General features: G+C 56.4%; 42 protein-coding genes (2 of these 42 only partly in view). 21 read left to right on the top strand and 21 right to left on the bottom strand.

What is annotated here, in order from left to right:
• The 6 genes from KQI65_11995 to xth all read left to right on the top strand — a co-directional run.
• Positions 1 to 1,824, top strand: the 3' portion of a protein-coding gene (locus KQI65_11995; GenBank protein MCB2205461.1) for a DUF4384 domain-containing protein. The gene continues 9 nt to the left of window position 1, outside the view; only the last 1,824 of its 1,833 coding nucleotides appear in the window; its start codon lies beyond the left edge, outside the window; it ends in the stop codon at positions 1,822 to 1,824.
• 83 nt (positions 1,825 to 1,907) lie between these two features.
• Positions 1,908 to 2,393: a DUF4783 domain-containing protein gene (locus KQI65_11990; protein MCB2205460.1), complete on the top strand. Its 486-nt coding sequence runs from the start codon at positions 1,908 to 1,910 to the stop codon at positions 2,391 to 2,393.
• Between the two features lie 21 nt (positions 2,394 to 2,414).
• Positions 2,415 to 6,284, top strand: a complete 3,870-nt coding sequence (locus KQI65_11985; GenBank protein ID MCB2205459.1) for a HAMP domain-containing protein — start codon at positions 2,415 to 2,417, stop codon at positions 6,282 to 6,284.
• A gap of 72 nt (positions 6,285 to 6,356) precedes the next feature.
• Positions 6,357 to 7,895 (top strand): DNA polymerase III subunit gamma/tau, encoded by a 1,539-nt coding sequence (dnaX, locus tag KQI65_11980; GenBank protein ID MCB2205458.1) that lies wholly within the window; start codon positions 6,357 to 6,359, stop codon positions 7,893 to 7,895.
• A gap of 67 nt (positions 7,896 to 7,962) precedes the next feature.
• The gene (locus KQI65_11975) at positions 7,963 to 10,617 is read left to right on the top strand and encodes a hypothetical protein (GenBank protein ID MCB2205457.1); all 2,655 of its coding nucleotides are present in this window, start codon (positions 7,963 to 7,965) and stop codon (positions 10,615 to 10,617) included.
• Entirely contained in the window at positions 10,614 to 11,378 is a 765-nt protein-coding gene (xth, locus tag KQI65_11970; GenBank protein ID MCB2205456.1) for an exodeoxyribonuclease III, read from the top strand. The genes KQI65_11975 and xth overlap by 4 nt, the downstream gene beginning before the upstream one ends.
• A 14-nt stretch (positions 11,379 to 11,392) precedes the next feature.
• Here xth and KQI65_11965 read toward each other — a convergent pair whose 3' ends face one another.
• From KQI65_11965 to KQI65_11955, 3 genes are read right to left on the bottom strand one after another with little or no spacing between them, the layout of a single operon-like run.
• Complete coding sequence (locus KQI65_11965) at positions 11,393 to 11,980, bottom strand: hypothetical protein (protein MCB2205455.1); 588 nt, start codon at positions 11,978 to 11,980, stop codon at positions 11,393 to 11,395.
• Entirely contained in the window at positions 11,977 to 13,221 is a 1,245-nt protein-coding gene (locus KQI65_11960) for a glycerophosphodiester phosphodiesterase (GenBank protein ID MCB2205454.1), read from the bottom strand. The genes KQI65_11965 and KQI65_11960 overlap by 4 nt, the downstream gene beginning before the upstream one ends.
• The gene (locus KQI65_11955; protein ID MCB2205453.1) at positions 13,218 to 13,925 is read right to left on the bottom strand and encodes a hypothetical protein; all 708 of its coding nucleotides are present in this window, start codon (positions 13,923 to 13,925) and stop codon (positions 13,218 to 13,220) included. The genes KQI65_11960 and KQI65_11955 overlap by 4 nt, the downstream gene beginning before the upstream one ends.
• Positions 13,926 to 14,089: 164 nt before the next feature.
• On the opposite strand from KQI65_11955, the gene polA reads away from it, so the two are divergent.
• From polA to KQI65_11905, 10 genes are all read left to right on the top strand, one after another.
• Positions 14,090 to 16,789: a DNA polymerase I gene (gene polA, locus KQI65_11950; GenBank protein MCB2205452.1), complete on the top strand. Its 2,700-nt coding sequence runs from the start codon at positions 14,090 to 14,092 to the stop codon at positions 16,787 to 16,789.
• Positions 16,789 to 17,478, top strand: coding sequence for a M50 family metallopeptidase (locus tag KQI65_11945; GenBank protein MCB2205451.1), 690 nt, complete (start codon positions 16,789 to 16,791; stop codon positions 17,476 to 17,478). The genes polA and KQI65_11945 overlap by 1 nt, the downstream gene beginning before the upstream one ends.
• Positions 17,479 to 17,678: 200 nt before the next feature.
• Complete coding sequence (gene gltX, locus KQI65_11940) at positions 17,679 to 19,091, top strand: glutamate--tRNA ligase (GenBank protein MCB2205450.1); 1,413 nt, start codon at positions 17,679 to 17,681, stop codon at positions 19,089 to 19,091.
• 39 nt (positions 19,092 to 19,130) lie between these two features.
• Entirely contained in the window at positions 19,131 to 19,499 is a 369-nt protein-coding gene (folB, locus tag KQI65_11935) for a dihydroneopterin aldolase (GenBank protein ID MCB2205449.1), read from the top strand.
• Entirely contained in the window at positions 19,486 to 20,007 is a 522-nt protein-coding gene (folK, locus tag KQI65_11930; GenBank protein ID MCB2205448.1) for a 2-amino-4-hydroxy-6-hydroxymethyldihydropteridine diphosphokinase, read from the top strand. The genes folB and folK overlap by 14 nt, the downstream gene beginning before the upstream one ends.
• Positions 20,008 to 20,023: 16 nt before the next feature.
• On the top strand, positions 20,024 to 20,683 hold the full coding sequence (locus KQI65_11925; protein MCB2205447.1) for a deoxynucleoside kinase: 660 nt from the start codon (positions 20,024 to 20,026) through the stop codon (positions 20,681 to 20,683).
• The gene (locus tag KQI65_11920; GenBank protein MCB2205446.1) at positions 20,683 to 20,877 is read left to right on the top strand and encodes a hypothetical protein; all 195 of its coding nucleotides are present in this window, start codon (positions 20,683 to 20,685) and stop codon (positions 20,875 to 20,877) included. The genes KQI65_11925 and KQI65_11920 overlap by 1 nt, the downstream gene beginning before the upstream one ends.
• Positions 20,878 to 20,891: 14 nt before the next feature.
• Complete coding sequence (locus tag KQI65_11915; GenBank protein MCB2205445.1) at positions 20,892 to 22,046, top strand: glycosyltransferase family 9 protein; 1,155 nt, start codon at positions 20,892 to 20,894, stop codon at positions 22,044 to 22,046.
• A gap of 16 nt (positions 22,047 to 22,062) precedes the next feature.
• Entirely contained in the window at positions 22,063 to 23,625 is a 1,563-nt protein-coding gene (locus tag KQI65_11910; GenBank protein ID MCB2205444.1) for a Ppx/GppA family phosphatase, read from the top strand.
• Between the two features lie 143 nt (positions 23,626 to 23,768).
• Positions 23,769 to 25,271 (top strand): asparagine--tRNA ligase, encoded by a 1,503-nt coding sequence (locus KQI65_11905; protein ID MCB2205443.1) that lies wholly within the window; start codon positions 23,769 to 23,771, stop codon positions 25,269 to 25,271.
• A gap of 81 nt (positions 25,272 to 25,352) precedes the next feature.
• Here KQI65_11905 and KQI65_11900 read toward each other — a convergent pair whose 3' ends face one another.
• Positions 25,353 to 26,270 (bottom strand): metallophosphoesterase, encoded by a 918-nt coding sequence (locus KQI65_11900; GenBank protein ID MCB2205442.1) that lies wholly within the window; start codon positions 26,268 to 26,270, stop codon positions 25,353 to 25,355.
• A gap of 100 nt (positions 26,271 to 26,370) precedes the next feature.
• Complete coding sequence (locus KQI65_11895) at positions 26,371 to 27,108, bottom strand: hypothetical protein (GenBank protein MCB2205441.1); 738 nt, start codon at positions 27,106 to 27,108, stop codon at positions 26,371 to 26,373.
• 341 nt (positions 27,109 to 27,449) lie between these two features.
• Between KQI65_11895 and KQI65_11890 the strand changes: the two genes are divergently transcribed.
• Positions 27,450 to 29,885, top strand: coding sequence for a T9SS type A sorting domain-containing protein (locus KQI65_11890; GenBank protein MCB2205440.1), 2,436 nt, complete (start codon positions 27,450 to 27,452; stop codon positions 29,883 to 29,885).
• A 150-nt stretch (positions 29,886 to 30,035) separates the two neighbouring features.
• On the opposite strand, the gene KQI65_11885 is transcribed toward KQI65_11890, so the two are convergent.
• Positions 30,036 to 32,267 (bottom strand): RNA-binding transcriptional accessory protein, encoded by a 2,232-nt coding sequence (locus KQI65_11885; protein MCB2205439.1) that lies wholly within the window; start codon positions 32,265 to 32,267, stop codon positions 30,036 to 30,038.
• Positions 32,268 to 32,378: 111 nt separating this feature from the next.
• Positions 32,379 to 32,795, bottom strand: coding sequence for a hypothetical protein (locus KQI65_11880; GenBank protein MCB2205438.1), 417 nt, complete (start codon positions 32,793 to 32,795; stop codon positions 32,379 to 32,381).
• Between the two features lie 116 nt (positions 32,796 to 32,911).
• On the opposite strand from KQI65_11880, the gene KQI65_11875 reads away from it, so the two are divergent.
• The gene (locus tag KQI65_11875) at positions 32,912 to 33,139 is read left to right on the top strand and encodes a hypothetical protein (GenBank protein ID MCB2205437.1); all 228 of its coding nucleotides are present in this window, start codon (positions 32,912 to 32,914) and stop codon (positions 33,137 to 33,139) included.
• A gap of 69 nt (positions 33,140 to 33,208) precedes the next feature.
• Here the strand turns inward: KQI65_11875 and pstB are convergent, their stop codons facing one another.
• The 9 genes from pstB to KQI65_11830 form a co-directional block, all read right to left on the bottom strand.
• Entirely contained in the window at positions 33,209 to 34,009 is an 801-nt protein-coding gene (gene pstB / locus KQI65_11870) for a phosphate ABC transporter ATP-binding protein (GenBank protein ID MCB2205436.1), read from the bottom strand.
• A gap of 16 nt (positions 34,010 to 34,025) precedes the next feature.
• Positions 34,026 to 34,877: a phosphate ABC transporter permease PstA gene (pstA, locus tag KQI65_11865; GenBank protein ID MCB2205435.1), complete on the bottom strand. Its 852-nt coding sequence runs from the start codon at positions 34,875 to 34,877 to the stop codon at positions 34,026 to 34,028.
• Entirely contained in the window at positions 34,874 to 35,872 is a 999-nt protein-coding gene (gene pstC, locus KQI65_11860) for a phosphate ABC transporter permease subunit PstC (protein ID MCB2205434.1), read from the bottom strand. The genes pstA and pstC overlap by 4 nt, the downstream gene beginning before the upstream one ends.
• Positions 35,873 to 35,885: 13 nt before the next feature.
• The gene (gene pstS, locus KQI65_11855) at positions 35,886 to 36,935 is read right to left on the bottom strand and encodes a phosphate ABC transporter substrate-binding protein PstS (protein ID MCB2205433.1); all 1,050 of its coding nucleotides are present in this window, start codon (positions 36,933 to 36,935) and stop codon (positions 35,886 to 35,888) included.
• Positions 36,936 to 36,975: 40 nt separating this feature from the next.
• Positions 36,976 to 38,064 (bottom strand): hypothetical protein, encoded by a 1,089-nt coding sequence (locus KQI65_11850; GenBank protein MCB2205432.1) that lies wholly within the window; start codon positions 38,062 to 38,064, stop codon positions 36,976 to 36,978.
• Positions 38,065 to 38,384: 320 nt separating this feature from the next.
• On the bottom strand, positions 38,385 to 39,071 hold the full coding sequence (gene phoU / locus KQI65_11845; GenBank protein MCB2205431.1) for a phosphate signaling complex protein PhoU: 687 nt from the start codon (positions 39,069 to 39,071) through the stop codon (positions 38,385 to 38,387).
• A 17-nt stretch (positions 39,072 to 39,088) separates the two neighbouring features.
• Positions 39,089 to 39,856, bottom strand: a complete 768-nt coding sequence (locus tag KQI65_11840) for a phosphate ABC transporter ATP-binding protein (protein MCB2205430.1) — start codon at positions 39,854 to 39,856, stop codon at positions 39,089 to 39,091.
• Between the two features lie 175 nt (positions 39,857 to 40,031).
• Entirely contained in the window at positions 40,032 to 42,926 is a 2,895-nt protein-coding gene (locus tag KQI65_11835) for a T9SS type A sorting domain-containing protein (protein MCB2205429.1), read from the bottom strand.
• A gap of 38 nt (positions 42,927 to 42,964) precedes the next feature.
• On the bottom strand, positions 42,965 to 45,835 hold the full coding sequence (locus tag KQI65_11830; protein MCB2205428.1) for a TonB-dependent receptor: 2,871 nt from the start codon (positions 45,833 to 45,835) through the stop codon (positions 42,965 to 42,967).
• Between the two features lie 322 nt (positions 45,836 to 46,157).
• On the opposite strand from KQI65_11830, the gene KQI65_11825 reads away from it, so the two are divergent.
• Entirely contained in the window at positions 46,158 to 47,594 is a 1,437-nt protein-coding gene (locus KQI65_11825; GenBank protein ID MCB2205427.1) for a DNA photolyase family protein, read from the top strand.
• Between the two features lie 95 nt (positions 47,595 to 47,689).
• Here the strand turns inward: KQI65_11825 and KQI65_11820 are convergent, their stop codons facing one another.
• Positions 47,690 to 49,078, bottom strand: coding sequence for an MFS transporter (locus KQI65_11820; protein ID MCB2205426.1), 1,389 nt, complete (start codon positions 49,076 to 49,078; stop codon positions 47,690 to 47,692).
• A 206-nt stretch (positions 49,079 to 49,284) separates the two neighbouring features.
• Here KQI65_11820 and KQI65_11815 point away from each other — a divergent pair, with 206 nt between their 5' ends.
• Together KQI65_11815 and KQI65_11810 are read left to right on the top strand one after the other, a co-directional pair.
• Entirely contained in the window at positions 49,285 to 51,645 is a 2,361-nt protein-coding gene (locus KQI65_11815) for a CRTAC1 family protein (GenBank protein MCB2205425.1), read from the top strand.
• Positions 51,646 to 51,742: 97 nt separating this feature from the next.
• A complete protein-coding gene (locus KQI65_11810; GenBank protein ID MCB2205424.1) occupies positions 51,743 to 53,422 on the top strand; it encodes a putative Ig domain-containing protein in 1,680 nt (559 codons plus the stop codon).
• 16 nt (positions 53,423 to 53,438) lie between these two features.
• Here KQI65_11810 and KQI65_11805 read toward each other — a convergent pair whose 3' ends face one another.
• From KQI65_11805 to KQI65_11790, 4 genes are all read right to left on the bottom strand, one after another.
• Positions 53,439 to 54,242, bottom strand: a complete 804-nt coding sequence (locus KQI65_11805; protein MCB2205423.1) for an alpha/beta hydrolase — start codon at positions 54,240 to 54,242, stop codon at positions 53,439 to 53,441.
• 60 nt (positions 54,243 to 54,302) lie between these two features.
• Positions 54,303 to 54,803 carry a DinB family protein gene (locus KQI65_11800; protein ID MCB2205422.1) on the bottom strand — a complete coding sequence of 167 codons (501 nt, stop codon included), beginning with the start codon at positions 54,801 to 54,803 and terminating at the stop codon, positions 54,303 to 54,305.
• A 246-nt stretch (positions 54,804 to 55,049) separates the two neighbouring features.
• Positions 55,050 to 56,276, bottom strand: coding sequence for a serpin family protein (locus KQI65_11795; protein MCB2205421.1), 1,227 nt, complete (start codon positions 56,274 to 56,276; stop codon positions 55,050 to 55,052).
• A 22-nt stretch (positions 56,277 to 56,298) separates the two neighbouring features.
• A protein-coding gene (locus KQI65_11790; GenBank protein MCB2205420.1) for a hypothetical protein crosses the window boundary here: on the bottom strand, positions 56,299 to 57,671 show its 3' portion. 52 nt of this gene lie beyond the right edge of the window; only the last 1,373 of its 1,425 coding nucleotides appear in the window; its start codon lies beyond the right edge, outside the window; its stop codon occupies positions 56,299 to 56,301.

The raw sequence follows: 57,671 nt of genomic DNA, 5'->3' as shown, positions 1-57,671 counted from the left end.
ATCATACTCATCCTCGCAGTCAGCATACTTCTCATCCCGATGCTGAAAAACACGGCAACCGGCAGTTCCATGTCCATTCCCGGTCCCGTCGTATCGTATGACCATGGCCTGAACGTCGACCTGTGGACCAATCGCGATCAGGATGCCGTGTACGCAACAGGCGAACTCCTCGAAGTCTATTTCCGCACCAACACTGATTGCTATGTCAGCATCTATACCATCGACACCGAAGGCCGGACGGAAATCCTCTTCCCCCGGTACCCGGACGACGGCTTTGTTTTCGGCGGCACGACGTACAGGCTCCCGGATTATTACGCAGACGTGAATCTGCGCCTGCGCGGACCCAGCGGCGTCGGCTACCTCCACGCCGTTGCATCCCGCTCGCCGCGTCCCTTCCGCATCACCATTCGGAATGGTGCGTACCGCCTGCGCCTGGATCCGGTCAACGGCGACCCCTTCCTCGCGATGAATCGCATCGACGCCCGGCTTATAGATGCCTACGATGTGCATGCCACTGCCACGACTTCGTACTTCCTCGGCCGGCGGGTGTGGTACCCGCGCTACATGTGCTACGACTGCCATGGCCGCCGGGTACGCTTCGATCCCTATTATGACACTTGCCCCCGCTACACTGTCCGCACTACCTATGATTACGACTACTGGTGGGGCTATGACTACCATCCGCATGTCAAGCGTTTTGTGTTCGGTGGTCCCTTCTGGCGATTTGAATTTCGCACCGTGCCGGTACACAGACATCGCTATCGCTACGTGGACTGTGCTGTCGGCTATGGAAACTACCGTCCCATGCGCCCGATCTATCGTCCCCATACAAAAGTGGTCTATCGGTCACCGGTGCTCAAGACGCGCCACAACTACAGCAGATCCTATCGTCTGGTCACGTATCGTGAAAACACGGTGCGCCGCAGCGGGAACACCCGTGTCCTGAGTGGCACCAGTCGCTCCTCCGGCACTACACGCTCCTCCGGCATCACCCGCAGCGGGTCGAGAGAAGGCACCTCGACACGCACAGGCACCTCGACACGCTCGGGAAGCGGCACAAGATCCGGCGGCCGCTCTGGAACTGTTTCGAGATCCGGGCCCTCATCGACTGGCTCGACTGGCGGAAGTCGTGGAAGCGGGAGCACGCGAAGCAGTTCGTCATCTTCGGGAAGGACGATTCCTTCAAGCAGTCTGAATCGCAGCGCATCTCGTTCCGCCAGCCAGGATGCAACCACTGCAAGGACCACGCCAACGTCGACTATTTCAACACGCGAGCGTCCGGCGCGCCGTGACGGCACAACCGCCCCCTCGTCGAGTATCCCGAAAACGAATCCGGCGGCCTCCCGGATCTCCTCGAACCGCACCACACCCGGGACCGGCGCATCGTCTGCTTCCAGCACGAGTTCTCGATCCAGAACGATCCCACGAAGCACGACCTCATCTACTGGCTTCAGCACGTCGAGCAGAACCGGAAGCAGCGCGACAACAAGGACGTCTGGCAGTTCCAGTATCGAACCTTCCAGCAGAACATCATCGAGGAGCAGTAGTGCACGCCCAAGCACGACAGCACCGAAATCAAGTATCTCGTCCAGCTCGAACCGCTCCAGCGGAGTGCGTATAAGCACACCCTCATCGTCTCCGCGCAGCACAACACGGTCCACCCCCTCCTCAACTCCCTCCCGGCGCACGACAACGTCCTCCCGGAGCAGTTCGAGTGGCGACGAATTAAAAAGTAATACGCGATCTTCGCGCAGCAGCGGGACTTCCCGCAGCGGGACTTCCCGCAGCAGCAGTTCATCAGGCAGCAGGTCCCGTACACGATGAAACGCGCGAGGCACACAATGGCATTCTTCAAAGGCACCCGGTTGCTTTCCGGGTGCTTTCAATTTATGTTCGTACAGATGTGTATGCGTAGAACCTCGTTCGCCCTTGTGCTCGCATTGCTGAGCTTCCTTCCGCAGGTTGCACGCACGACAGGTACAGCTGCCGTCGCGCCTGCCGGGGAGGACGCGCTCTATGTTGCGGATCAACACCCGGAATCTGAGCGGGAAGCACGGGAACTGCTGCTCAATGCCAAGGATGCGCTCAGTTCCGGCAATATCCGTTTCCTCAAATCGAAACTGGGACACAAGGTGTACCTGAACCTGTTTACGGGCATCAACGGATACTACAGCAGCGAACAGGCTTACCTGATTCTCGAGTCCTTTTTCTCCACCTACATCCCGATCAGTTTTTCCTACAGCAGCCGGAATTTCTCCATCAGGAATCCCTACGGCTTCGGACCCTTCACCTATGAACGCAGGGGCCGCCGGGGCAGCGCCGAGATGTTTGTCAGCCTGGCGCAGGTCGACGAGCGCTGGGTTATCAACCAGATCACTGTAGCATCACGCTGATCGGCAAGGATACGCGGCTTCATGAACGAACGCCTGACATGGTTGCAGCGTGAACAGCGCTGGCTGTATGCCACGGCGGTCCTGCTGTTTTTGCTGTCCATCGTCTTCGCCGCGAGGGAATATTTTACACAGAGCATCGAACGAAACTGGGAAACGCTGCACGTTGAAGTCGACGAGGGTGAGTCCGCGCTGATCACCCGGAAACTGGATCAGCGGCTGTCTGAAATGCGCGATCTCGGGGCGCGTCTTCTGGAATCCGGGACTGCTGAGCTCCTCGCCCCGCAGCAGAACGCCAGGGCGCGGGCCGCAGCTTCGACGCGTATGCTCGCGGAATTTCCGGAAGAGGACTGGTCATTTGAACTCCGTGACGGCAGCGGCAAGCTCATCGCGTTCGCCGGCGAGCCCATGACCGCATCGGCCACACCACAGCCCGAAGCGAAATTTTCCATCCTGCAGCGCAGCCCCTACATCCTGTTGACCCAGGTACGGCATGTGCTCGACCATCACGGACGCACGCTTGGTTCCCTGCGTGTCGGCACTCCGCTTACGACCGTGGTCCCCATCAACCAGCGCTTCCTCAACAGCGAAGCGGTGATTCCGGCACTCAGCCGCGAACTGGATGCGGATCTCACATACCAGCGAACGCGATCACAGGAGCGTGACGGAGAACGGCGCCATATTCCATTCGTGGCGGAGGGTGACACGCTCGGGTATCTTTCGTTCCATGCGGCCGATCAGACCAGCTACCTCGGACAAATTCGCAGACAGTTCAACCGTGTGCTGGCGTTTCTCTTCTTCAGCATCCTGATCGTCATCACCATCCCGCTCTTCCGGTGGTATGGCAACCTGCGCCTGCCGTTGGCCGCTCCCCTGCTTGCGATCATCCATATCTGGCTGCTGCGTATGCTGCTGCACTGGACAGCATTTACCGAATTCATGTTGCCTGAGGCGATGCTCGATCCGGCGTACTTCGCATCCACCTTTGGCGGTGGCATCGCGAGCGCACCGGGGGAGCTGCTGCTGTCGGTACTGGCATTGCTGTTTTCCGCAATGTTCGTGTACCGCAGCGCGCTGCATCGGCGCGACATCCCGCTCAAGCCGTTGGCCGCATGGGTGGCCGGGACGGCCATGTTCCTGCTGCTCCCCTTCATGCTGCGCGGGTATGCCGCCTCGCTGCGCAGCTTCGTGATCGATTCGCAGTTCAACTATGACGATGTGGCCGGACTTCTTTCCCAGCCGATGTTTCTCTTCATGATCGTCAACGCATATCTGTTCTCACTGGCACTGGGCTTTGCGCTTCTGAGCATGTACCTGTTCCTGAAACGTGCGATGGGAGAGTCGCTCGGCAGAGCCCTCCGCATCGCCCTGTTCACAGCCGGCGGCATCGCCGGGCTCCTCCTGCTGCATCTTACCACTCGCGATGTCCTGCTCCCCTTCTGGATTTATCTGCTCTGCCTGCTGCTGCTCGGCGTACCGCAACTCGCCCGCGTTCCCCTTCTGCACGGCAGGTCCGCTTCCCTCCTTGTCCCATTCACCGTTTGTGTGACACTCGGAGGATTACTGACAGTAGGACTCTTTGGCCATTTCATGGAGGACAAACGTTTCAGCGAAATCGAAGCCATCGCCATCGATCTCGCGCGTCCCGTCGACGGATGGTCACAGGTGCTTCTCGAACAGACACTGCAGTATGTCTCCCGGACGGAACTGGAGGCACTGCCCGTGCCTTCACGTGAGGGGCGGCTCGATTACGAAGCCGCATTCCGCATCTGGTCCGGTTCACCGCTCAGCCGGCTGCAGAACAATTCCGCCATACTCCTGCTGGATTCGGCGCGGACGCTGGTCTCACGTTTCGCCGTAGGAAATGACCCCTTCCTCTTTTCCATGCACACCCTCTCGAGTACCGTCGAGAGCACAGAAGGCATCGTGCAGTCGACCTATCGCTGGCATGAGACGAGAGGACGCCGATATTACAAGGCCTACACCGATATTCACACGAAGGAAGGGGAAAAACTGCTCGCTGTCGTCATCCTGGAAACTCCCGACCCGATGCAGGTACGCAGACAATCTGTAGACCTCCTGCGCAGCGCGCCTGCGAGCGAAAGTCTCGCTCCTGAAGACGATTACATCATCAGCCGTTTTTCCAACGGGCGCATGGTCCAGACAACAGACCGCAGACTCGAGCGCAGTATCGGTCTCCCGTCGGAAGTAACGCAGGCATTCGCCGACAGTGCGCAGACTGTCTGGAGCACGCTGCCGGTTGACGGAATCCCGCTTGCCAGTTATTTCATGTCGATTCCCGACGCGCACGCGAATATCCTGTCCATCACGCGCGGGAAATCCGTGTTCATACTCTCGGTGTATCGCGGGCTGCGAATCGTCGTACTCTATTTCGCCTTCAGCATATTCATCCTTCTCGTCATCACACTGTTCAGGGAGCGCGGCAAGCTGTTTACGCGCTTTACGTTCGCCCGCAAGCTGCAGCTCGCCCTTCTGGCGGTAGCAGCAATCCCTCTGCTCCTTGTGTGGTTTTACGGCAGGGATTTCGTGATCGAGGAGACGCGCCGTGAAATTGAACAGCAGGTAGCGGAAGATCTTGACGTCCTGCGCAGTAATATCCTCGAGCGTCTTCCGGACTCACTCGACATCATGGCGACGCCGGAATTCGTCGACGACATGCTCTGTCAGGAAATTCGCTTTCGTTCAGGCAGGGATTTGAATGTGTATGCCGATGCGGAGCTTGTCGCGACGAGCAAACCCGAACTGTATCATGTCGGACTACTCAATGACCGGCTGCACCCTCTCGCCTATGTCAACATCGTCCAGCGGGGAAAGGACGCCTATTTCGTCCCGGAACGCATCGGTGATTTCGCCTACTATGTCGGCTATCGAGCACTGCGCGACCAGTCCGGCCAGCTGGCTGCGGTAATATCCACTCCCACCCTCTTCCAGCAGGGCCAGGTCGAGCAGGGTTTCGTGCGCGCATCTGCCACGATCTTTCTCTTTATTACGATCATCGCCGTTCTCGTCGTCATGATCAGCACGGCGCTCGCCAGGCAGATCTCGCGTCCCTTGCAGGAACTTCTCAGCGCCACACGTGATATCTCTGCGGGGAATCTCGACCGGCAGCTGAGCGTGAGAGGATCGGCGGAGATCGTAGATCTGATGGACAGCTTCAATACGATGACGCGGCGCCTCAGGCAAAGCCAGGAAGAACTCGCTGCGGCGGAACGCGAGCTCGCCTGGAAGGAAATGGCCAAGCAGGTTGCCCATGAGATTCGCAATCCCCTTACGCCGATGAAGCTCGCAGTCCAGCACCTCCACCGCGCGTGGAAAGACGGTGCCGAACAGCTCGGAAGCATCATCGAGAAAGTAACCCGCACACTGATCGACCAGATTGACAGTCTCTCGCGCATTAGCGACGAATTCTCCCGTTTCGGCCGCATGCCGCGACGCAGTACCGGTGCAATAGACGTCTCGGAGGCGCTGCAGGAGTCTGTTGCCCTCTTCCACAACCATGAGCACGTTGAATTCACACTCGATCTGCAGGGTCAGCTTCCCCGCATCGTCGCTGACCGGGAAGAATTCTCCCGCGCACTGACCAATATTCTCCGCAACGCGGTGCAGGCCATGCAGGATGAAGGATCCATCCGCATTCAGGCGATTTCAGACGATACAGTGCTCACGATACGGATCAGCGATACGGGAAGCGGTATCGCACCGGAGTTGCTCCCACGCATTTTCGAACCCAATTTCTCGACAAAGACAGAAGGCATGGGACTCGGACTGGCGATCGTTCGCAAAATCATAACCGATGCAGGTGGGGAAATCCGCATCGAAAGCGCCGTCGGGGAGGGCAGCACCGTCATCATCACTCTGCCGGTGACGGATTAACCCCCGTATTGCCGTTTGCTTATGAACCCCGGCATGCCTAACTTTTTCAATCGAAGTATCGAGTAAATATCGATGTCATTTCTTGTAACTGCCCGGAAATACCGGCCTTCCACGTTCACCGAAGTCGTAGCGCAGGGACACGTCGTCAATACACTGCTGAACAGCATCAAGCTGGAACGCATTGCACACGCGTACCTGTTCTCCGGACCCAGAGGTGTGGGGAAGACGACCACGGCGCGCATTTTTGCCAAGGCGCTCAACTGTCCCAACGCAAAAGACGGTGAGCCCTGCAATACCTGCGATACCTGCGTGGAAATTTCGCAGGGGCGCTGCATCGACGTCATTGAAATCGACGGCGCGTCGAACAACGGCGTGGAACAGGTGCGCACCATCCGGGATGCCGTGCGTTATACGCCGAGCAGGGACAAGTACAAAATGTACATCATTGATGAAGTGCATATGCTGACAAAAGGGGCGTTCAATGCCCTGCTGAAGACACTCGAGGAACCGCCGGCACATGCACTGTTCATTTTTGCGACCACGGAACCGCATAAAATGCCTCCGACGGTCATTTCCCGCTGCCAGCGGTACGATTTCAGACGCATAGCAACAGAAGATATTGTTGGTCAACTGCGCAGCATCTGCTCAGCCGAAAACATCGACGCTGAGGAAAATGCCCTTTTCGCCATCGCGCGCAAGGGTGACGGTTCGATGCGTGATGCGGAGAGCATCTTCGACCAGGTTGTCGCCTTCAGCGGCAGCAGCCTGCGTTACGATGACGTGCGACAGGTTCTGCATATTGTTGATCAGGACACTTTTTTTTCACTCACGAATCTGATCATTACTAAAAACACCCGCGAGGGCTTTGCGCTCGCCGAGGATGTTGTAATGAGCGGGTACGATATTCAGGATTTTCTGGCCGGTCTCGAAGAACACCTGCGGAATCTTCTCGTGGTACGGTCCACCGGAGATACGCGGCTTATCGAGGCCCCTGAAGACATCCGTGATCGCTATCGCAGCGATGCGGAACAGTTCACCGAAGGCGACCTGCTTCGTCTGCTCAAACTCAATGCGCAGACCATGCAGGCCATCAAGTTCAGTCCCCAACCTCGCCTGAAATTCGAAATTGCGCTAATCGACATGATCAAGATGGACAGCACCGTCGAGATCAGCACGTTGCTGGCGCAGATCGAGCAGGGCGGCGTCTCTCTGCCGCATGGTGGCGGCACCGCATCCGGAAACAGTCCAACCGGGAATTCGTCTCAGGGACATTCCACCGTGAAGAGCAACGCATCGGTGAAGGGCAGCGCAGCTGCGCGCCCCTCAGCTGCCGCTGCCGCTCCGCCCACAACCGCGTCGCCACCTGCCGCCGAGAACCGACCGCATCGGGAGTCGAATGCGACTGAACCCCTGCGCCAGGCAGAAGAACGCTTCCGCCAGGCACTCAATTCCGCCTCGCTTTCCGCCGCCGGTTCGCATAAAGCGACCGTCCCCGGAGAAGCCGAACCGGCACAGGGCGAACAGCCTTCATCTTCACCGGAAAACCCTCCTCATCCCATCGTACAGATGCTCATCAACAACCTCGACGCAGAACTGCTGCCGCGGCACTAATGCCCCTGCAGTCGAGCACAGCTTCCCGGCCCGGGATATAACACACGTTTTTTCAAGAGACATTGCCATGTTCATCAACAGCATCTCCGGTGCGGTCACGGATCTCACCCCGAACAGCCAGACGCGTTTTCTCTGTACGGTTTCCCTCAGCGTTCCCCATGATGAAATCAGCATCATCCAGCCCGGACGCCTCATTGCCGCGGAGAACATGTTCCATGCTGCCCGTGACAAGCGCTACACCATCCTGCAGATCGTGGATTATTTCCCCGTTCCCGAGGAAAAGAAATCTTCGAAAAAGAACCTGGTGACCCTCACCTGCACGTCCACACCGATCGGACAGGAGCTACGCTACAAGAATGCCAAGACCGGGCCGGAAATTCAGGGCGCAGACACTTTCCCCGCATTTGACGGCGCGGCGCATGTTCTCGACGACGACATCACCCGCAGCGTCATCCATCATATCGCCCCGGAAAGCCGGCTCGAGGAGAATGGGTCGAGGGTGGATATCGGAAAGTACCGCAGCAACCCTGATGTGAAAGTCGGTCTTGACGCTGCGGCCCTCCTGCGCGGTAACGCAGCCGTGATCAGCGCACGTCCCCGTGCACGCACTACGATCGCAACCAACCTGATTCAATCCCTGTTGCAGCAGTCGGAAACACCGGTTCATGTCGTGTACTGCGATGTGAACAATCATGGCACGCTGTCGCTCGCTCCACAACTGACGCATTTTCCGCACGCCAGTGTGCTCTGTCTGAACGACAAATTCGTCCCCGCCAGTGTATTCTCGGCAATGCGCAATCCCGGAGACCGTTCCGCACACAAGCGCGCGGTACTCGATTATCTCGATATGATGATTCTCCCCTCCGTTCTCGAGCAGCGCCGTCATGATTTCAGTTTCCCCATTTCCACGTGGATGCGTGAAAATCGCGTGACCATCTTCCGTCCCAATGAGCAGACGGTCGATCAGTTCATTACGGAAATCAGTGTCGATATCCTCGACGGGCTCGAGGAGGATGTCGAGGAATACATGAACGAACTGATGAACGGCATTGCGGAAACATACCGTGGAGAGCGCTTCTCGGAGAAGAATACCAAGGACATGCTCGACATGATCGACGATTTCAGCCAGGAATCAAAAAGTCATGCCGCCCGCCGTACGCTGTACGATCTCAAGGCGGAAATCCAGTCCGTCTTCGAGACCTATTCGAAGGATGTTCCTCCCGCGACGCGCAAGACGATACAGGACCTCGTCGGCCAACTGAACAGCGACGACAAGTCCAGCCTCCTTGTCGTCCAGGGACAGAAGACCACCGACATCCTGCGCTTTATCGGCACGCTCTCGCAGACGCTCATCGACGAGCGCCTGAAACGCCTGAAGATCCGCACCCCGGTGCTGTTCATCTTCAACAATATCGACGAATACGTCGGCCGCAACGGTGCAGGGCTGCGCGAAGCGGGCTCCGACCGTTTCAATGACACACTGCAGACGCTGCTGACCAATGGACGCAGGCATGGACTCGGTTTCTGCCTCACCCTGGAAACAGCAGCATCGCTTGATCAGCAGCTGGCGCGGAAAATTCAAACTTACTTCATCGGTCCCATCACCTTCGCGGAAGAGCCCGCGGGTATCGCTGACCTCCTCAATCTCTCGCAGCACTTCCTGCAGCCGGCCGTGCGGTATGAGGACGGCGACTTCCTCTACACCGCATCCGACTCGCCATACCATCGGCGCGTCCCCCTGCCCGTCATCACACAGAAAAACGCGGAAAACATTCACCAGTATCTCGACGAGATGAAGGTGGAGCAGGAACGCCGCCGCCAGGAATACATGGCACAGGAGGAGGAACGCCGCAAACGACAGGAACAGGAGCGTGAAGAACGCCGCAAGCGCGAGGAGAAGGAACGCGAAGAACGTCGCAAACGCGAAGAGAAAGAGAAGGAAGAAGCCGAACGTCGCAAGAAGGAAGAGGCGGAAAAGCAGCGCCTCGAAGATGAGCATGAGGATGACGCTGAGCAATCAGAAGACGATGCCCAGGAGGAGAAGACGTCCTCCTCTTCGTCGGCGAAAAGCTCCTCATCAAAAAGCACCACGCGTTCGCGCCGCCGCCGCGGCGGGAAGCACTCCCGCAGTGAAGACAGCGAGGCCCGGGAATCAGATAAGACCGGGGATGACGAAGCTGGAGAGGACAGCGCACCGGAATCAGGCGATGCCGGTACTGCAAAGATAGAAAAAACCTCAGACCAGAAAGCTGATGAGCAGAAGGCCGCGGACAAGAATGCAGACGGTGAAAAGGATTCTGCGAAGGAAGAGAAGCCTGCACGTAAGTCCACACGCGGGAAGCGCGGTGGTCGCGGCAGAAAGACCGGCAGAAAGGAAGAGCCCGCATCCAGCAGCAGTTCCGCGAAGGAGGATAGTGAAAAATCCTCCGATGCGGCGAAGAGCAGCTCTTCATCCACTCTCACCATCGAAGAATTTGATCCCAATGCCGGAAAGAGCAAGGCTGACAACCACAAGGGTGAGGACCAATCCGGCAAACAATCCTCAGCAGGCAATACCGATGAAAGCGGCGCGACCGCAGATGCCGATTCCTCCGAAGACAAGGAGAAACAGCCTGAGAAAAAGCCGCAGAAACGCGCGCCACGCCGCGGAGCGCGTCGTGGAACGGGACGCTCTCGCAAGAGCTCGTCCACATCATCGGACAAGAAAGGAGACGATGAATGAGGTTAGTATCCTGGAATGTCAATGGAATCCGTGCCGCTGCGAAGAAAACCTTTTTTGATTACCTCGAGGACGAAGCTCCTGACGTGCTCTGCGTCCAGGAAACCAAGGCGCACCCCGAGCAGCTCGACGAAACTCTGCTGACACCACCGGATTACTATACGTACTGGCATGCCGGAGAACGCAAAGGCTACAGTGGCGTCGCAACATTCACGCGCACACGTCCCGAAGATGTGCGTTCCGGAACGGACATCATTCCCATGGACACCGAGGGACGCGTCCTGCGCACCGCGTACAAGGACTTCGTTCTGTACAACATTTATTTCCCCAATGGCGGTCGGGGTGAGGAACGTCTTCGTTTCAAACTCGATTTTTATGATCAGATCCTGGATCACTTCGAGGAAGAACGAAAATCCGGCACTCCGCTGGTCATCTGCGGCGATGTCAACACCGCACACAAAGAGATCGATCTGAAAAACCCCAAGCAGAACGAGAAGACTTCGGGCTTCATGCCCATCGAACGGGCATGGCTCGATCGCATAACCGAACTCGGCTACGTTGATACCTTCCGGCATTTCCATCCCGATGCCGCCGACCACTATTCCTGGTGGGACATGCGGACACGCGCCCGCGATCGGAATGCGGGCTGGCGTATCGACTATTTTATCGTGACGCCGGATTTCCTTCCGCAATGCAAGGACGCATCGATACAGATGGATGTCATGGGGTCGGACCATGCACCCGTTGTTCTCGATGTGAAATAGCGCCGCGCAGGCACTTACCACCGCAAAATCGGCAGACTCGCCTGCATTTGCAGGATCACCGCGGCGTCATCGAATTCGGTGGCGCCGTACCAGGTCAGCTCCGATTCGATTGCAATCCCTCCCAGCTTCCCGAGTTCCCAGCTCCCCGCTGCCATCCACCCCTGGCTGAAGGATGTAACATTCACCGTATTGTCGAACGACGTCGCATGTGAGCGCACGATATACCCTCCCGTCCCGGCATACAGTGTTACCGCCTCGTGCACTGGCATGGAGAATACGAGCAGAACGGGGACGGCAGTCAGTGTCAGTGCTGCGCTGGTCGGACCAAAGGGGGTGTCAACTTCGGAGATATCATAATGATAGAAGAACGTCCATCCGGTTTCCACGCCCATGCGCAGCCGATGATCGGGATGCCACATCAGACGCAGATGTCCCGCTGCACCATACTTGCGTACATCCCCTTCGATATCCACCGCATGCAGGTAATGCGCGAGACCACCGCCTGCAGTGAGGACGATGGAAAAGTCATCGTCACCAGATTCCTGTGCGTGGGATGCATTGTATGACAGCAAGAGCAGCACTATGACGAGAAGTCGTTTCATTGCCTGTAGTAATAATATGCGACGAGGGAAGGATAATTTGTCAGCATCCCGTTGAAATTCCCATCCCGCAGATATGCTTCAATAAATTTCGCATCGTCCAGTGTCCATACCAGGACCTTTCTTCCTTCCCCCTGCATCTCCTGCACCGCTGCATTCTGTGTCCCCAACGTCCATCGCGGCGCCCAGAACTCCGCCTGTGTCTGCCGTACGAGATCCAGGCTGAGCTCACAGAGCACATCCGCCTCGGCGTAATCCGTCAGCCTGAGCAGCTCCTGCACTTTGTCGTCATCAGGCAGTCCTATCACGATGGTCAGGTCACGTCCGAATATCCGGGCGCTGTCGGCATAACTCTTCTGTATCTCGCGAAGCAGTGACAGTGGGACCGAGGGTTTGCTGTCCAGCCAGACAAAACGCAGATCCGTCTGACGCAGTATCGTGGCGAGCATCCGCTTGAGCGTGGGTATGCGCTCGCCGTTCCGCAGCCGCACAAAGGTTTCGAGCTGCGCTATCGTATAGTCGCTGATGGCCCCGACGAGACCGGATTTCTGCGTGAGACGCAGATTGAGTTTTTCATCGTGATAAATGACGGGTACGCCGTCGCTGGTAAGCTGCACGTCGATTTCCACACCGTTTGCGCCGAAGCGTTCCGCGAGGCGCACGAGTTCCGCCGAGTTTTCCGATGCCGGAAGCAGGTCCGAATTCCGTCCTCCGGCCCGGTGCGCGAGGATGAGAAAGGGGGTGCTTTCCTCATGTACGGGACGCTGCCAGACAAGCGTGATGTCGCGTCCACTCTGTCCGCTACTCGTGTTAAACTGCCCACGGGCCACCACCTGCCCCTGTCGGGGTCGCTGTCCTCTCTGCAGCATACCGCCTCCCTGTTCCGGTGCTATGGTGAGCTGCAGAACACCAGTTTCGGTGTTGACCAGCCTGCGCCAGTATCCTGCAAGGGTAAGTGTGGAATCGACAGCCCCGCTTTCCAGGAAGCAGTACGTGGCATCGCGACCGGTGAATACCGACAGTCCCCCGCCGCCATATTTCAGCACAATCTCATCCCCGAGAAATTGTTCCCCGTCCGTCACGGCATACACGCCTTCCATGGCCATCATGGTCGCTTCGCTCAGGCGCGTCATTCCCGCCAGGCTGCCTGAAGGATCGAAGTCAGGGATGATGACGGATTCCGCATCCTCCGTACAGGAGAGCAGACAGCAGGATGCCAGTATGATCAGCAGGGAGCGTATCACAGAAGAATGCCGAAAATCAGTTCAGAATACAGGAGTTTTCGCTTGAATGTGGAGAAGGCGAACCAGGACTGGTAATGGAAATCTGTCCATGCCAGCCGGACACCGAGCAGGGCGTGGGTGTTTTTCCAAAACGGTTGTTCGAGTATGGCCGTGGCGGCCAGGCCGGCGAGACGGTTGCCCGTATTCCGCACCTCATTGTCACCGGCAAAACTGCGCACTGCCTGCAGCCAGATTGCCTCACCGCGTACCGTCACCCCGATGTCACCTGTACGGCGTCCCACAGAGATATACGGGTAGTGCGTCCAGCCGTTTGCCCGGTTATCGAAGCCTTCGAAATCCACGAAACCGAACCAGAGCGCGACATCGTACCCCGCCGCAGCCGAAACGACACCGAGATCGCAGGACCACCGGGCACCGAGGCGAAACTGATTGGTCACATACTGCAGAATCGCCTCCCCTGTGAGATCCACACCATGCGACAGTCCAAGCGTCCCGCGTACGTCGAGCGACGGCGCCTTGTTGATTTCCTCCTCGACGACATCCTGCGGCAGTGTAAGCATGCGGAGTCCGACAGCACCACGCAGCTCCCCTGCCGCACCGGCAGCAGGGAAATACAGCCATTCCTCCGCACTCTGTGCAGGTGTGCTGCGCACTCCGATCAACAGCAGGAGGCCGGGAAGCAGTATACTTCGCAAAAGCTTCATGACTGGAAATTACTTTGATTTTGTGCGAAACGGAAGCCCATCCCTGTGAACCGGATGCGTGCATCCCGCCGCCGCCAGCAGGCACGGTGATCATGGAGCGCTCCTTCATTATTGCGCCCGCATTCAGTATTATTCATGTTTCACCTCATCGTTACAGAGAGATCATGGAACGCTTCTTCATACTTGATGGCATGGCCATCGCCTACCGTGCGTATTTCGCGTTCATCAATCGTCCCCTGATAAATTCGAAGGGAATGAACACCAGCGCGATCTACGGGTTCGTCAGCACGCTGGAGAAAATCCTGACCGACGAGAAGCCGGAGCACATCGCCGTCGCCTTCGACACCGCCGCACCGACCTTCCGTCACAAACGCTATCCGGAATACAAGGCCACGCGGGAGAAAATGCCTGATGACATGGTAGAGCAGCTCCCCTACCTCAAACAGGTTGTCGAAGCGTACCAGATTCCCGTGCTCGAAATGCCGGGTTACGAAGCGGATGACATCATCGGCACACTCGCGCGCCGGGCCGAGAAGGAAAAACTGTTCTGCTGCCTGGTGACGCCGGACAAGGATTTCATGCAGCTGGTGACAGAGAATATTGTGCTTTACAAACCGGGAAAGGCGGGGGACAGCTATGACATCATCGATATCGCAGGCGTGAAGGAAAAGTTTGGTGTTGCGCCAGAGCAGGTGATAGACGTCCTCGGACTCATGGGCGACCAGTCTGACAACATTCCGGGCGTTCGGGGCATCGGTGAGAAAACCGCGATTCCCCTCGTGCAGCAGTTCGGCTCCATTCCGGCCCTCTACGAGCGCCTCGACGAAGTGACGAAAAAAGGCGTGCACAAGAAGCTCTCCGAGCAGCAGGAAGAGGCCATGCTCTCCCGCGAACTCGTGACAATCGATATCGATGTCCCTGTCGAGGTCGATCCCATGGATCTGCGCTTTACGGTGAAGGACAGTGCGCGGCTGCGTGAACTGTACACGGAACTGGAGCTCAAACGATTCCTCGACAGACTCGATGAGGAAAGCGACGGCGAAAGCGCAGGTGGGAGTATCGGCCTGCGGGATATCGAAAGCGTGGAGCATGAATACATCACGGTGACGGATACCGGCGCCCTGCAGGCGATGGTGAAGGAGATTGCGGCCGCCGATGAGTTCTGTTTCGATACGGAAACCAGTGGCACCAATCCGATGCTGTCGGAGCTGGTCGGACTCTCCTTTTCCGTGCGTCCCCATCACGGCTGGTATGTCCCGGTCAACGCTGAGCTCAGTCGTGACGAAGTACTCGAGGCCGTGCGCCCTCTGTTCAGCGGCACGCAGACGGTCATCGGACAGAACCTGAAATTTGACCTCCTCGTGCTGCGCAAATACGGTGTCGAAAGCATGCAGCCGCTGTACGACACCATGCTCGCCGCGTACATCCATCGTCCGGAAGGGGATCATTCCATGGACGCCCTGGCGCTGCAGCATCTGCAGTACCGGCCCGTATCCATCACGACGCTGATCGGGAAGGGTAAGGATCAGAAATCCATGGCCGACATCCCGCTCGAAGATGTGGCGCCGTACGCCACCGAAGATGCGGATATTACGCTGCAGCTTGCAGCCGCGCTGCGCGGAGAGATTCAGGAAACGGGACAGGAAAAGCTGCTTGACGAGATCGAGTTTCCCCTCGTCCATGTCCTCACCCGCATGGAACATCGCGGTGTGAAAATCGATACGGCGATACTGGAGGACATTTCTTCAGAGATGGAAGGACAGATTGAACATGCAACCGGCGAAATTCACTCGATGGCCGGTGAGGAGTTCAATATCAATTCCACGAAACAGCTCGGGCAGGTTCTTTTTGAGGAGCTGAATCTTCCGGCACGGAAGAAAACCAAGACGGGATATTCCACCGATGTGTCCGTCCTCGAATCCCTGCTCGGCACGCATCCGATCATTGAGCAGATTCTGCAGTACCGGCAGCTGACGAAGCTGAAATCCACCTACGTCGATGCCCTGCCCCGCCTGATCCATCCCGAAACGGGCCGCGTGCATACCTCCTACAATCAGGCCGTGGCCGCGACGGGCAGGCTCAGTTCCACCGACCCCAACCTGCAGAATATCCCTATCCGCACTGAGGCGGGCCGCGAAATCCGCAGGGCCTTCGTCGCCGAAGACAGCGGCGCGGTTCTGCTTTCCGCAGATTACTCCCAGATTGAGCTGCGGCTGGCCGCGGAGATTTCCGGCGATGAACACATGATCGAGGCCTTTGCCAGCGGCGAGGACATCCACAGCAGCACGGCTATGCGTCTTTTCGATGTCTCCGCCGGGGATGTCACTCCCGACCAGCGCCGCATGGCAAAAACTACGAATTTCGGGATTCTTTACGGGATCAGTGCCTTCGGACTGGCACAGCGCCTGGGTATCGACAACAACGATGCAAAGGAACTGATCGACCGCTATTTCGAGAAGTACCCACGTATCAACGACTACATCGCCAGCACCATCGGCTTCGCAAAGGAGCACGGCTACGTGGAGACGATGCGGGGACGCCGACGCTACATCCCTGACATCAACGCGAAAAACCGGAACGTGCGCATGTTCGCCGAGCGCACCGCCATCAACGCCCCCATCCAGGGCAGTGCAGCCGACATGATTAAAATTGCCATGATCAATATCGAAGCAGAAATGCGCAGACGTGAACTCATGAGCACTATGATCATGCAGGTGCATGACGAACTGGTGTTTGAAGTCCCGGAGGCAGAAGTCGAGGAAGTCCGCACCCTCGTGGTAGACCTGATGCGCAACGCGCTCGACCTCCGCGTGCCCATCGACGTCGAAGCAGGCACGGGAACGACCTGGCTGGAGGCACATTGATGAATCCGCGGAAGCAGCTTATTGGCATTCTCGCGCTGCTTGTGCTGTCGATCGTGTTCTGGGACTCCATCATCCTCATTCCGGTCAAGCTCTTCGTCGTGGTTCTCCATGAATGCAGCCATGCCCTTGCCGCAATCCTGACCGGCGGAAGTGTCGACCATATCGTGATTGACGCGCGCATCGGCGGCATGGCGGTCACCCAGGGTGGATGGCCCTGGCTCGTGGTATCGAGTGGATATCTCGGCAGCATGCTGCTCGGCGGCAGCATTTTCCTCCTCAGCCTGCGTCGGGGCAGCGCCGTCGCTGTCAGCATCGTCACAGGCGCCGCCCTGCTGCTCATAGCCGCCTTCTTTGTCCGTAATGCCTTCGGTCTTATTTTTACCCTGCTGGCAGGGAGCGCATTGCTCGCCGCGGCACGCTGGCTGCCTGAACGCTGGCTTCAGCTGACCGTACAATACCTCGGCGCCATGAGCTGCCTCTACGCGCTCGTCGATGTCAAGGAGGACTTGCTCACGCTGCAGGATCGGGTGACCGACGCCAGCATACTCGCTGGCATGACAGGAATTCCCGCCATTGTCTGGGGTGTGCTCTGGAGTGCGCTGGCCCTTCTGGTGTTCTCCCTCATCCTGCGTGCGGCCTGGCGCGGGACGGCGGGGCGCTCCCCTTCAGAACTGCCGCGGTCACATTGAACGCTCCGTAAGGACGGAATATGCACAAACTGCATATTTTTGGGCGGCACAATATGCAGAAACTGCATAATTCACGGCGCCGGTTTATGCAGAAACTGCATAATTCGTATGGCACAGCCTCGTAGAGGCGTCCTGGAAGCTCGAATGGCGCCAGCACTGACAATCACATCATCAAAGACACAATATTCATGACACCACGTATGACCGTCCGTTTCGCACCGAGTCCCACTGGCTATCTGCATGTGGGCGGCGCGCGCACCGCAATTTTCAACTGGCTGTTCGCCCGCAGTGCCGGGGGACGTTTTCTCCTGCGCATCGAGGACACAGACCGGCAGCGGAGCAGCGAGGAAATGACGCGGGAAATTCTCGGGGGATTGCACTGGCTGGGCGTTGAATGGGATGAGGAACCCGTGCTGCAGTCCACCCGTGCCGAACGCCATCGGGAAGAATGCCTCCGACTGCTCGCGGAAAACCGGGCGTACTGGTGCTATTGCAGCAGCGAAGATCTTGACGCGAAGCGTGCGGCTGCGGAAGCCGCGGGCGGCGCGTTCCTGTATGACGGACATTGCCGACATCTTACGCCGGAAGAGCGTGCGGAAAAGGAAGCCTCCGGGACCCCGAAAGTACTGCGTTTCCACGTCCCTGACGGCCGCACGGTGTTCAATGACATCGTCCATGACGAAACCTCTTTCAGCAACGAGGAAATCGACGATTTCGTGCTGCTTCGTTCGGACGGTTCGCCGACATATATGGTCGCGGTCGTGGTCGACGACCATGACATGGGGATCACGCATGTGCTGCGCGGCGACGACCATCTTTCCAACACGCCGAAGCAGGTGATGCTGTATCACGCACTGGATTATGAGACCCCGCAGTTCGGCCATCTCCCCCTGATACTTGGCGGGGATAAAAAGCGGCTGTCGAAACGGCATGGCGCCACCTCCGTCGGGGAATTTCAGCAGCGCGGCTACCTTCCCGAAGCCATGTTCAATTTCCTGGCCCTTCTCGGTTGGTCGCCCGGTGACGATCGCGAAGTGCTCTCACGCGAAGAACTGGTGGAAGCCTTCGATATCCGCCGCGTGCTCAAGAAAAGCTCCGTCTTTGACGAAGAGAAACTGATGTGGATGAACGGACAGCACATTCGCCTGCTCAACGACAGGGAACTGCTCGATCGCATTCTGCGTCACCGCCCTGATTCGCTCGACGACGTCGCGCGTGAGGATTTCACTCCCATTGTCCCGCTGATGAAAGAGCGCATGGCATTGCTGCCGGACTTCTTCACGAACGGCATGTATTTTTACCGCGATCCGGAAGAATACGACGAAGCCGGTGTGAGCAAACGGTGGAAAGCCGACACTCCGGCCACCCTCACTTCCCTGCTTCCGAAACTCGAAGAATGCGCATTCACTGCCGCGGCACTTGAAGAACTCATCCGGGCCCATGCCGAGGAACTCGAGATGGGGGCAGGAAAGCTCATTCACCCCATCCGCCTCGCCCTGACCGGCAGCACGGCATCACCGAGTCTGTTCGATATGATGGAAGTGCTGGGACGTGAAACCTGCCTGCGGCGGCTGCACCGGGCGTTGGAGCAAATCCATGTCCCTGCCCCCTGATTGTTTGCCTGTGATACGTCAATACAGTAGTTTGAGATAATGGAAAAGAAGCACTTCATACGGCTTCACAACGCAGTGTTTTACGGCTACCATGGCAATCACCATGAGGAGCGCCACCTCGGGGGACGCTTCCACATCGATGTGGACATGGAAACAGACATTACTTCCGCGGCGGAAAGTGACAGCCTCGAACGCACGGTGAATTACGAGGCTGTATACAATCTGATCGAAGACATTGTCACGAAACAGACGCATAAATTGATAGAGACCGTCGGGAAACGCATCGCGGATGCCATCCTTGCGGAATTCGTGGAAGTTCGCGGCGTCGTGGTGCGCGTACGCAAACCCGGCGTTCCCATCAAAGGCGTCATTGATTGCGTGGAAATTGAAGTCAATGAGCATCGCTGACCCCACAAGGGTCTTTCTCGGTCTCGGATCGAATATCGGCGATCGCAAGGGCTACCTGCGACTGGCGCTGACGCTGATCGCACAGCTCGAAGGTACCGAGATCGAACAGGCGTCCAGCATTTATGAAACGGAGCCCTGGGGCGAACCCGACCAGGACCCCTTCTACAACGCAGCGGCGGAAATTCGCACCACGCTTGCACCGGCCGAGCTGCTCAGAGCAGTAAAGGATATCGAGCTTCGTATGGGACGCGTTTCGACGCGCAAGAACGGGCCGCGTATCATTGACATTGATATTCTGCTTTACGCGGACAGCGTTCTCGACGAAGGGGACCTCTCCATTCCCCACCCGTTTCTCGCGCAGCGGAATTTCGTTCTCGAACCTCTTCGGGAAATCGCCGGCACGCTCCGGCATCCCGTCGAGCATCGGAGTATTGATGAGCTCGCCCGGCTGTGTAAAGACGGCGGAGAGATCAGAAACACCGGCGACATCCTGACCACAACGGGTTGACCTAAACGGAAACAGCATGCAACGAGACGTCCGATATATCGCTATCGAAGGAGTGATCGGGGCGGGAAAAACCAGCCTCGCACGCCTGCTGCATGAAAGGATGGGGGGACAGCTCGTCCTCGAAAAATTCGAGGAGAATCCTTTCCTCGAACGCTTCTACCAGAATCCTGAACGCTACGCTTTTCAGACCCAGCTATTCTTCCTTCTCACCCGCTTCAAGCAGCTGCAGACACTGGCGCAGCAGGAATTGTTCAGCGAATATCTGATTACCGATTATATTTTTGAGAAGGACAAAGTGTTTGCCCATCTCAATCTGCAGGATGACGAATTGCATCTCTATGACATGCTTGCGGCGAACATGGAAAAATCGCTGGCCAAGCCCGACCTCGTGGTCTACCTGCAGTCAAGCGTCGATCGCCTGATGCAGAATATCAGGCTTCGGGGGCGCGACTTCGAGCGCGCCATGTCACGGAAATACATTTCAGATCTGAACGACGCCTACAATTATTTTTTCTTTCGCTACAAATCGAGTCCGCTGCTCATCGTCAACGCCACGGAAATCGATTTTGTGAAGCATGAAGACCATCTCGACGAACTGATCCGGGAAATCACGAAGCCGGATCACGTTGCTGTCGAATATTATACTCCCATGTCACGCTTACCCCGGGATTCCTGATGCTGTTCCGTTTCATTTTCATTGCCATCATCAGCTGGCTGGTGTATTCACTCTTTCGCCGGCTCTTCGGGGGAAGTCAGCGTTCTTCCGCCAGCCGTGGCCCGTTTCAGCGTACGGCGCGCAAACGCCGTTTCGACGGTCAGGCGGTGGATGCGGATTTTGAAGAGCTCGACGACAGGAACAATGACGAATAGCGGCCCGCGTTGTCATGAAATTTCTTGAGAAATCCTTCAAACGCCTGCTTTTCGGATTCGTGCGCCTGTTCGTGCACGTCCGAAAGGTCACCACGGTGCCGAGGAACTCCGTCAAGAATATCCTCGTCGTCCGTCAGCATAATCAGCTCGGAGATATGCTCTGTGCTGTTCCTCTCTTCCGCGCACTGCGTACCACCTATCCCAATGCGCATATCGCCCTCCTTGCCAGGCCGCTGAACAGTGAAATACTTCGCGGCGCCCCGTTTCTCGATGAAATCATCGTCTACGACAAGAATAAATTCATCCGCTCCCCGTTTCAGGTCTGGCGCTTCGGGCGCGCTCTGCGCCGAAGGAAATTCGATTTGGCCATTACCCCTGCAACGGTGTCCATGTCCGTCACCAGCGACGTCCTGACATTCTTCTCGCGTGCTGACCGCCGTATCGGCCCCGGATCGCTCAACGGGAAAAGCAATCTTACCGCGTACTATTACAATGTGAAGGTCGATCTCGACTGGCGCCGCGATCCCACGCGGCATCAGACACAGCGCAATCTCGATATCGCAAGCATCCTCGTCCTCGACCCCGTGTCTCCCGAACTCGAAATAGGCCTCAGCGAGGAGGAAATCGCGCAGGGGAAAGAGACCATCATGCAGAAAAGCGGTGGACGCGACATCGTCATTGGTTTTCATCCCGGTGCGGCAAAAATCCCGAATCGCTGGGACGCCCTGCGCTTTGCTGAGATCGCGAACCGCTGCGCTGAAATCTACGGTGCGTTCATCGTCATCACCGCCGGTCCCGATGACGACGCTCCCTTGCACGAGATGACACTCAACATGCCGAATGCCTGCCTGATCATGCAGAATGAACCGATTCGCGACGTCGCCGCGGTGATCAGCAACTGTGACGTGTATGTCACGAATGATACGGGCATGATGCATGTAAGCGCCGGTGTCGGCACACCGACCCTCAGCCTCTTCGGTCCCACGGATCCCCTGCAATGGGCCCCGCTCGGAGACGCGCACCGTTTCATTCTCGGCCGCAATGGCAGCGTCGACACCATCCCCATCGAAAAAGTCTGGAAGGTACTGACCAACATGCTCCGCAGCATCCTCAGCCAGTCCACCACCCTGTTGGAGGACGAAGAGGAATATCAGGAACCCAGGCACTGAACGCACGAGAACATCCATGCCCGACAACATCCGCAAACTTGCTGCCATCGATCTCGGGACGAATTCTTTTCATCTCGTGATTGCCGACATCAAAAGCAACGGCAAGTTCACCATGCTCGGGAAGGACAAGGAGGTGGTACGCCTCGGGGAAGGGATGACGGATATGAAACATCTCGGCGAGGAGGCCATGGATCGCGCAGTCGATACGCTGCGGCGCTTCTCGCTGATCGCGCAAACGCACGGGGCACCCATTCGCGCGGTGGCTACGAGCGCGGTGCGTGAGGCACTGAATCGCGACGAGTTCCTCCGGCGTGTGCGTGACGAATTGCAGATCGAGATCGAAGTCGTCAGCGGCTACGAGGAAGCGCGTCTTATTTATCTCGGTGTTTTGCAGGCATTGCCGGTGTATAAGGAATCCACCCTGCTGGTCGATATCGGTGGCGGCAGCACGGAATTCCTTGTCGGCGAGGAAGGCAGCGTACATTACGCCAACAGCCTCAAGCTGGGCGCGGTGCGCCTGACCAGGCGCTACTTCAGTGGAAAGACACTGAAGAACAAGGATATTGACGCCTGCCGCGCTCACCTGATCGGCGCACTCGATCCTGTCGTCCGAGCCATAAAGAATCGTCCCCTCACCGCTGTGGTCGGCAGCTCCGGCACCATCCTGAATGTTGCCGGTATGATACTCGCCGCCCGGGGTGAGGAATTCAACCAGGATGAAGGGAATGTCACAATTGAGAAGAAGGACCTCAAGCGCATTACGAGTGACGTGCTTTCCAGGAAAACCGTGGGGTTACGCAGGGCAATACCGGGCCTGGATCCCGCACGTGCGGACATCATCGTGGCTGGCATCCTCATTCTTGAACAGGTGTTCGAACAGTTGAAACTCGACACAATGGTAACGAGCAAGTATGCCCTGCGCGAAGGCATTCTCCTCGATACACTGCAGAAACTGGTTGGCGAGGAACGCTCCGTCAACCATCTGACGGATATCCGGAAAGCCAGCATCTACCATCTCGCGGAATCCTGCCACTACGAAGCCCGACACGCTGCGACCGTCCGCAAGAACGCTCTTGCGCTGTTCGATCAGCTCCGGGAATTGCACGAACTGGGACACACTGACCGCGAGTATCTTGAAGCTGCCGCCGTACTGCACGACATCGGCTACCACATCTCGCATTCACAGCATCACAAACACAGCTACTACATCATTCGTCACAGTGAGCTGATGGGCTTTACGGACAGGGAAATCGAGATTGTCGCGAACATTGCCCGGTACCACCGCAAAAGCCATCCCCGCAGCAAGCACGAAGGCTTTCCCCGGCTCGTGGAAGAAGACCAGACCCGCGTGCGCAAACTCTCAGCGATGCTCCGGATCGCAGATGGACTCGACCGCCGGCACCGCGACATTTTCGCCAGTGTTCTCTGCGAGATCGGGAAAAAACATGTGACTATCTCACTGGGACTCAAAAGAGATACCGATTACAGCATCGAAGTCTGGGGTGCCGAACGCCGCAAAGAACTCTTTGAAGAAGTGTTCAGCAGAAAAGTCTCTATCATGGTCGAAACCGACACCTGACATCCTACAACGGATCTTTCCATCGTTCGATTTTTCCATCTTTCCATTTTTACCCCTCCATCCATCATTCCCCCTCCTTCCTTCTCACACATTTTTCCTATCTTGCACATTCACCATGTCTCACAAGCATCGACAGCAGATCCATGGTCGACGTGTATATTGAACAGCTCTCCGATCATGTCGGTGAGGAAGTCACCCTCAAGGGTTGGCTGTACAACAGCCGCGAAGGCGGGAAAATCGTTTTTCTCATTCTCCGTGACGGAACGGGACTCTGCCAGTGCGTGGTCACGCCCGACAGCGTCTCGGAAGCCGACTGGGAAAAAGCCAGGTCACTGACGCAGGAATCTTCCTTCATGGTGACCGGCAGTGTGCGCTCGGATGAACGTGCGCCGGGCGGTTTCGAGATGGATGTCACTGCGCTGGACGTGGTCACGATCGCTGAAGAATACCCCATCACCCCGAAAGAACACGGGATTGAATTTCTTGCCGACCGGCGCCATCTCTGGATTCGCTCCCGCAGACAGGTGGCGATCCTGCGCATTCGGCACAGTATTATCCGTGCCATACGCAATTTCTTCGATGACCGGGGGTTCGTGCTTTTCGACGCTCCTGTTCTTACACCAAACGCCGTTGAAGGAACGTCAACGCTGTTTGAGACTGAATATTTCAAACTCGGGAAAGCATATCTCACGCAGTCGGGTCAGCTCTACGGCGAAGCCGGCGCCATGGCGCTCGGGAAAGTCTACGTGTTCGGACCGACCTTTCGCGCGGAGGAATCGAAAACGCGCCGCCACCTGACCGAATTCTGGATGGTGGAACCGGAGATGGCCTGGTTCGATCTCGAGGACGACATGAACCTCGCCGAAGAATTCATTTCCCATATTGTCCAGACCGTGCTGAAGGAGCGTCCCGCTGAGTTGAAAGAACTCGGACGCGATCTTTCCGTGCTCGAGAACATCATGGCTCCTTTCCCGCGTCTCTCCTACGACGAAGCTGTGGAAATGCTGCACAGCGAAAAGACTGCGAAAATGGTCGATGAGAAACAGGCTTCCGCAGAAAAGGAACGCGGGGAATTGCTTGCAGAACTCGAAGACAACAAAGCGAAATACAATCAGGTCAAGCAGTGGCAGCGCAAGAAATTCGACAGCCGCGAAATCGAGATCAACAACCGCGTAGCGGAACTCGACGAATTGCTGCGCAACCTCCCGAAATGGAAGGAATCCGCCGCGAATTTCGAGCATGGCAATGACCTCGGCGGTAGCGACGAAACGCTGCTCACCTGGTACTTCGATCGTCCCGTCATCGTACATCGCTATCCCGCGGCCGTCAAGGCCTTCTACATGAAGCGGGATCCTGAAGACGAGAGCAAAGCACTTGCGATGGACGTTCTCGCACCGGAAGGATATGGTGAGATCATCGGCGGCAGTCAGCGTGAAGACAATCTCGACTACCTGCTCGAACGCATCGAAGAGCATCAGCTCCCGCAGGAAGTATTTGAGTGGTTCCTCGATCTACGGCGTTACGGCAGTGTGCCCCATGCAGGCTTCGGTCTCGGCGTCGAGCGCACCGTGGCATGGATCTGCGGCCTTGATCATGTGCGGGAAACCATCCCCTTCCCGCGGTTGATTCATCGCAACAAGCCGTAAACGAGTTTCTAGCGCAAGAGACATGAAGGGCGATGCTGTGCATCGCCCTTCATCCATATTATATCTTCTGTCGACTGACGATCAGGTCAGGGTAAGCAGGGTGATCTCCGGGGGACAGTTGATGCGGATGGGAATACCGACGGTGCCGATTCCACGCGTGATATACATCTGGGTGTCGTCATGCTCGTAGAGTCCTTCAATGTACCCGGAATACAGCGAAGCGATGGTCACCACAACGCCGAATGCACGCGCGAGCACGATCTGTCCCCCGTGCGTATGTCCGCTGACCATCAGATTGACTCCCCATTCCGATGCGTCCTCGAGGTAGTACGGTTTGTGGCAGAGCAGGATATTCGGAATACGGGGATCCAACCCATCTACCGCGGTTTTAAACTGGCTGTGAAAAGGATTTCCATCACTCACATCGTCGATGCCGATAAGGGCGAGCTGTTCCCCTTCGATATCGAGAACGGCATGTTCATTGCGCAGCATGTTCACGCCGGCGTGTTCCAGTTCATTGGAGACATGGTCTGCATCAGCGAAGTAGTCATGATTCCCGGTGCAGCCATAGACACCGTAGGGAGCCTTCAGATGACGAAACACATCGCATACAGGCTCGATCTCTTCGTTCTTGTTCTGAATGAAGTCTCCCGGCAGCAGTATGGCATCGGGCTTGAGCTTGTTGATATGTTTCACGTACGGCACCAGGTCTTTGCGCGACATGGTTGGACCGGAATGAATATCCGATATCATGGCGATGCGCGTACCGCGGAGTTTGTCCGGGAGCCCCGGCATGCGGATGGTTTTGTACACCACCTCGAAATCCGGCTCGCTTGCGATCTTGCCAAATGAAGGCCCACTGACTGAAATGACAGTGAGTCCAGTCAGACTCGTGCGAAGAAAGTCTCTCCGCCCCTGCTGAACGCCTCCGTCTGCATCGCTTCCAGCGCTGTCAGGCGTTGTGACGAGCTGTTTCTCTGCTTTTTGTTCTTCTATCATGCAATGATCCTTTTCCTAAAAAAAGCGGGCATCCTGTGATGCCCGTTTTCTTAACACGATAGTGTGCTGCAAAGTGCCGCTGAAGGTACCGGTACTGAAATCAGATGCGAACGACGACACCGATACCGATATTGAGCATATCGGTTTCCGACTGCTTGGCGTTCTCCTCACGAAGGATGGGGACATCATCCTCGTTCAGCTCAATGGATGTGGCATCGAAATATTTCGCCTCGCCCCCGTAGAGATAGCGCGCGCGCAGGTCGATAAGTACCTCTACACCCTGTCCAGTCTGGTTCGTCTCCCCACTGTACACGCGAAACATGATTCCACCGCCAGCGCCGTAGGAAAACGCGATATCGTCAAGATTCGTCGAGCCGGCGATTTCGCTGTCCTCGAAGCGCTCGTCTTCGACCTTGGACTCCGTCCAGAGGTACTTGAAGCCGGCCAGACCTTCGAAATACGGGCGAAATGCCCCATTCTGCGGCTGAACACGCAGGAAAAGATGTCCCAACGCGAGGTTGTTGCTGGTGGTGAGATCGACGTTCACGAGTTGTACTGTGCCGCTGAATGGTACGTTGAAGGTTTCACTGCCAAAGGAGGCAAATCCGAACGTACCGCCTGCAATGACGGGAAGATCAGGGATGACATAGCCGAGATCGAGGGTCAGTCCCACGCCGACATCATCGGTATTATCCTTGAAATCCGCCTGCGGAAGCGCAACGAGGAAATCGAGGCCGCCCTGAAACTGTCCGAGACGGAATTCCTGGGCCTGCACATGTGTCGTTAATAGTGCGGGGAACACGGCGAAGACAAGAAGGAGCGTAGAGACCTTGCGCATGGAATACCTGTATTGTGAAATGTTGTTGGAATGAAGCAAATATAGCATCGGAATCATTGAACTCATATCCTTCCTCGGCTGTGGACAACGATTTTCATTGCATACCGTTGTGCAGAACATGATCTTACATAATGGACGAATTCGTCCTTACTGATTGACAATATTTTTTCCTGGTGGAGATTTTTATGATGCGACTGTTTCAGTCTCCCGCTGTCGGATTCACAGCGTTGTATACGGGAGTGTTTGCCATTTTGTTTCTGTTCCAGTCGAGGCCGGATTTTCTTGTCTCGAGGACTTCATATGACATTGCGTCAACGGAACCTGCGAGAGAATCCGTAAAGATGCTTGAGTGGCATTATCTGCAGCGCACGTATGGAAACCCCGGTGTGAATGTGGACCGCAAAACCTGGGATGCCTGGGAAGACATCGCGTACTCGCCACAGTCCGCACTCATGAAGCCGTTCGCTACGACGTCAACGTGGCGTGCCGAGGGTCCGACCAATATCGGTGGACGTATGCGCGCGGTGACTTTCCATCCCACCGAAACCGAAACCATCTTCGCCGGCGGAGCCTCCGGAGGCGTGTGGCGCAGCACCGACCTGGGGCAGTCATGGACGGCTCTTTCGGATTTCGAGCCGCGCATCAACATCGGAGCACTGGCTATCGATGCTACCAATCCCTCCATCATCTATGCCGGTACCGGGGAACCCCTGCCCGGCGGCGCGGGACGCCGGAACGGTTCGCCGTTTTACGATGGCATCGGCGTGCTTCGCAGCGCCGACGGCGGTGACAACTGGGAACTGCTGCCCTGGTCAGGAAACAGTGCGGTTCACCGCATTGCTCTGCATCCCCATTCCTCCGACACCCTGCTCGTCGCTACACGCGACAATCTTTACAAGAGCACGGATGGCGGACAGAATTGGGGGAACGTCCTCAGCGGCGTCATATCGGACGTCGTGTATAAACCTGACAATCCCGGCATCGTGTACGCCGCGGTTGGTAACGATTACGGTGGCAGCGCCAACGGTATCTATGTCTCATACACTGGTGGAAGCCGCTTCAGCTGGCAGAAACTGGCCACCAATTTCGCCCCCGGCGATTCCTGCGGCCGCATTGTGATGAGCATTCCAACCTCGGACCCGGACCGGATTTACGCTGCCGTTGCAGCGAACAGGAACAGGCTCCCGGATTCGGATGCGGATTTCAAAGGCATCTTCGTTTCCCATGACGCAGGGCAGACCTGGGAAAGAAAGCTCTCGGCGATCAGCAATGGATTCACGAGGGGACAGGCATATTACGATCTCACTATCGCGGCGTCCCCCACCCAGCCCGACGTCGTCATGCTCGGCGGTATCGACATGTATCGCAGTACGAACGGTGGAGAAGGGTTCTCCAAGCAGTCCCGCTGGGAGCTGCGCGTCGTTGACCCGAACAGTCCCGCCTACGTTCACGCGGACCAGCACCATATCGCTTTCAAACCTGATGACCCCAACACCTTCATCGTCGGAAACGATGGGGGTGTATTCATCTCCACCAACCGGGGAGATACCTGGGAAGCGAGGAATGAAGGACTGGCGACCGTGCAGTTCTATGGCATCGCCTATGCCCCGTCCAATCCGTCACTGCTTTATGGCGGCACACAGGACAACAGTAACATGCGCCAGAAAAGTCCGGGTGAAACCGAGTGGGTTTACGTGGGTAGTGGTGACGGCGGGCGCATCGCGGTTGATCCGCAAAACAGCAATCTCATGTACTTCTGCATGAACAGTACTCCGTTCCGTACCTTTGACGGCGGGACGCTGATGGAGCCACTGACATCGGGGCTCGCCGGTTATCGCTTCAACTGGATTCGTCCGATGGTACTCGATCCAGACGGCGAGCGACTCTACACCGCAACGAATGAGGTCCATCGTCTCTCCCCTGCATCCAGTGCAACGAGCTGGCTGACTATCACGGTCAACAGCCTGACGAATGGTATCATTACCGATCTCGAAATTCCCGAACTCAATTCCCGTTTCATGTATGCTTCCACCAGTACGGGCGAAGTGTATTTCTGCCGCAATCTCATCGCGCTGGATACCGAATGGGAGGGTGAAGGAAATGGACTGCCGGGCCGCTGGGTCACGGATATTCATGTAGACTGGGGACAGCTGTACACGGTGTATGCATGCGTTTCCGGCTATGGAACGGGACACGCATTCAAATCCACTGATGGCGGAGACAACTGGACGGATATCAGCGGCGATCTCCCCAACATTCCGGCGAATACCATTATTCCTTCCCGCGTTGACAGCAATACCGTATTTCTCGCTACCGACCTCGGGGTCTGGTACACGACCAACGGTGGAACGAACTGGAAGCAATATGGCAATGGACTGCCGAATGTCGTCTGCTACGATATGCGTCTCACTCCGGAGAACAGGCTCGTGGTCGGTACCTACGGACGCGGAATGTGGTCGACCGATGGTCTCGTTTCCATCGACGCTCCCCGCCAGCAGCCGGAGGCGTTCTCCCTTGCCCCGAATTACCCCAACCCCTTCGGACCGGGTATCGCGGAAACGACCACATTGCGATTCAATCTCCAGAACACAGCTGAGGTCACTCTCCAGGTCTACGATGCTGCCGGCAAGCTGGTCGCCACGCCCGCCCAGGGAAGCTACCAGGCTGGCTCACACACCGCCAGCTTCCACGCAGGAACACTCCCGGCAGGAAGCTACTTCGCAGTGCTCCGTAGCGGTAACAGCAGCGTAACGCGCAAAATGCTGATTATTCGATAAGATTACGCCGTCAATCATAAGAGCTACGCAGATTTTCGCTGATTTGACACAGATTATCGCAGAGGAAGTTTTTTAATGCCTCACCTGCGATAATCTGCGTAACCTCAGCGAAAATCTGCGTTCCTCTTTTATTCTCTGCGTTGCTCTTTTTTATCCCTGGAATTTCTTTTTCAAATCGTCGAGAGAATGCTTTGCTTCCTCGCGGCGGGGACGTGGTTTTTTGGCGGTGTCCCCTTTTTTCATGGAAAGAGAGATGCGTCCGAGTTGCTCGTTGACTTCGAGAACGCGCACGCGGACAATCTGACCGACTTTGACGACTTCCTTTGGATCTCGCACGAAGCGGTCGGCCAACTGGGAAATGTGCACCAGTCCATCCTGATGCACGCCGATGTCCACGAAGGCTCCAAAATTCGCCACGTTTGTCACCACACCTTCAAGCTCCATCCCCGTGGAAAGATCGGAAATGGCGTTGATCCCCTCCTTGAACTCCGCCGTGCGGAAGCTGGCGCGCGGGTCACGTCCGGGCTTTTCGAGCTCGCGAAGGATATCCCGCAGGGTCGGAGCACCGACATCCTCGGTAACATAGCGACTGATGTCAATATCCTTGACCCGGGAGGCGATCTCCTCGATACGCTCAAGCGTCACGTCAAGATCTCTTGCGATGGTTTCGACGATATGATAACTCTCAGGATGGACAGCGGTATTATCGAGCGGCTGTTCTCCCTCGCGAATGCGCAGGAAACCCGCCGCCTGTTCGAACGCTTTCGGACCGAAACGCGGCACTTTGAGAAGGTCCTGCCTGCTGCTGAAGGCGCCATGTTCGTTGCGGTAGGTGACCACATTCTTTGCGACCGTGCTGCTTAGTCCCGCCACGTAGCTCAGCAGTTCCCTTGACGCGGTGTTGATATCGACACCGACGTAGTTCACGCAGCTTTCAACCGTTTCGTCCAGTTTCTTGCGCAGCAGACGCTGATCGACATCGTGCTGATACTGTCCCACACCAATGGACTTCGGGTCGATTTTCACGAGTTCGGCAAGGGGATCCATGAGCCTGCGTCCGATGCTGATTGCTCCGCGCACGGTCAGGTCGAGATCAGGGAATTCGTCAATGGCTACATCACTCGCAGAATATATCGATGCGCCGGATTCGTTGACCATGACTTTGACGGGACGCGGATCCATATCCGCAATAACCTCTGCAACGAACGCCTCGGTTTCTCTTCCCGCCGTGCCGTTGCCGATGGCAATCAGTTCCACCCCATACTCTTCGATCATGTTCTTCAGCGTCTGCACCGCCTCCATGCGCTTGTAGTCACCGGTATGCGGGAACACGGCATGGTACGCGAGGAATTTGCCGGTACGGTCGATTGCAACGACCTTGCAGCCCGTGCGGAAACCGGGATCGACGCCGAGGGTAGGCTTCATGCCGGCGGGAGCGGAAAGCAGCAATTCGCGGAGATTGACCTCAAACGTCTGGATGGACGCCATATCCGCTTCCAGCTTCTTGTCATAGCGTACTTCGCCGATCAGGGTGTTTTTCATGAGGCGGGTGAAGGCGTCATGAATCATGCTGTGGTAGAACTCGCGAATCTCACGGGCGCTGCTGTGCGAATTCTTTTCCTCGAGCCATGCGAGAAGACTTTCTTCCTCGAATTCCAGATCGAAAAACAGCACGCCCTCGGCCTCCCCGCGACGCAGGGCCAGCATGTTGTGTGACGCGATTTCACGTACCGGTACACGGTAGTCGCGATACATTTCATATTTGGTGCTCCCCTCGGCGTACTCCTCCTTGATCCGCGAATGGAAGATACCGCTGTTCATGAAGGTGGATCGAACATGGGCACGCAGTTCCGCGACTTCGGCCAGTTCTTCGGCGAGGATATCCGACGCGCCTGCAAGGGCATCCTCCACAGTTTCGACGCCTGCCTCCTCGTTTACGAACGCAGCTGCCTGCGAAGCGAGATCAGAGGTGCTGCAATCCGGATTGTTCATGGCGCGAATGCGCTCGGCCAATGGCTCGAGCCCCTTCTCCCGCGCCATGGTGGCGCGTGTTCTGCGCTTCGGCTTGTAAGGCAGGTACAGATCTTCGAGTTCCGTTTTCTGTCTGCATTCCTCGATAGATTTACGCAGTTCATCCGTCAGCTTGCCCTGCTCCTCGATAGACGACAGTACTGTTTGTTTGCGGTCTTCGAGTTCCGTCAGATAGGTAAAGCGATCAACCAGATCGCGGAGCTGTATTTCATTCAGCTCACCGGTGCGCTCCTTGCGGTAGCGCGCGATGAACGGTATGGTGCCGCCTTCCTCGAGAAGTGCGAGCGTATTTGTCACCTGCCAGGGCTGCAGGGAGAGTTCTTCGATCAGAAGTTCAGGTATATTCAACATGAATGATGTTCCCGGGAAGCATGAAAAAAACCTGTAGCTGTAAAAAATAGCATGCTGGCCGGCACACCTGCAAAAAGCAGTGCCGGGGACAAAAGCAAATTCCATGGAGCGTTATTGCAGAGATTCAGGCCAGCTGTCATCACTGTCCAGCTGCTGAAGACGATGCTCCGAGAGCTGCAGGGAGATGCGGGACGCGATGCCGCGCAGTTTTTCCTTCGGCAGCTTGCGGAATCGCAGGATAATCTGTCCCTCATCGCTTCCAGGAAAATCCTCTGTCAGCTGCATCGTGGCGACATGAATCACGAAACGACGGCGGAACCAGCCTTCACGGTACTCGAATTCGTCGATGTGTTCATACGGCACAAACAACTCCCGCACCCGCGACTTGAGCAGTCCCAGTACAGCGTCCTTGACACGGTATTCCAATCGAAGGCCCTCTGCGCCCACATGCAGGCGCCCATGTCCTTCTGCAAGACCATGATACACCTCAGGCAGCGTAAACGGAATACTGACGGACTTTGTACTCATGGTACGCAAGATAGCACCCGCGGGCGAAAGAAGCAGGGCTGCATGGGACATCTCCGCGCATTTTCGTAAGTTCCTGCACCATCTCGCCTGCAACAGCGACAGTATTGCACTCCTCCATGGAATCCTTCCTTCATACGCTTTTTGAACATCCCATACTCGGTGTTGTCCTGGTCAGTCTCATCGTCTCGCTGGTCTTCACCATTGTGCGCAAGCTTTTCAAAGTCGCTGTCGGACTCGCGGTTATCATTATTGCACTCGCCATAGTCATGCATTATTTCGGCTACGATTCGCTCCCGAAGGAGGGGAAAGAGGTGCTTCAAAAAGCCGAAGAAATGCTTCCGTAATATGAAAATCCCTTCGTCCGGCATGGACGAAGGGATTGCACTCTCCCTGAAACATACTTTCGCAGCGGCTCAGCCGAAGCTGCCGGTCACGTAGTCTTCCGTCTGCCGATGCGTAGGATCGGTGAAGATCTTCGACGTTTTATCCACTTCGATGAGCTTCCCCATATAGAAAAACGCGGTGTAGTCGCTGATACGTGCTGCCTGCTGCATATTGTGCGTGACGATGACGATGGTGTATTTCTCCTTGAGTTCATCGATCAGCTCTTCGATCTTCATTGTGGAAATCGGATCGAGCGCGGATGCAGGTTCGTCCATAAGAATCACCTCCGGCTCCACGGCCAGCGTCCGTGCAATACACAGGCGCTGCTGCTGTCCACCGGAAATGGAATTCCCCGGCTTGTTGAGAACATCTTTCACCTCATCCCACAGCGCAACCTTCCGCAGCGATTCTTCGGCGATGCGTGAGAGTTCTTTTCTATTGCGCATCCCGTTGAGCCGCAATCCTGCAACGACGTTTTCCTCGACCGACATGGTGGGAAAAGGATTTGGTTTCTGGAACACCATCCCCACCTTGCGGCGCAGCAGCACAGGGTCGTTACCCATGATGTCCTGGCCATCAAGATGAATGCTGCCGGTGATCGTGCCTCCAACCTCTTCGTGCATGCGGTTCAGGGATCGCAGAAACGTGGACTTCCCGCAACCCGACGGCCCGATGATTGCCAGCACCTTGTTCTTCGGAATGCTGAGCGTCACGTTGAAGAGTGCCTGCGTTTTCCCGTACCACGCATTGAGCCCGATGGCTTCCATTCGCGTGGTGAAGCCCGGCTCCGCCGGGATGTAAGGAGTACTGACCCGTTCGCTTTTCTGCATGATGTCGTACATGGTGTTATGCCGTATAGGTTTTTCGTGTCACAAGACGGAAAATGAGGTTCAGGGCGAAAACGATGACAATAAGAACGAATGATGCCGCCCATGCCTGCTGATTCCAGTCATCGAACGGCGCACGCGCGTAATCGTAAATGAATACGGTCATCGATGCGATCGGCTGATCCAGCGTGGTCGACCAGAAGCGGTTTCCCAGTGCGGTGAACAGCAACGGTGCCGTCTCTCCGATCGCACGCGCGATGGAAAGAAAGATGCCGGTAAAAATCCCCTTGAAGGCAGCGGGGAGGATGATGGAGACGGTGGTTTTCCACCGCGGAAGCCCGAGCGCCAGTCCCGCTTCGCGGAAGGATGATGGGACCAGCCGTATCATTTCTTCCGTTGTACGGGTAATGAGCGGGATCATGATGATTCCGAGTGCAAAACCACCGGCAAGGGCGGAAAAACGCTGCATCGGTATCACCAGTACGATGAAGGCAACGACGCCGATCACGATGGAAGGAATCCCGTTGAGTACTTCCGTGAGGAAGCGCACGGAACGTGCGAACCAGCCACGCTCCGTCTGTGCGAGGTAGACACCGGCCAGCAACCCGACGGGGATGCCGTACAGACTGCCCAGCGCAACCAGGATGGCACTTCCCACGATGGCATTCGCCATGCCGCCGCCCGATTCGCCAACGGGCTTGGGCATTTCCGTAAGGAGATCCCAGTTGATATAGTTGATGCCCTTGGACACCGTGTAGGTGAGAATAAGGACGAGAACGCCGATGACCAGAAGCAGGGATGTCCCTGTCAACAGCAGCATGGCGATGTTCTTGCTTTTTCGCCAGGTATACAGAGCGCCTGTATTCATCATGCCACCGCCGTAGAATATCGTTTTGTCATCCGCCAGACGATGGCGCGGGCGATGGCGTTGAGAATCAATGTCATCACGAAGAGCAGAAGCGCGATCTCAATCAGTGAACTGACGTAGAGCTTGCTCGTGGCTTCCGCAAATTCATTTGCCAGCACACTCGCCATCGTGTGTGCGGGATTGAGCAGGGAGACGGAGATGTCCGCACTGTTGCCGATCACCATTGTCACCGCCATGGTTTCTCCGACGGCACGTCCGAGTCCAAGCAGGGCCGCGCTCAGAATACCGGATTTCGATCCGGTGAGTACGATACGAATGGACTCCCAGCGGGTGGCACCGAGTGCCAGTGCTGCTTCCCGCTGTGAGTTCGGGATCGAGCGCATGACATCACGGGAGATGGATGTGATGATGGGCAGAATCATGATGGTGAGAATCAAAATGGCCGCCATCATGCCGAATCCGTAGGGTGCGCCCTCGAACAGCGGCATCCACCCGAACTCTTCCATGAGGAACGGCTGGATATCACTCTGCAGCCAGGGGATCATGACAAAGATGCCGAAGAGACCGTACACGATACTTGGAATGGCGGCGAGCAGCTCGACGAGCATCGACAGTGGCTGTTCCAGCCAGCCGGGTGCGAGTTCGGAAAGGAAGATGGCAACGCCAACGCTCAGCGGTACTGCGAGAAGCAATGCACCAAGTGAGGAAAACAGGGTGCCGTAAATAAATGGAAGCGCACCGAAGAGATTATTGACCGGGTCCCAATCTGAACTGGTGATGAAGCCAAAGCCAAACTCCTTTATGGCGGGCAGGGATTGGACGGTCATCTCGTATACCATCAGGAAAACGAGCGCGAGGACCAGAAACGCAAAGAAGCGGGTGACATTTTCAAATATGAAATCACCCGGATTCGTGCGGATCAGGCCACGAAAAGAGAACGAACGGGCAGCCGGACTCCCGTCCTGCTGCCCTGCACGTTCATCAGTTTTATTGTTCATTGACTGCGGCATGTTATTTCGTGGAGATCTTGGCGACCTGCTTCTTGCACATTGCTACAATTTCCTTGGGAAGTGGAGCGTAGTAAAGGTCCTCCGCGTAGGATTCGCCCTCATCCAGTGCCCAGGTAACGAAATCCTTCAGTGCTTTTGCCTTCCGCTTGTCCTTCATGTCCTGATAAATCAGCAGCCAGGTCAGCCCGGCGATCGGATAGGAGTCCTTGCCTCCGGCGTTGACGATGGAGACACGAAGATCGGAGGGCATGTCCTTGACAAATCCTGCCGCTGCAGCGGATACCGCCTTGAACGTCGGCTTCACATACTTTCCGGCCTTGTTCTTGAGCGAGGCGTAGGAAAGTTTGTTCTGCACTGCGTATGCGAGTTCCACATATCCGATGGCACCCTCGGTCTGCTTGACAAGACCGGCGACGCCGTCATTCCCCTTACCACCGAGCCCGATCGGCCAGTTCACGGCTTTGCCGACACCGACTTTTTTGTTCCACGTCTTGCTGACTTTGCTGAGATAGTCGGTAAAAATATTCGTGGTGCCACTGCCATCGGAGCGATGGACTACCAGAATGGCGCGACTGGGCAGCTTCTTCCCCTTGTTGATCTTCTTGATGCGGCTGTCATTCCACATCTTGATCTTTCCGAGGAAAATGTCCGCCAGCACATCCGGCGTCAGGCGCAGGCCCGATCCGACGGACGGCAGATTATAGGAGATCACCACGGCACCCATGACCGTGGGAATATGCAACACGGCGGTGCCGCGTTTTTTCTTGATGTCACTCAACTGCTTATTGCTGAGGAACGCATCGGAGGCGCCGAAATCAACAGTACCTTCGGTCACCTGGCGAATGCCACCACCACTGCCGATGGCCTGGTAGTTGAATTGAATACCCGTCTTCTTGTGGTAAAGATCGAACCACTTCGAGTAGATGATGTACGGGAAGGTCGCACCGGCTCCGTTGAGCTTCACCTGTGCCTGCGCCTGCGTACCGAGCGAGAGCAGCGTCCCCAGGATGATTGCGGCAGCGATGAATTTGCCTTTCATGAAAGTCTCCATTCGTAGATGTGTAATAGTATGCTTATTCATAGGATCGTGATCAGAATTTCCAGAGGAAGGTCACACGCGGAATAACATCGCTGTTCTCCATACCTTCGCGGCTGAGAACCTCGACGCCCGGCATGAAACTCACGTTCGAGGCAGCCCGGTAGTCAAGCGCGGCCAGCAGAAGCGAACGCACATCGTCGCCACGGTCAGCGTCGGCGTTCGGGTCATACGTATCGTAGCGGCCTACGAGACGGAAGTCTTCGCTCAGCGCCACCCATGCAAAGGCTGAAACGCCGAACCCTGCCTGTGCAGTCAGCTCCTCACCGGAGGCGGCGTAATAATTATTCGCATGACTCTTGTAGAAGCCTTCGACACCGACGGAGAAACTGTCCTTTACTTTGTAGTTGACAAAACCCGCTGTTACGAGCGCGCCATTGTCTTTCATCGTATTGGAGATGGAATCAGACACCTGAGGACTGGAGGCATAGTCAGCGTAGAGCGTGAACTGGAACTCATCGGTGGGTTTGACCTGCACCATGCCGTAATACCGTTTGTACTTGTCGGTCTCAGGCGTGTTACCGGAATTGTTACCAAATTTCAACCAGTAGCGGACCATGCCGCTTCCATCCAATTTGCCCTTGAGGTCAATACCAAGATCGCGTGAGGAGACGACCTTGTTCAGGTCCATGATCGTTTTCTCCAGTGCGCGATACCCCCAGGCATCTTCCGAAACACTGAAAGCAGGGGTCGGCGACATACCAACAACGAGATCGGAACCCGCAAAAACGCCCTTCCATTTCAAAAACGCGTCCTTGACAAAAACGCTGATTTTTCCATTTGAAGCCTTCGCGGACTGATCTGCTTCGAGACGGAAGCGCGTCGAGAACGTGGAGTTGATCGCATAGTCGGTCGTTATATAAATACGGCGAAACTGCACACCGTTCATATCCTTGTCCGCCTCATCCATAGCGTCCATGTAATAGAAAAAGTCTCCAAACATCAGACCGCTTAATTTGACGGGACCTACGGCCCCTGCGGCGGCATTGTCCTGCTTCTCCTTGCCAGAATCCTGGGCGTTGACACCAGAAACAAACAGTACAACAAACAGTGAGAGCAGCGCGGCAGTACGCACAGTTTTCATTTTCAGATTCCTCGATGGTTATTTCATTGTGCGTGATATGAGCAGTATCACGCAGATAATGCAATCTACCGGCTGTTTGTTACGATACTGTTAGCCTGCTGTTTTGATTGTGTATGGATGTTTGAGGTATGTGAATCCCTCAAAACAGCACCGATTGGCACTATTCTGAGTTCGAGTACAAGATGTGCATTATCAGGTTTCCCCACCTGTCCATCTGATTCCAGCCCCCCGGAAGCTTCCCGGCTCGATTTACTCCCGTTGACAGATTGCAGTGGTATCCTCCCTTGCGCTGCCCTGCTCTCTGTCAGTCACACGCGAAGTCAGGCACCGTCGGTTTTACCGAAACCCTTGTGCTTGACAATTTTTGCGTCCGATACAAAAACGGCCTCTTCCGAGATATTCGTCGCTTCGTCCGCGATGCGCTCAAGATTGCGGGAGACGAGAAGAAGATGGCTTGCCGCTTCAACATTATCGGGCGACTCTTTCATTAGTCCAATAAGCACGTCGAAGTTCTGAAGATCAAACGCATCGATGACATTGTCTCGCACAGCGACGCTATGCGCCTTCGCCACGTCGAGCTCGGCGAATGCATCAATGCTGTCCCGCAGCATCTCGGCGGCCACGTGCCCCATCTCCAGTACCTTTGTCTGTGCAACAAGTTCGGCATGCAGAGACAGCGCGTCGATGCGCTCCGCGATGTTCACCGCGGCATCCCCCATGCGTTCAAGGTTCCGGTTGACCGAAAGCGCCGAGAGCACTGTTCGCAGGTCCACTGCCACCGGCTGCTGCAAAGCGAGGAGGCGCATGCAGTGTTTTTCGATCTTGGTGTCATACAGATCCACTTTGTCATCACCATCGATGACCTGTGCGGCAAGTTCCGTGTCGCAGTTTTGCAGAGCACGGACAGCGTCCTTCACCTGCTGCTCGACGAGTACTGACATTTTTCGTATCCGTTTCGACAGTTTATCCAACTCTTCGTCGAAGCGTTTCAGTATATGTTCATTCATGACTTTCTCTGCCGTGGTCATCCGAATTTTCCTGTGACGTAGTCCTCCGTTCGGCGCTCTTCCGGATTGGTAAACAACCGCTGCGTCTTGCCGAACTCCACGAGTTCTCCCAGGTAGAAGAAGGCCGTGTGGTCGCTCACGCGGGCGGCCTGCTGGAGGTTGTGGGTGACGATTAATATCGTGTACTGTGATTTGAGTTCAAATATCAATTCTTCGATTTTGGCCGTCGCAATCGGATCAAGTGCGCTGGCCGGCTCGTCCATGAGCAGGGTCCCGGGATTGACGGCGAGCGAACGCGCAATGCAGAGGCGTTGCTGCTGACCACCCGAAAGATCAAGCGCGGAATGCTTCAGCCGATCCTTGACCTCATCCCACAGCGCTGCCTGACGGAGACTGCGCTCCACGATGCCTTCAATATCCTGCCGGCTTGCGATACCATTGATCCGTGGTCCGTACGCAACGTTTTCGTAAATGGACTTGGGAAATGGATTCGATTTCTGAAATATCATCCCGATTCGCCGGCGCAACCTCACAACGTCCACCCCGCGGGCATAGACATCCTCCCCGTCGATATGTACCGATCCGGTGATGCGGACGCCGTTTATCAAATCATTCATCCTGTTCAGAGTGCGGAGGAATGTCGATTTGCCACATCCGGAGGGCCCGATAAGCGCAGTCACCTCGTTCTCCGGAATGTCGATGGTGATGTCCCGCAACGCCTGCTTTCGGCCGTAAAATAAACTCAGGTCCCGTATGCTGATCTTCGGATTTTTCATTGTATCCATGCGTTCATGCGTCCTGAAATCTATGGATTCAACTGTTTGGTTTATGTTAGGATTTCATGAGCACCTGATGTGGCCGGAAATCCGGCAGCACTTGACGCGTATATAAAACAGGAAGCCCCTCTGCCCGAAGACAGAGGGACTTCCTGTGCTCATCAGCATCGAGGAATGCTGAATATTATTTCACCAGCGTCATGGTGCGGCTTGCAACCTGGCCGCCGGACTGCATCATGTAGATGTAGGTACCGCTTGCGAGGTTGTCAGCCTTCCAGGTCAGCGTATAATTTCCGGCTTCGCGGATGTCGTCGACGAGGACATCAACTAGCTGTCCGTAAACATTGTACACTGCGAGGCGCACATGACCGGCCTGCGGCAGCGAGAAGCGGAAATTGGTGGAAGGGTTGAACGGGTTGGGATAATTCTGCGACAGCTCCATGGCGGCGGGTACGCGTGTGTCGAAACGCTCACGCACATCCAGCACGTTGACTGCATCCAGGTAGCTCCAGCCCTTCATCCAGTTCGTCGTGGCGTCGAAAGCACCGATGTAGGAAACCGAACTGAAGAACCCGTCGTTCGGCGGCAGTTCGGAACTCAACATGGCAGGGCTGTCGGCTGCCGGACGGGGATCGAGCATGGCGTTGTTCGTACGACTGATGCTGCCCAGCTTCGGATCCACCATCTGATTGTTATTGGAGGAAAGATGGGTGCGAACGAAGTCCTGCGAGACAATGTCATCGAAGCTGCTGCCGGCACCGAAATTCCACCAGATGTTATTGCTCAGCAGCAGTTCACCGGCCTCGAGGCGGGCACGGGAATCCTCACCGGAGGCGAGGTCTTCGACTTCAATCGCCATATCGGCGAACTCGGTGAAGATGCTGTTCATGTACTTGCCACCGGCATTGTCGCGGAAAATCATCGCAAGGTCGTTGTCGAGATTGATGCTGTTCATGCCGCTGCCGATGTACGTGGCATTGTAAATCGTGGGCATGGCATACGGCATGCCGTCCTCAGGGGTGGTACCACCGTCCTGCTCTGCACCACGATTACCGACATCCTCGGCCTGCACGGCGAACCAGAACTGACCCTTTCCACGGAAACCTTCGTCGTAGTCAAACGCATCGTCACCGTTGAACGCGGAGATAAGATGCTTTGTGTTGACCGTACCGCCGAACCACTCGTACCCGTCATCCGCATTGTTCACGACTTCGATATACTCAATGGTCGTACCACTTCCGACAGCAGCCATGGTAAGACCGTTGATTTCGTTGCCCTCACCGATGTTGGTACCGCCGTAGCGGATGGATACGTAGCGCATGACGCCGGAGTTGTCGGCATCATTGTCACCACCATACGCACCGCGAGGTTCGGTCGAGGGGATGCCTTCAATCTGTCCCACACCGGTTGCCGTGTTGATGGTAGACTTACCGAGGAGGATGACACCGCCCCACAGGCCGCGCGTATCGAGCGGGAGATCGTTGTTGCTGCTGACGTCATCGGCTTCTGCGGTGAAAATGATGGGGTTGTCAGCCGTGCCGTTCGCATAGATTTTTCCGCCCTGCGCAACGATAAGCGCACTCGCATTCTCTGCCTGTCCCGGACGAGCCTTGATCACCGTACCGGGCTGAATGGTGAGGGATTCGCCGTCCTCGACAAACACGAAACCGTTGAGGATGTATGTGTTATTCGACGTCCACGTCACATCGCCGGAAATATCGGCATCCGTCACCTGGACGATTTCGGACTGCGGCACAGTCACAATGCCGAGCTGGGAGGTGGCGGTCCAACCATCAATCCACAGGTCGTAGGGACCGAATGCACCACGATAGGTCACCTTGGTAAAGAAGATATCGTCAGGAGGAGCAATCGCCCCATTCAGTGCTGGACTCCCGCTGCCCGGACGAGGATCGAGGCCCTGATCCGTGGTCCGGCTGATACCGTTCAGCATCGGGTCTTCGATCGTGTTGTTATTCGAAGTCAGCATGGTCTGCACGAAATCCTGCGACGCGATGTCAGTGATGGCGCTGCCGTTGCCGAAGTTCCACCAAAGGTTGTTTCCGAGCACGAGGTCACCGGCTTCGAGACGGGCACGGGAATCTTCACCCGAGGCGAGGTCTTCCACTTCAATACCGCCTGCGGCGAAATCGGTAAAAATGCTGTTGAAGTACTTGCCACCCGCATTGTCGCGGAAAATCATGGCGAGATCGTTATCGACATTGATGCTGTTCATGCCACTGCCAATGTAGGTCACGTTGTAGAGCTGCGGCATGGCGTAGGGCATACCGTCTTCCGGCGTGGTACCGCCGTCCTGCTCCGCGCCGCGGTTACCGATGTCAGAGGCCTGCACGGCAAACCAGAACTGACCATAGCCACGGAAACCTTCGTCATAGTCGAAGGCATCGTCGCCGTTAAAGGCGGAGACCAGGTACTTGCAGTTGACCGTACCGCCGAACCACTCGTATCCATCGTCCTTGTTGTTGAACACTTCGATGTACTCGATGCGGGTGCCACTGCCTACGGCTGCCATGGTCAGGCCATTGATTTCGTTACCTTCGCCGATGTCGGTACCGCCGTAGCGGATGGACACGTAACGCATGACACCGGAATTGTCCTCATCGTCATTGCCGCCATAAGCGCCGCGGGGTTCGGTCGAAGGAATACCCTCGATCTGCCCCACGCCGGTGGCGGTGTTGATGGTCGCCTTTCCGAGAAGGATGACACCGCCCCACAGTCCCCGTGTATCCAGCGGAAGGTTTCCGTTCAAATTATCCGCCTCGGCGGTGAAAACGATCGGATTTCCGGGCGTGCCATTCGCGAAGATCTTTCCGCCCTGGGCGACGATCAGCGCACTGGCGTTTTCCGCCTGTCCGGGTTTCCCCTTGATGATGGTACCGGGTTCGATGGTGAGTGTTTCCCCATCTTCGACGAACACGAAGCCGTCAAGAACATAGGTATTGTTCGCTGTCCAGGTCACATCACCGTTGATGTCAGCGTCGGTCACGTTCACGACATTCTGCGCGAACGCGCCGGAGGCCATCAGCGTGAGGATAAACATGGTCAACAATTGCTTCAGCATGAATTGCTCCAACTGATTAGTGATACAGGTAATTCGTTCTATTCAAACGTATAGCTTATTCCGAATGAGAAATTTCTGCCCGTATTGAAGCTCGAATAGACATAGTCTGTCCCTTCAAAGTGATGCACGTGCCGCACTGCTTCGTCAAGGAGATTCTTGGCGGAGAACTTGGCGGTGAAACCCCAGAACAGGCGCTGCGAAGCGATAAAATCGAGCATGGCGCGCGGTTGTTCATAGACGTTCGGCGTCCCACCCAGCGCGACTGCGGAGAGGCGTTCGCCGAACACGTTGTAGAACAGGCTCACACTGGTGCCCTGATCGTAGTTCTGATAGGCGAGGTTTACATTGAAGAGATAGGGAGACTGGCCCTGGAGTTCACGCGTGCCGTCAGCATAGGGATTGACGGCACGGATAACATCCAGTTCGTCCTGGGAAATGTCTACCACGGACTTCGTCCAGGTAAAGTTCGTTCCGATATAGAAGTAATTCAGGAAGTCTGCGATCTCGTCGAGACGCTTGCGGAATTCGAATTCGATTCCGTAGACACGTGCCTCGGAGACGTTCTGATACTCGATTTCACCGTTCACATTCTTGATAACGCGCTCGATGGGATTCGAGAAGGATTTGTAAAACCCGCTCACGGCAAGAATTTCACCGGGACGCACAAACCACTCCCAGCGCAGATCGTAGTTGTCGATCAATGTGCGCTCGAGGTCGGCGTTTCCGATGAAGGTGAAGTCGTTGACAAAGTTAAAGGATGCGTAGGGGGCGAGTTCGCGGAACGTCGGACGCGCAAGCGTCTTTCCGTATGCCGCGCGCAGGTTCATCCGCTCGGAGACGTTGTAAAGCAGATTGACCGATGGCAGCAGATCCTGGTTGTCGAGCTGACCCCGCGTCAGCGAGGTGTCCATACTGGCGACATCCATTTTCGTCGTCTCATAGCGCGCACCTCCAATCAGGCGGAAATCGTTGAAGATCGGAAGATCAATCATCATATATCCCGCGTAAATATCCTGCGTACCACCGTAATTGTTCGACAGCGAGGTCGCGTCGATCACATAATTCCCAAAGCGGAAAAACTGCTCCGTGCTCTGATCAGGCAGGATTCCGACGTTTGCAGGGTTAAAAAAGTCCGCCGCGTCGCCGTCATACCTGATGGCATCCTGTCCGAAGTCGAAGCGGCGCTCAGTGAAGGTGCGTTCCTTGTTGAGGTAGGCACCGCCGAACTTGACTTTCGCGGCCAGGCCGTTCCACTGCTGGAAGGGCATGTCCATGTCGATGTTGAAAGAATTGTTGTCCTCGACCAGGTTGCGATAGTAGCGGGACGGAATGGGATAGATAGAAGGACGAATCGTATAAATGGTATCGGTAACGCCGTTGCGTTCGCGAATGGTGTAGTTGTCCGTGAAGTAGCGCACGTCAGGTTCGTCCTGCGCGTTGCTGGACATCGAGCCGATCCACTCGACATTCAGTCCGCCCAGTGCGTCGAAATGGTGCTTCCCACGAAGCTGATACGTCTGCAGTTCGCGCTCGACGTAGTGCAGGTTGCGTGTTTCATAGGTCGCGTTGCCCGTCAGATCGCGGGGAAAGCTGCCGGACAGGTACCGCGCGGTATTGTCAGCGCTGCGATTGTATATTACGTTGAAACCCATCTCGTGGGCCTGACCGAGCTTGTATGACATGTTCAGCAGTCCGCCCCAGAGCACCTCGTCGTTACCTTTCTGGTCAGTGAACATGTAATCGTTCGTCAGTTCGTCTACGTCGTCGACATGCCCCGTCAACTGATAACGCCCCACTTCACCGTTCGTGTACTGCGAGTACTGACGGCTATACGTCAGACTTCCCAGGAAGCCGAACGCCTGTCCGAGGACATCGTACTGGTTTCCGAAGGACAGCGCGTAGCTCTGGTTGACCGGTGCGGTGGTCCGTGTCGGTGCCATGGTGCTGTTAAAGGATTTCGAGTAGCTGTCGAGCTGCATCGCCTTCTCTTCATCGGTAAAGGCGAAGCTCAGATCGGGGATCTCGACGTTGGGATCCTGGAGCGCATCGGGAATTGCACGCGTACCGTCATCAAAGCCCAGCCAGTCTGTTGCGCCACCAGCGTAGGTGAGGAAACTGCCGCTTCCCGTCGTCTGGGAATTCCAGGACGTCGAGGAAGACAGCGACAGCGTCAGTTTGTCGGGGAAGGACTTCGTTGAAATATTCACGCTGCCGCCGGTATAGTTGCCGGGCTTGTCAGGCGTAAAGGTTTTCGTGGTAACGAGATTTTCAAGAAAACTCGCGGGAAACAGATCGAGCTGCACCGCACGGCGGTTGGGATCAGCGCTCGGAACTTCCGCGCCGTTAAGCTGCGTGGAAGTGTAGCGCTCACCGAGTCCGCGAATATAAATGTACTTGCCATCCACCGTGGAGGCACCGGTGACCTTGTTCATGGCCGCGGCGGCATCACCGGATCCTGAGCGGGAAATATCTTCCGCGCTGATGGCATCACTGATGGATGCAGCTTTCTGGCGATCCTTGAGCAGACCCGCCTCGTTATTGGTCAGAAGCTTTGCCTCGACAACGACCTCCTGCATTTCGAAGGCCTCGGGGGCAAGCGTCATCTCCAGTTTCGTCGTTTCTCCCGCCTTCACAACAACGCCGGTCACGGTTTTTTTCGCGTATCCGATCATCGAAGCGTGAATGGTATATGTTCCGGGAGGTACCGGTTCAATGGTAAAATTCCCATAGATATCAGCGGCGGCACCGAGCGACATGCCCTCAATAATGATATTGGCACCGATCAGTCCTTCGCCGTTTGCTGCGTCAACCAACGTTCCCCGTACCTTACCGGTGTTCTGTGCAGAAACACTCGTTGCGAAAAGGATAAGGAGGGTGAGGAGGGTGGTAAGAGAAAGTGTGGTTCGCATTGTCCTGAGAAACAGTGAATGATTTGTGTGATTTCGTCTGGTTTTGAGAATCAATTCCTATCATTCAAATCTGCAATGCGCGCATTAAGATTATGTTTCCCCCCTGTTAAACGATCATTGTCCGTAGGTTAAGCGAATGTTAAGAGGACGGGATGGTCCGTACCGGAATCCGCATAGTGAAGCAGAAACGGCAGAGGGGTTTGTTTTCAAGAAAAAGTCTTTTCACTTTTCCATCTGACGGCTTCATCCGCACTACATACGCACCTCCAGCATCCCGGCTCCTTCCGGGTATCCCTGTATCAATCACAAAAGCACGCTCGCCATGCAGTCATCTTTCGACACCGTACTTTTTGTGTTCCGGCGCGATCTCCGCCTGACCGATAACCGCGGACTGGCGGAAGCCACCCGCAGATCACGCCGCGTCATCCCCGTCTTCATTTTCGACAGCAATATTCTCGACGACATCGCGAACCGCGGCGACCGGAGGCTGAGCTTCATCCACGATGCACTCGCGAAACTGCAGAATGCACTGCGTGGACGTGGATCGGATCTTGTCGTTCTGCACGGCGACCCGATGATCCGCATCCCGAAGCTGGCAGCGGACTGCGACGCCGACGCGGTATTCGTCAATGATGATTACGAGCCTTACGCGCGTGTACGCGACGACGCCATAGCCGAAGCACTGGTGCAGGATGGCCGTGCGTTCCACGCGTTCAAGGATCATGTGGTGTATCACCGCGACGAGATCCTGACAAAAAGTGGTGATCCCTACAAGGTATTCACCCCGTACCGGCGGGCCTGGCTCGAACGACTCGAAGAAGAAGAGCGTCTCGGACATAGTCCGGTGGCGGAAGAGTACATACGCGACAAGTCGCTGGCCACCCGTGCATCGCTGAAGCGACACAGTGACACATGGTCGCTCAAGGATCTTGGTTTCACCCGATCCGACACCTGGCTCGAAGCCGGTGAGGATGCTGCGCAGCAGAGGCTTGAGGAATTCCTGCCCTCCCTGCAATGGTATGCGGAGGACCGGGATTACCCGGCGCGGAAGGGCACTTCGGGCCTCTCGGCACATCTGCGTTTCGGTACGATTTCGATTCGGGAATGCGTTCGCCACGCACGGGAATCGGATGAAGAAGGCGCACAGACCTGGCTGCACGAGCTGATCTGGCGGGAATTCTACCAGATGCTGCTCGACCGTTTCCCGCATGTGGTCAATCACAGTTTCAAAGCAGAGTACAACAGCATACGCTGGCCCGGAGGAGACAAAGAGTTCACCGCATGGTGCGAGGGACGCACGGGTTACCCCATCGTCGATGCGGCCATGCGGCATTTCAATGCCACGGGCTGGATGCACAATCGGCTGCGCATGGTTGTGGCGATGTTCCTCACCAAGGATCTGCTGGTGGACTGGCGTCGCGGGGAAGCGTATTTCGCGGAAGGACTCCTCGATTACGACCTGGCCGCCAATAACGGGGGTTGGCAGTGGTCCGCTTCCACGGGCGCTGACGGAGCTCCCTATTTCCGCATATTCAATCCCGTCCTGCAGTCCAAAAAGTACGATCCCGACGGGAGTTACATTCGGGAGCATCTGCCGGAATTGGCAGGATTCACCGGAGGGCACATTCACTGGCCGCATGACGCCGACCTGTTTGCACAGCAGGAAGCGGGCTGTGTTCTGGGTGAAAACTATCCCCACCCCATCGTCGATCATGCAGAGCAGAAAGACAAGGCAATCGCCCTGTTCAAGAATCTGTAGGCACAAATCGGTATAGACAGAACAAGGCAGTTCCGGGTGGAACTGCCTCGTTCATTTATAGGACCTCATGGAAAAATTCACGCGCCGGGAAAAGGTCAGGCGGCTTTCACACGCTTCAGCCACTGGTTGTAGAGATACATGCTGAGGGCGGATACGAGGCCGATGCCCATGAGCACCACCCAGCCGATGGAATTCCACGTCGGGTCGAGCTGCAGCAGTCCGTTGTCGAGCGGGACGGCGTTCTTGCACATGATCTCGTTGAAAATGGCAGCGCCGGCGGGACCACCGATAAGCGATCCAATCGCCATCGGCAGATTCGCATATCCGAGAAACAGTCCTTCCTGTCCCTTCGGCGCAAGAGCCCCGATATACTCGTAGGTTCGCGCCGATGTAAAGAGTTCGCCAAATGCGATCAGCGCCACGGTCAGTGTTGCAAACAGGGCTCCCATCGGCAGAAGATCCCACACCGTGGCGGTGACACCACCCGCAGTGTATATCGGGACGATGTTGATGAGCATGGAAATCCCGATGATGATGATGCCGACGATGATCGAATTGATCGGCTTCATCTTCCCGAACGTCTTCGTGATCAGCAGCTGGAAGAACACGATGGTGAAAGGATTGGCCATGGTATAGATGTCAACGGCAGGATCGGTTTCCACCACTTTCTTCAGATACAGCGGGATGACGTTGTAGACCTGGGAATAGATGAAGAAGAAACCGCTGGACACAAGCAGGAACATCGCAAAGCGCACGTTCTTGAGAACCAGAATCATATCCAGGAGGATGCGGCCGATGCTGCGTTGGCCCTTGCGGCTGCGGCGCGCATCAACATCTTCCTGCGAATCCCTGTACATGAACAGCACGACGAAAAACGCAACCACCGAACAGCCGACGGCAACTGCGAAAATGAAACTCAGATCATAATGCGTACGCACGACGTAGCTGATTCCGCGTCCCACAAGCGATCCGATATTGATCACCATGTAGAAAATGCCGAAGGCGAGCGTCGCCTTCGCACCTGCAGTCTTCTGTACCGTACCGGAAATGCAGGGCTTGATGACTGAGCCGCCCATCCCGATGATGATAATACCGATGATAACCGGTACGATCACCCCTGCGCCCGCGGTGACTTCCGTGCCGACGAGGTCGTGCAGGATTTCCCCGCCGAACCAGACGGGATATCCCATGAGGAAGTACCCGATGGCGAGCAGTATGAAGGCAGCCAGAAGGGATCGTTTGAAACCCACCTGGTCTGCGATGGTTCCGGAAAGAATCGGCAGAAAATAAACCAGTGTCCAGAGAATGCCGTTCAGCGTACTCGGCCAGTATTCACCGAGTCCAAGCTGTCCGAGATACAGGACGACAAAACTGGCCATCGCGTAATACGCACCACGCTCGAAAAGCTCGGTGAGGTTCGCTGTCCAGAATGTGACGGGAAAGGATTTCGTGCCGGTGGGAGAATCAGGAGGGTTTGCAGCCATATTCAATTCCTTGGTGCTAGCGATACCTGGTTTCAGGCGGTACAACATACAAACATAGCACTTTTTTTCGGATCAAGGAATATCATTCTCTGAAGACTGGAAATACGGTTCGTCCAGGTCTCCCCGGGGCCAATCACATTGAATCTTCCTCTCCCCCTTTGTATTATTCATCACGCGTACTGTGACCATCCACATACAGGATTCCCATGAAAACACTGCTCCTTCTGCTCAGCCTGTGTCTCATTTCGCTGCCTGCAACCGCGCAAACCGTGCTCATTCAGCGCGACAACGGCACACCGGCCGGTGCGTATTTCAATGCGCCCTCTTTCATGAACGAATCGGTCATACTCTCCTTTGACGGGCCCTGCCGGGTGCTGGAACTTCAGATTTATTACATGGGGAATGGCGCGGCGAAGGACACGGTGTTCATTGTCGGGGATGCGGCGGAAGGAGCCATACCGCCGACACACTGGGTGTGGGATTACAATACACTCATCGATCCCGTGGTTGTGGACTATCAGTCTGAAGGCTGGATCACCATCGATCTTCGCGGTACGGAACTGCGGAGCGACGGCTACGACCGCATCGTCGTGCAACACTGGCTGCAGGCGCCTGCGGGTCCCTGGTGGGCGGTCGATACCGACAAGCAGCTCACGCCTTATACCTCCTTCCTCATGGATCCCACGCAAACGAACAGCCTCGGGGGACCCGGTGCATACCTGCTTGCCAGCAATGATTACATGGTGCGTGCGCTGGTGGAATATGACTTCCCCGAAGGCAACGGCTCCGCCGACCCCCCCGCGGCGACGATGGTCGATGTCGCGATTGAGTCGGGCCTGCAGAAAGATGGCGCGCGCATCAACGCCGCGATGGCCGCGGTGGCGGACTGGAACAATGACGGACGCGACGATATCGCCATCGGCTCCAACTATTTCCAGAATACCGGTTCCGGCTTTACGAACGTCTCCGCGAATCTGGGACTGCCCAACGGCTATTCGGTCTGGGCGGATTTCAACAATGACGGGTGGCAGGACGTATACATCGTTTCCGGCGGCGACAACGACCGCCTCTTCCGTTCCGATGGTGCAGGAGGTTTCGAAGACGTCACCGCGACCGCTGGCATCAGCAATCCCGCTCCCACCGTCACACCGATCTGGTTCGATTACAACAATGACGGCCTCGCTGATCTGTTCATTGCGAACGGACGGCGGACCGTCAATAACCAGGAGGTCTATTACCAGGACAAGCTCTGGAGAAACAACGGTGACGGCAGCTTCACCGACGTCACCGCGCAGAGCGGCATTGCCGCCGCGGAACCCGCTCCGTACATGGATTGCTGGGGAGCAAGCGCCTGCGACTACAACAACGACGGACTGACCGACATTTTCGTTTCCACCTATCGTCTCGAACCTGACCTGCTCTACCGCAACAACGGTGACGGTACGTTTACGGAAGTCGGTGCCGCCACGGGAGCGCGCGGGAACCCCACCGCGTCACCACAGTATTTCGGGCACGGTATGGGAAGCGACTGGGGCGATTTCGATAATGACGGCTGGATGGATCTCGTGGTCGGCAACCTCGGCCATCCCGACTGGCGCGGCTCGGTATCAAACCCGTCTCTCATCTTCCACAATGAGCAGGGCAACTCCTTTGTCGAAGTGCATCACGAAATGGGATTGAAGTTCCGGGAGATGAATGCCGGTGTGGCATGGGCGGACCTCGACTGCGACGGATATCTCGATCTCTGGCAGTCCCAGTACGCATATCAGAAAGAAGGCGAAAACGGCGAACCCGGCCGTTACTCCCGGCTGTACATGAACCAGGGGCCACCCGGATATGACCTGCTGGATCGCACATGGCATTTCGGTGCGAAGATCCACGGCGCATGGACGGTATCGCGCCTCGATTTTGATCGCGACGGTGATGTGGATCTTCTCGTGGCGAGTCCGCGTGAAGGAGTCAAACTTTTCAGGAATGATCTGCCTCGCCTTGGTCACTGGCTTGCGCTCCGCCTCTCGGGGAGTCCGGAAGACAATGTCCCCATGGACGCCTTCGGAACACGGGTGGTCGTTTACGCCGACGGACGATCATTCACCCGCACACTCTCGACATCCTCTGCCGGATCACGTGCAGCCACCAGCAGCCTCGAACTGCAATTCGGGCTCGGCAATGCCGTCGGTATTGACAGCGTCGTCGTGCATTATCCCAACGGGGTACACCGCAGTCTGACCACGCTGAAGCTCGACACACGCTACGCCATTCCGTACACCGGCGAAATCACTGCAGGCATCGAAGCCGCAGCAAATCCGGGCAGCTGGCGCATCGATGCAGCCGCACTGCGCAGCGGCAGTCTTTCGTTCGTACTGCAGCGCGACAGGCCGCTTGACAATCCCCGCATTGCACTTCATAACGCACTCGGACAATGCGTCATGACCTTCGATGCCGGCATGCTGCAGCCCGGTCTGCAAACCCTGCCAATCACCGCAGGGCTCGCGAGCGGAACATACTTCCTCGTGGTAGAGGCGGAAGGCAGCGTACAGAGCCTGAAGCTCCAGCACCTGCGGTAGGCCAGGCGCGACAGGATTTTTCATAAAAAGCTTGTAGCTTGCAGCGGCGGCATATGCTGCCGCTGCTGTTTCAATCACTTATCACCTGCAGAACATCATGAAACGACTGCTTCCAATTTTTGCGCTCCTGCTCCTCCCGCTGTGTGTTCAGGCACAGATTCTGGAGAAGGTCACCGTCAAGGAAATTCTGCCCACGGTCCACAGCAGAGCCCAGAGCGACTTCGCCGCGGACGCCGTGCTGACGAACACCCTCTTCTTCGGATTCAGCTACCAGGGCGTTTCGCTGGAACTCGATCTTTCGAATGGAAAGGCCACCGGGTGGCTGTACCGTTTTTATTCCCCGACGCTCGATTCTGCATCGTTCTTCATCGGCGTCAAGGTGGCCATCATCGGTACTCAGGCAGTGCGTCTGCCCGTCGACACGGTAACGCAATACTTCCCCGTGAGCATCGGGAGCACGAAACTGACCGAGCCCTGGGTGGATTCGGATGATGCGCTGCAGGGATCAAAAGATGGCGGTGCGGAGAGCTGGCTGCAGTCCAACCCGGATGCAACGCTTGCACTCTGCTTTACCATAAACAATCCGGTGGCCAACAAGTATTTTCCGCAGGGACAGTATTACTTCTTCCGTTATACAGCCTCGACGGATACGCTCACCTGTATGGTCCACGCGAGTTCAGGTCAGCCATTCCGCTGTTTTTCGGGAAATGCACCGACCATTCTCACCATTCCCCCGACGACGGCCCGCATCGGTGTTGCCTACAGTTACACGGTCAACGCCTTCGGAGATCCCGCCCCCAGCTACCGTCTGGAAACTGCTCCCGCCGGTATGACGATTGATGCCACGAGTGGGAAGGTTTCATGGACACCGTCTGCCGGTCAGGAAGGCAAACACCCTGTCACCGTCATCGCGGAAAACGCCGCCGGCAGCGATTCGCAGTCGTTCGAAATTACCGTGCAGGCATCCGGAGGGGTACCGGAAATCACATCCTCACCTGTCACCGTGGCCGTCGCCGGCAAACAGTATACATATCAGCTTACATCCACAGGAACACCGGCACCAACATACTCCCTGAGTGAATCGCCTGAGGGCATGCTTATCGACGGTGGACGCGGTGCCATATTCTGGACCCCGACCCGGCTCCATGCCGGACCGCATACGGTCACCGTCGTCGCGACAAATTCCGCGGGAACTGACGAGCAGACATACACGCTCGAGGTACACACCTCTCCGGTGATCGCTCCGATCGAAGCACAGGTCATTCCGTATGATGATCCGTTTACCATGGATCCGATAGTCGATGCGTATCCCGATCCGGTTTTTGCGCTGAACGCGGGACCCGATGGCATGAGCATTGATCCCCAGACAGGACGCATTTCGTGGACGCCCACACAGCAGCAGGTCGGTAACCATACCGTCCTGTTCGAAGCAGAAAACGCTGCGGGCAGAACGCAGCGTTCGTTTGAAATTGAAGTGGATGCCTCGCTTGATGCGACCGGGATTTCCGCGGCACCGAACTTCCGTCTTGTCTCCAGTTATCCGCAGCCGGCATCACAGGAATTGCAGCTTGCCGTGGCAGCCCGTACCTCCGCCGCCATCAGCGTGGAACTGTTCGATGCGCTGGGTCGCAGCGTATATCGTGGTGAACTCCAGGCGAATGCCGGCACAACTGCGCGATTGACGATTGCAACACAATCCCTGCGCAGCGGCATGTATGCGCTGCAGCTGACTGACGGCACGCAAATGCTGCAGCGCAGCATCATCGTCGCGCGGTAGGCACAGCGAGGGTTCGTCAGCGCGATTCAGCGATGACACGATCGATGAATGTGTGCATGGCGTCGAGTACCCTGGGACGCGCCTGTAGATGCGGGACATGCCCGCATTGCGACAACCATAGAACTTCTGACGAGCCGGCGACATGGGCTTCGATTGCATCGACCTGTCGCCGGCTTCCGTAGTGATCATCCTCCCCCTGGACGACCATGACCGGACAGCGTATCGACTGCAGGTCATCGAGCATATCCCACTCCGCCAGTCCCGGTGCGAGCCAGGTGTCGGCCCAGGCGGAAAACACGTCGTCGGTATTGTTCCCGTGGTACCGCTGCAGTTTCCCGCGCAGATCAGTTTCGCCATAAAGTTTTTTTGCTTCACGGATACCGTCAAGAGTGATGTCTTCAATGAGCACGTGGGCAGCTTCCGAAATGACAGCGTCACAGCGCTCGGGAAACAGGGAAGCATACATGAGTGCGATGGTGGCGCCATCGCTGTGCCCGACCAGCAGCGGACGCCGAATGTTGAGTGCGTCAAGCAATCCCTGCAGATAGATCTCCGACTCCAGCTGGTAGAAGTCGAGCCGGCGCGGTTCCGTCATCGGTGAGGATTTACCGTGTCCCTTTCGATCGTATACCACTCCGTCGCAGCCTGTCGCCTGACACAATTCGTACGGGAAACTTTTCCACTGCTCAACGCTGCCCAGCGCCTCATGTAAAAAGATCAGTGTCGGACGCTGGGCTTGCGTGTCTTCATTCACATGTGCATACATTTTCACATGCAGTCCGGCATCCGCAACACCGATATGCATGCGACGTGCCATCATACGTGTTGCATCCGTATCCATTATCTGCCCCTCCTGCCTGCGTTCAAGATTCTGTCCACGTCAGGGCTGTTCCTCCCTTCCCATGGCACTCCATTCCTCACGTGCGGGACCGTAGATGCCCGGGACAGTCAGTCCTGCATGGCGCATGTAGGCCGTACACTGCGCACGGTGGTGAATTTCATGCCGCAGAAGTACCTGCAGCGCAAACACTATTTTCCACATCTGCCCGAACATCTCGCATTCCTCCTGCAGCGAAGCGTCCGTCCACGATGTACGCAATTGATGGTCGAACGAGTCACAGAGCTGCTGGTATCCCGCGAGTATGTCTGAGGCTGCCGTGGGTTGCGGATCCTCCTGGTCAACACCAGTCGGCTGCAATCCCACATGTGCCATCATCTGGCTGAGACTGGTCACGATATGCCAGGCGAGAAAGCCGAGCGTACGACCCTCGGGGTACACGCGCACCTCCAGGCTGCTGGTGGTGAGTGCTCCAAGAATACGTTCTGTTTTTGCTCTCTCTTCCCTCCAGTCCTGCAGGAACTCTTCAAGGGTATGATACATGGTATTTCCTCAAGAATGTGACACCTGCGCGTTTGCGATGCGCAATCAACAAAATACGAGTAATCACCGGCGGCGTTCAAGTTGCGAACTTCCTGCAGATTATGCAGAAACTGCATATTATTCGCTCCTGCATTATGCAGAAACTGCATATTCCCAGCCCGCCGATTATGCAGAATGTGCATAATATGAAAACCGGCAGCCGCGTTGTGCGCGACCACCGGTCTTGTGGTTGCCTCTGGACAGCGGTCAGCTCTGTATCTTGTTGACCTGTCCAATAAACAGCACTGCGCCTGTATTGCGCTCATGGATAACGAATACGAACGGGCGATCAACGATCAGTGCTGGAGGTACTGAGGTAGCGCCCACTTCAACGGAAGTCACCGCGGCGGCTTCGGTGCCTTCCTCATTTACTTCAACAAAAGTTTTATGTTTGACGCTGCTGATGTAAAGCTCACCCTCAGGATTGATCCCTGTAAAATCGGCACTGTAGGGACTGAACGCTTGCTCCATGCCAAGCGTTGTAAGCGCGTCCTTGAGGGGGATCTCATATTCCATGCGGAAACGCGGCAGCTGCAGCATGATCTCCCTGTCCTGCAGGGCATTGATCCACGCCGTCCAGTTTCCCTCTTCCGCCAGCGCTTCGCGCACATCGGCGAGCGACCCTTCTCCTGTTGGAAGCAAAATGGCCATGCTGAAACGATCCCACCCGTAAGGAAGATCAACGATCTGTACGCTGCCGTTATGCACATAGCGCATGGTTGATTCGCGCTGCATCATGCGCACGGTCTGCGTGGCGCCGCCAGCCGCATGAAACTGCGCATCGTGCGTACGCTCCGGATCGAAGCGTGTCGACCAGTTGCCCTTGAAGTACACTGCATTGATCAGGTACATCATGGTGAGCGGAGAGATCGGTCCATCAATGATGGTGGGGATACGTCCTGCGGTATTTGTGCTTACCCAGTCGTTAATGATGCCGGCAGCCGTGGGAGCATTGAAATCCAGGCTCTGCACTTCGGCATCGAAATAATAGCGGTTCGTATCGACGAAAGATTGCTCGACCTGAAATCCGTTCCTGCACCAGATTGAATTTGCGATGGTCAACTGCACGGCCGGATCCGCATGCAGCAGAACGTCGCGCAGTCCCTGCCATGCAGTGTTGATATCATACGGGGAGAGTTGCTCCAGGCTCAGCGCGGTGCGCATACCTTCCCACGTATCGCCTCGTGCCCCATTCATGGTCATGCCCAGCGCCATACTGATGCTGAGTGGGGAGAGGAAAATATTTTTATCGGATTGAGACTGCGCGACCGTATTGAAAATACGGAAAGCGAATGCGCTGTTGGACTTGTTAATCGAAGCTTCCCTGGCGCTGAGCGACCGCATCGGGGTCGGCTCGGCGGGTCCTGACGTTTCATCCGAGCATGCGGAGAGCAGGACGACAACACCCAGGGCAGCGAGGAGGATGCGATGCATGGGATTTCCTTTCTCCCATCGGTCAGAAACCGATGGCGACGCCTACGGTGAAATTCAACTTGCTGGTGTAGTACACGGATTCATCGACGGAGTAGCGCAGCAGACCGCCTTCGAGTCCAACATTGAGCATGGAGTAATTGGAAGGAAACATTTCGAGTCCGACCCGCACCTTGCTCACCGGTCCGAGCAGCGAAGCGCCCACGAAGGTTCGCATGTACGGATAGACGAAACGGAACATCCCGTATTCCGGCATGGAGAGTTTCCAGACCGCGCCGATGACATCCACCATACGGTTCTCCCGCACCTGCTCGGCCATGGCCGGCGATGGCGGCGTATAGATTTCCTGCATGGAGCCGTCGAGCTTCGGTGCTGTCGGTGCACCGAGCGTCACGTATTCCCTGCCGAAGGCTTCGCGTCCATACTCGAACCCGAAGGCGTGGTGATCGGTGACCTTGTACACGGCACTGATGGCCATGTTCTCGAAGAGGTTGTGTGAGTTATGCGGCAGGTCCACGGTCGGATACGACTGTCCGTACACCTTGCGCAGTTCGAACACCATGTTGCTGAGGATGTTCGTGCGGGGACCTGGCTGGAAGAAATGCCAGGGCCTGTCGCCTTCCGTGCTGGGCAGTTCCTGCGGTGTCGTACGTGCGACGAGCGCCTGCAGCGCAGCCTCATCGTCCATCCCTGCACCACTCAGGTTGCCACGAAGCGGGATCCCGGCACCCGAAATTTCTGCATCCCGGCGGGTCACGAGCGATGCGGGATCTGGCAGCGCTGCCAGAGTAACGGGCACCGCGCTTCCATCGCCACGCAGTGCATCAGCAGCGGAAACTCCTGCGGTGGAGATGCCGCGTCCCGCGGAGGAACGCGTATTGCTGCTGCGTGACTGCAGGAGATCGGACCGGTGACCGCCGGCCGCCGCGGAGGAAGACAGGGAGGATGGAACAGCGGTGCCCGGGGTGGCGGACACTCCATCCTCTGTCTCTGTGTGTTGAGGCGTCACCTGTGGTGAAATGGTAGTCGCGGCCGGCGTATCGGTCACTTTCGCCTGCTGGACGGGGACATCCTGATCAGGAGAAATGCTGAGGACCAGGACGGCAGTTGCGAGTGCGGATATTGCTGCGGTGAATACATAGCGGCGTCCCTTGATGAGGGCGTTGCCGACGAGCGCCGCAGCGGCACCCATGCGTTTGCCGATGCCTGCCGGCTGCGTTGAAGTATTAGCAGGAGGAGTGAGGCCGAGATTGATGAACAACTGCTGAGACACATGCGACGGTGTTGTAATACCGGCCACATCCTCCTGTATCATATGGTGCAGCTTCTGATGCTGCAGGAATTCCTGACGAAGCTCCGCGTCAACGGCCATGCGTTCGAACAGCACGTCTTCGAGGG

It is taken from the genome of bacterium (genome assembly GCA_020444325.1).
In the GTDB taxonomy this organism is placed as follows: Bacteria; Bacteroidota; Ignavibacteria; order SZUA-365; family SZUA-365; genus BM516.
The sequence above is the reverse complement of the archived record's forward strand: the minus strand, read 5'-3'. Positions and strand labels throughout refer to the sequence as shown.

What these genes read in the sequence shown, in the direction of transcription:
- KQI65_11990 (MCB2205460.1), top strand. Translation starts at nt 1,908, where the DNA reads ATGCGTAGAACCTCGTTCGCCCTTGTGCTCGCATTGCTGAGCTTCCTT.
- KQI65_11985 (MCB2205459.1), top strand. Translation starts at nt 2,415, where the DNA reads ATGAACGAACGCCTGACATGGTTGCAGCGTGAACAGCGCTGGCTGTAT.
- dnaX (MCB2205458.1), top strand. Translation starts at nt 6,357, where the DNA reads ATGTCATTTCTTGTAACTGCCCGGAAATACCGGCCTTCCACGTTCACC.
- KQI65_11975 (MCB2205457.1), top strand. Translation starts at nt 7,963, where the DNA reads ATGTTCATCAACAGCATCTCCGGTGCGGTCACGGATCTCACCCCGAAC.
- xth (MCB2205456.1), top strand. Translation starts at nt 10,614, where the DNA reads ATGAGGTTAGTATCCTGGAATGTCAATGGAATCCGTGCCGCTGCGAAG.
- KQI65_11965 (MCB2205455.1), bottom strand. Translation starts at nt 11,980, where the DNA reads ATGAAACGACTTCTCGTCATAGTGCTGCTCTTGCTGTCATACAATGCA.
- KQI65_11955 (MCB2205453.1), bottom strand. Translation starts at nt 13,925, where the DNA reads ATGAAGCTTTTGCGAAGTATACTGCTTCCCGGCCTCCTGCTGTTGATC.
- polA (MCB2205452.1), top strand. Translation starts at nt 14,090, where the DNA reads ATGGAACGCTTCTTCATACTTGATGGCATGGCCATCGCCTACCGTGCG.
- KQI65_11945 (MCB2205451.1), top strand. Translation starts at nt 16,789, where the DNA reads ATGAATCCGCGGAAGCAGCTTATTGGCATTCTCGCGCTGCTTGTGCTG.
- gltX (MCB2205450.1), top strand. Translation starts at nt 17,679, where the DNA reads ATGACCGTCCGTTTCGCACCGAGTCCCACTGGCTATCTGCATGTGGGC.
- folB (MCB2205449.1), top strand. Translation starts at nt 19,131, where the DNA reads ATGGAAAAGAAGCACTTCATACGGCTTCACAACGCAGTGTTTTACGGC.
- folK (MCB2205448.1), top strand. Translation starts at nt 19,486, where the DNA reads ATGAGCATCGCTGACCCCACAAGGGTCTTTCTCGGTCTCGGATCGAAT.
- KQI65_11925 (MCB2205447.1), top strand. Translation starts at nt 20,024, where the DNA reads ATGCAACGAGACGTCCGATATATCGCTATCGAAGGAGTGATCGGGGCG.
- KQI65_11920 (MCB2205446.1), top strand. Translation starts at nt 20,683, where the DNA reads ATGCTGTTCCGTTTCATTTTCATTGCCATCATCAGCTGGCTGGTGTAT.
- KQI65_11915 (MCB2205445.1), top strand. Translation starts at nt 20,892, where the DNA reads ATGAAATTTCTTGAGAAATCCTTCAAACGCCTGCTTTTCGGATTCGTG.
- KQI65_11910 (MCB2205444.1), top strand. Translation starts at nt 22,063, where the DNA reads ATGCCCGACAACATCCGCAAACTTGCTGCCATCGATCTCGGGACGAAT.
- KQI65_11905 (MCB2205443.1), top strand. Translation starts at nt 23,769, where the DNA reads ATGGTCGACGTGTATATTGAACAGCTCTCCGATCATGTCGGTGAGGAA.
- KQI65_11900 (MCB2205442.1), bottom strand. Translation starts at nt 26,270, where the DNA reads ATGATAGAAGAACAAAAAGCAGAGAAACAGCTCGTCACAACGCCTGAC.
- KQI65_11895 (MCB2205441.1), bottom strand. Translation starts at nt 27,108, where the DNA reads ATGCGCAAGGTCTCTACGCTCCTTCTTGTCTTCGCCGTGTTCCCCGCA.
- KQI65_11890 (MCB2205440.1), top strand. Translation starts at nt 27,450, where the DNA reads ATGCTTGAGTGGCATTATCTGCAGCGCACGTATGGAAACCCCGGTGTG.
- KQI65_11885 (MCB2205439.1), bottom strand. Translation starts at nt 32,267, where the DNA reads ATGTTGAATATACCTGAACTTCTGATCGAAGAACTCTCCCTGCAGCCC.
- KQI65_11880 (MCB2205438.1), bottom strand. Translation starts at nt 32,795, where the DNA reads ATGAGTACAAAGTCCGTCAGTATTCCGTTTACGCTGCCTGAGGTGTAT.
- KQI65_11875 (MCB2205437.1), top strand. Translation starts at nt 32,912, where the DNA reads ATGGAATCCTTCCTTCATACGCTTTTTGAACATCCCATACTCGGTGTT.
- pstB (MCB2205436.1), bottom strand. Translation starts at nt 34,009, where the DNA reads ATGCAGAAAAGCGAACGGGTCAGTACTCCTTACATCCCGGCGGAGCCG.
- pstA (MCB2205435.1), bottom strand. Translation starts at nt 34,877, where the DNA reads ATGATGAATACAGGCGCTCTGTATACCTGGCGAAAAAGCAAGAACATC.
- pstC (MCB2205434.1), bottom strand. Translation starts at nt 35,872, where the DNA reads ATGAACAATAAAACTGATGAACGTGCAGGGCAGCAGGACGGGAGTCCG.
- pstS (MCB2205433.1), bottom strand. Translation starts at nt 36,935, where the DNA reads ATGGAGACTTTCATGAAAGGCAAATTCATCGCTGCCGCAATCATCCTG.
- KQI65_11850 (MCB2205432.1), bottom strand. Translation starts at nt 38,064, where the DNA reads ATGAAAACTGTGCGTACTGCCGCGCTGCTCTCACTGTTTGTTGTACTG.
- phoU (MCB2205431.1), bottom strand. Translation starts at nt 39,071, where the DNA reads ATGAATGAACATATACTGAAACGCTTCGACGAAGAGTTGGATAAACTG.
- KQI65_11840 (MCB2205430.1), bottom strand. Translation starts at nt 39,856, where the DNA reads ATGGATACAATGAAAAATCCGAAGATCAGCATACGGGACCTGAGTTTA.
- KQI65_11835 (MCB2205429.1), bottom strand. Translation starts at nt 42,926, where the DNA reads ATGCTGAAGCAATTGTTGACCATGTTTATCCTCACGCTGATGGCCTCC.
- KQI65_11830 (MCB2205428.1), bottom strand. Translation starts at nt 45,835, where the DNA reads ATGCGAACCACACTTTCTCTTACCACCCTCCTCACCCTCCTTATCCTT.
- KQI65_11825 (MCB2205427.1), top strand. Translation starts at nt 46,158, where the DNA reads ATGCAGTCATCTTTCGACACCGTACTTTTTGTGTTCCGGCGCGATCTC.
- KQI65_11820 (MCB2205426.1), bottom strand. Translation starts at nt 49,078, where the DNA reads ATGGCTGCAAACCCTCCTGATTCTCCCACCGGCACGAAATCCTTTCCC.
- KQI65_11815 (MCB2205425.1), top strand. Translation starts at nt 49,285, where the DNA reads ATGAAAACACTGCTCCTTCTGCTCAGCCTGTGTCTCATTTCGCTGCCT.
- KQI65_11810 (MCB2205424.1), top strand. Translation starts at nt 51,743, where the DNA reads ATGAAACGACTGCTTCCAATTTTTGCGCTCCTGCTCCTCCCGCTGTGT.
- KQI65_11805 (MCB2205423.1), bottom strand. Translation starts at nt 54,242, where the DNA reads ATGATGGCACGTCGCATGCATATCGGTGTTGCGGATGCCGGACTGCAT.
- KQI65_11800 (MCB2205422.1), bottom strand. Translation starts at nt 54,803, where the DNA reads ATGTATCATACCCTTGAAGAGTTCCTGCAGGACTGGAGGGAAGAGAGA.
- KQI65_11795 (MCB2205421.1), bottom strand. Translation starts at nt 56,276, where the DNA reads ATGCATCGCATCCTCCTCGCTGCCCTGGGTGTTGTCGTCCTGCTCTCC.